The organism is Pseudomonas sp. CFBP 5748 (assembly GCF_053850495.1).
On sequence record NZ_JBSPTN010000014.1, the window covers coordinates 1 to 56976 of the forward strand.

The 56976-nt window shown below is 60.1% G+C and carries 51 protein-coding genes (1 of these 51 only partly in view); 16 read left to right on the forward strand and 35 right to left on the reverse strand.

Translation table 11 applies throughout. The features are described from left to right. Positions 1-232: 232 nt before the first annotated feature. The gene (locus tag ACWNZ1_RS24815; RefSeq protein ID WP_135846674.1) at positions 233-742 is read right to left on the reverse strand and encodes an Lrp/AsnC family transcriptional regulator; all 510 of its coding nucleotides are present in this window, start codon (positions 740-742) and stop codon (positions 233-235) included. A gap of 197 nt (positions 743-939) precedes the next feature. Between ACWNZ1_RS24815 and ACWNZ1_RS24820 the strand changes: the two genes are divergently transcribed. Beyond that, positions 940-1956 (forward strand): 1-aminocyclopropane-1-carboxylate deaminase, encoded by a 1017-nt coding sequence (locus ACWNZ1_RS24820; RefSeq protein ID WP_135846673.1) that lies wholly within the window; start codon positions 940-942, stop codon positions 1954-1956. Positions 1957-2073: 117 nt separating this feature from the next. Here ACWNZ1_RS24820 and ACWNZ1_RS24825 read toward each other — a convergent pair whose 3' ends face one another. From ACWNZ1_RS24825 to ACWNZ1_RS24860, 8 genes are all read right to left on the reverse strand, one after another. Continuing rightward, complete coding sequence (locus ACWNZ1_RS24825; RefSeq protein ID WP_256453587.1) at positions 2074-2538, reverse strand: transketolase; 465 nt, start codon at positions 2536-2538, stop codon at positions 2074-2076. Between the two features lie 36 nt (positions 2539-2574). After that, positions 2575-3729, reverse strand: coding sequence for a M20 family metallopeptidase (locus ACWNZ1_RS24830; RefSeq protein ID WP_280944331.1), 1155 nt, complete (start codon positions 3727-3729; stop codon positions 2575-2577). Next, a complete protein-coding gene (locus ACWNZ1_RS24835; protein ID WP_135846670.1) occupies positions 3726-5150 on the reverse strand; it encodes a M20 family metallopeptidase in 1425 nt (474 codons plus the stop codon). The genes ACWNZ1_RS24830 and ACWNZ1_RS24835 overlap by 4 nt, the downstream gene beginning before the upstream one ends. Then, positions 5147-6136 carry an ABC transporter ATP-binding protein gene (locus ACWNZ1_RS24840; protein ID WP_135846669.1) on the reverse strand — a complete coding sequence of 330 codons (990 nt, stop codon included), beginning with the start codon at positions 6134-6136 and terminating at the stop codon, positions 5147-5149. Before ACWNZ1_RS24840 ends, ACWNZ1_RS24835 begins: the two co-directional genes overlap by 4 nt. Continuing rightward, a complete protein-coding gene (locus ACWNZ1_RS24845; protein ID WP_456027944.1) occupies positions 6133-7149 on the reverse strand; it encodes an ABC transporter ATP-binding protein in 1017 nt (338 codons plus the stop codon). Before ACWNZ1_RS24845 ends, ACWNZ1_RS24840 begins: the two co-directional genes overlap by 4 nt. 15 nt (positions 7150-7164) lie before the next feature. Further along, positions 7165-8067, reverse strand: a complete 903-nt coding sequence (locus tag ACWNZ1_RS24850) for an ABC transporter permease (RefSeq protein ID WP_135846667.1) — start codon at positions 8065-8067, stop codon at positions 7165-7167. A gap of 9 nt (positions 8068-8076) precedes the next feature. Continuing rightward, on the reverse strand, positions 8077-8994 hold the full coding sequence (locus ACWNZ1_RS24855; protein ID WP_135846666.1) for an ABC transporter permease: 918 nt from the start codon (positions 8992-8994) through the stop codon (positions 8077-8079). A 98-nt stretch (positions 8995-9092) separates the two neighbouring features. Beyond that, the gene (locus ACWNZ1_RS24860) at positions 9093-10613 is read right to left on the reverse strand and encodes an ABC transporter substrate-binding protein (RefSeq protein WP_265072318.1); all 1521 of its coding nucleotides are present in this window, start codon (positions 10611-10613) and stop codon (positions 9093-9095) included. A gap of 187 nt (positions 10614-10800) precedes the next feature. On the opposite strand from ACWNZ1_RS24860, the gene ACWNZ1_RS24865 reads away from it, so the two are divergent. After that, positions 10801-11718 carry a LysR substrate-binding domain-containing protein gene (locus tag ACWNZ1_RS24865; RefSeq protein ID WP_135846664.1) on the forward strand — a complete coding sequence of 306 codons (918 nt, stop codon included), beginning with the start codon at positions 10801-10803 and terminating at the stop codon, positions 11716-11718. 89 nt (positions 11719-11807) lie between these two features. On the opposite strand, the gene ACWNZ1_RS24870 is transcribed toward ACWNZ1_RS24865, so the two are convergent. Further along, positions 11808-12944: a catalase family protein gene (locus ACWNZ1_RS24870; protein WP_135846663.1), complete on the reverse strand. Its 1137-nt coding sequence runs from the start codon at positions 12942-12944 to the stop codon at positions 11808-11810. 31 nt (positions 12945-12975) lie between these two features. Then, complete coding sequence (locus tag ACWNZ1_RS24875) at positions 12976-14778, reverse strand: di-heme-cytochrome C peroxidase (RefSeq protein ID WP_280944327.1); 1803 nt, start codon at positions 14776-14778, stop codon at positions 12976-12978. 269 nt (positions 14779-15047) lie between these two features. Between ACWNZ1_RS24875 and ACWNZ1_RS24880 the strand changes: the two genes are divergently transcribed. From ACWNZ1_RS24880 to ACWNZ1_RS24910, 7 genes are all read left to right on the forward strand, one after another. Continuing rightward, positions 15048-15761: an FKBP-type peptidyl-prolyl cis-trans isomerase gene (locus ACWNZ1_RS24880; protein WP_135846661.1), complete on the forward strand. Its 714-nt coding sequence runs from the start codon at positions 15048-15050 to the stop codon at positions 15759-15761. A gap of 293 nt (positions 15762-16054) precedes the next feature. Continuing rightward, positions 16055-16510 carry a YkvA family protein gene (locus ACWNZ1_RS24885; protein ID WP_135846660.1) on the forward strand — a complete coding sequence of 152 codons (456 nt, stop codon included), beginning with the start codon at positions 16055-16057 and terminating at the stop codon, positions 16508-16510. Positions 16511-16624: 114 nt separating this feature from the next. After that, positions 16625-16966: a helix-turn-helix domain-containing protein gene (locus tag ACWNZ1_RS24890; protein ID WP_135846659.1), complete on the forward strand. Its 342-nt coding sequence runs from the start codon at positions 16625-16627 to the stop codon at positions 16964-16966. Beyond that, complete coding sequence (locus tag ACWNZ1_RS24895) at positions 16963-17334, forward strand: hypothetical protein (protein ID WP_003179080.1); 372 nt, start codon at positions 16963-16965, stop codon at positions 17332-17334. The genes ACWNZ1_RS24890 and ACWNZ1_RS24895 overlap by 4 nt, the downstream gene beginning before the upstream one ends. Next, positions 17335-17736: an SEL1-like repeat protein gene (locus ACWNZ1_RS24900; RefSeq protein WP_135846658.1), complete on the forward strand. Its 402-nt coding sequence runs from the start codon at positions 17335-17337 to the stop codon at positions 17734-17736. It begins immediately after the preceding gene. Between the two features lie 224 nt (positions 17737-17960). Continuing rightward, positions 17961-22634, forward strand: coding sequence for an RNase A-like domain-containing protein (locus tag ACWNZ1_RS24905; RefSeq protein WP_456027945.1), 4674 nt, complete (start codon positions 17961-17963; stop codon positions 22632-22634). Then, a complete protein-coding gene (locus ACWNZ1_RS24910; protein WP_256453581.1) occupies positions 22624-22941 on the forward strand; it encodes a contact-dependent growth inhibition system immunity protein in 318 nt (105 codons plus the stop codon). Before ACWNZ1_RS24905 ends, ACWNZ1_RS24910 begins: the two co-directional genes overlap by 11 nt. Positions 22942-23055: 114 nt before the next feature. On the opposite strand, the gene ACWNZ1_RS24915 is transcribed toward ACWNZ1_RS24910, so the two are convergent. Together ACWNZ1_RS24915 and ACWNZ1_RS24920 are read right to left on the reverse strand one after the other, a co-directional pair. Continuing rightward, on the reverse strand, positions 23056-24843 hold the full coding sequence (locus ACWNZ1_RS24915) for a bifunctional diguanylate cyclase/phosphodiesterase (RefSeq protein WP_135846655.1): 1788 nt from the start codon (positions 24841-24843) through the stop codon (positions 23056-23058). 131 nt (positions 24844-24974) lie between these two features. Then, entirely contained in the window at positions 24975-27053 is a 2079-nt protein-coding gene (locus tag ACWNZ1_RS24920; RefSeq protein WP_178084326.1) for a carboxy terminal-processing peptidase, read from the reverse strand. A 139-nt stretch (positions 27054-27192) separates the two neighbouring features. On the opposite strand from ACWNZ1_RS24920, the gene ACWNZ1_RS24925 reads away from it, so the two are divergent. The 3 genes from ACWNZ1_RS24925 (at position 27193) to ACWNZ1_RS24935 (ending at position 29866) form a co-directional block, all read left to right on the forward strand. Continuing rightward, complete coding sequence (locus ACWNZ1_RS24925) at positions 27193-28155, forward strand: zinc-binding dehydrogenase (RefSeq protein WP_256453580.1); 963 nt, start codon at positions 27193-27195, stop codon at positions 28153-28155. Positions 28156-28439: 284 nt separating this feature from the next. After that, complete coding sequence (locus ACWNZ1_RS24930; protein ID WP_135846652.1) at positions 28440-29075, forward strand: DUF1326 domain-containing protein; 636 nt, start codon at positions 28440-28442, stop codon at positions 29073-29075. 2 nt (positions 29076-29077) lie between these two features. Further along, positions 29078-29866, forward strand: coding sequence for a DUF2182 domain-containing protein (locus ACWNZ1_RS24935; protein WP_256453579.1), 789 nt, complete (start codon positions 29078-29080; stop codon positions 29864-29866). A gap of 109 nt (positions 29867-29975) precedes the next feature. Here ACWNZ1_RS24935 and ACWNZ1_RS24940 read toward each other — a convergent pair whose 3' ends face one another. The 6 genes from ACWNZ1_RS24940 to ACWNZ1_RS24965 form a co-directional block, all read right to left on the reverse strand. Next, complete coding sequence (locus ACWNZ1_RS24940; RefSeq protein WP_256453578.1) at positions 29976-30629, reverse strand: HAD family hydrolase; 654 nt, start codon at positions 30627-30629, stop codon at positions 29976-29978. Between the two features lie 46 nt (positions 30630-30675). Beyond that, entirely contained in the window at positions 30676-31665 is a 990-nt protein-coding gene (locus tag ACWNZ1_RS24945; RefSeq protein ID WP_135846649.1) for an ABC transporter ATP-binding protein, read from the reverse strand. Next, positions 31662-32462, reverse strand: a complete 801-nt coding sequence (locus ACWNZ1_RS24950; RefSeq protein WP_256453577.1) for an ABC transporter permease — start codon at positions 32460-32462, stop codon at positions 31662-31664. The genes ACWNZ1_RS24945 and ACWNZ1_RS24950 overlap by 4 nt, the downstream gene beginning before the upstream one ends. Then, positions 32449-33285 carry an ABC transporter permease gene (locus ACWNZ1_RS24955; protein WP_178084325.1) on the reverse strand — a complete coding sequence of 279 codons (837 nt, stop codon included), beginning with the start codon at positions 33283-33285 and terminating at the stop codon, positions 32449-32451. The genes ACWNZ1_RS24950 and ACWNZ1_RS24955 overlap by 14 nt, the downstream gene beginning before the upstream one ends. Before the next feature lie 5 nt (positions 33286-33290). Next, the gene (locus tag ACWNZ1_RS24960; protein WP_135846646.1) at positions 33291-34097 is read right to left on the reverse strand and encodes an alkaline phosphatase family protein; all 807 of its coding nucleotides are present in this window, start codon (positions 34095-34097) and stop codon (positions 33291-33293) included. A 209-nt stretch (positions 34098-34306) separates the two neighbouring features. Next, the gene (locus ACWNZ1_RS24965) at positions 34307-35374 is read right to left on the reverse strand and encodes an ABC transporter substrate-binding protein (protein ID WP_135846645.1); all 1068 of its coding nucleotides are present in this window, start codon (positions 35372-35374) and stop codon (positions 34307-34309) included. A gap of 349 nt (positions 35375-35723) precedes the next feature. Between ACWNZ1_RS24965 and ACWNZ1_RS24970 the strand changes: the two genes are divergently transcribed. Then, positions 35724-36455 carry a UTRA domain-containing protein gene (locus tag ACWNZ1_RS24970; protein WP_135846644.1) on the forward strand — a complete coding sequence of 244 codons (732 nt, stop codon included), beginning with the start codon at positions 35724-35726 and terminating at the stop codon, positions 36453-36455. Positions 36456-36462: 7 nt separating this feature from the next. Here the strand turns inward: ACWNZ1_RS24970 and ACWNZ1_RS24975 are convergent, their stop codons facing one another. From ACWNZ1_RS24975 to minC, 6 genes are all read right to left on the reverse strand, one after another. After that, on the reverse strand, positions 36463-36645 hold the full coding sequence (locus tag ACWNZ1_RS24975; protein ID WP_135846643.1) for a hypothetical protein: 183 nt from the start codon (positions 36643-36645) through the stop codon (positions 36463-36465). Between the two features lie 228 nt (positions 36646-36873). Further along, positions 36874-38163 (reverse strand): M18 family aminopeptidase, encoded by a 1290-nt coding sequence (locus ACWNZ1_RS24980; RefSeq protein WP_135846641.1) that lies wholly within the window; start codon positions 38161-38163, stop codon positions 36874-36876. 142 nt (positions 38164-38305) lie between these two features. After that, on the reverse strand, positions 38306-38941 hold the full coding sequence (locus ACWNZ1_RS24985; protein ID WP_025214990.1) for an RluA family pseudouridine synthase: 636 nt from the start codon (positions 38939-38941) through the stop codon (positions 38306-38308). A gap of 183 nt (positions 38942-39124) precedes the next feature. Continuing rightward, complete coding sequence (gene minE / locus ACWNZ1_RS24990; RefSeq protein ID WP_003179111.1) at positions 39125-39379, reverse strand: cell division topological specificity factor MinE; 255 nt, start codon at positions 39377-39379, stop codon at positions 39125-39127. Further along, entirely contained in the window at positions 39379-40191 is an 813-nt protein-coding gene (gene minD, locus ACWNZ1_RS24995) for a septum site-determining protein MinD (RefSeq protein ID WP_003179114.1), read from the reverse strand. Before minD ends, minE begins: the two co-directional genes overlap by 1 nt. Before the next feature lie 201 nt (positions 40192-40392). Continuing rightward, on the reverse strand, positions 40393-41130 hold the full coding sequence (gene minC / locus ACWNZ1_RS25000; RefSeq protein ID WP_135846639.1) for a septum site-determining protein MinC: 738 nt from the start codon (positions 41128-41130) through the stop codon (positions 40393-40395). Positions 41131-41248: 118 nt separating this feature from the next. Between minC and ACWNZ1_RS25005 the strand changes: the two genes are divergently transcribed. Both ACWNZ1_RS25005 and ACWNZ1_RS25010 read left to right on the forward strand, forming a co-directional pair. Then, positions 41249-42181, forward strand: a complete 933-nt coding sequence (locus tag ACWNZ1_RS25005; RefSeq protein ID WP_256453576.1) for a lipid A biosynthesis lauroyl acyltransferase — start codon at positions 41249-41251, stop codon at positions 42179-42181. 37 nt (positions 42182-42218) lie between these two features. Beyond that, positions 42219-43379 carry a patatin-like phospholipase family protein gene (locus ACWNZ1_RS25010; RefSeq protein ID WP_135846637.1) on the forward strand — a complete coding sequence of 387 codons (1161 nt, stop codon included), beginning with the start codon at positions 42219-42221 and terminating at the stop codon, positions 43377-43379. Positions 43380-43542: 163 nt separating this feature from the next. Here ACWNZ1_RS25010 and ACWNZ1_RS25015 read toward each other — a convergent pair whose 3' ends face one another. The 6 genes from ACWNZ1_RS25015 to puuE form a co-directional block, all read right to left on the reverse strand. Then, positions 43543-44328, reverse strand: a complete 786-nt coding sequence (locus ACWNZ1_RS25015) for an outer membrane protein OmpK (RefSeq protein WP_256453575.1) — start codon at positions 44326-44328, stop codon at positions 43543-43545. Positions 44329-44691: 363 nt separating this feature from the next. After that, entirely contained in the window at positions 44692-45993 is a 1302-nt protein-coding gene (locus ACWNZ1_RS25020) for a urate hydroxylase PuuD (RefSeq protein ID WP_135846635.1), read from the reverse strand. A 52-nt stretch (positions 45994-46045) separates the two neighbouring features. Further along, the gene (locus ACWNZ1_RS25025) at positions 46046-46549 is read right to left on the reverse strand and encodes an ureidoglycolate lyase (protein ID WP_135846634.1); all 504 of its coding nucleotides are present in this window, start codon (positions 46547-46549) and stop codon (positions 46046-46048) included. Positions 46550-46611: 62 nt separating this feature from the next. After that, positions 46612-47607, reverse strand: a complete 996-nt coding sequence (alc, locus tag ACWNZ1_RS25030; protein ID WP_256453574.1) for an allantoicase — start codon at positions 47605-47607, stop codon at positions 46612-46614. Between the two features lie 67 nt (positions 47608-47674). Further along, a complete protein-coding gene (uraD, locus tag ACWNZ1_RS25035; RefSeq protein ID WP_456027946.1) occupies positions 47675-48190 on the reverse strand; it encodes a 2-oxo-4-hydroxy-4-carboxy-5-ureidoimidazoline decarboxylase in 516 nt (171 codons plus the stop codon). Then, entirely contained in the window at positions 48187-49128 is a 942-nt protein-coding gene (gene puuE, locus ACWNZ1_RS25040; RefSeq protein ID WP_456027947.1) for an allantoinase PuuE, read from the reverse strand. The genes uraD and puuE overlap by 4 nt, the downstream gene beginning before the upstream one ends. 413 nt (positions 49129-49541) lie before the next feature. On the opposite strand from puuE, the gene uraH reads away from it, so the two are divergent. Then, entirely contained in the window at positions 49542-49895 is a 354-nt protein-coding gene (uraH, locus tag ACWNZ1_RS25045) for a hydroxyisourate hydrolase (protein WP_058546670.1), read from the forward strand. Between the two features lie 97 nt (positions 49896-49992). Here the strand turns inward: uraH and ACWNZ1_RS25050 are convergent, their stop codons facing one another. The 4 genes from ACWNZ1_RS25050 to ACWNZ1_RS25065 all read right to left on the reverse strand — a co-directional run. Further along, complete coding sequence (locus ACWNZ1_RS25050; RefSeq protein ID WP_280944319.1) at positions 49993-51573, reverse strand: hypothetical protein; 1581 nt, start codon at positions 51571-51573, stop codon at positions 49993-49995. 181 nt (positions 51574-51754) lie between these two features. Beyond that, positions 51755-55480, reverse strand: coding sequence for a calcium-binding protein (locus tag ACWNZ1_RS25055; RefSeq protein ID WP_280944318.1), 3726 nt, complete (start codon positions 55478-55480; stop codon positions 51755-51757). 128 nt (positions 55481-55608) lie between these two features. After that, complete coding sequence (locus ACWNZ1_RS25060) at positions 55609-56238, reverse strand: LysE family translocator (protein WP_210639924.1); 630 nt, start codon at positions 56236-56238, stop codon at positions 55609-55611. 63 nt (positions 56239-56301) lie between these two features. After that, positions 56302-56976 carry the 3' end of an NCS2 family permease gene (locus ACWNZ1_RS25065; RefSeq protein WP_210639922.1) on the reverse strand. It continues 675 nt past the right edge of the window, so the window shows 675 of its 1350 coding nt (coding positions 676-1350); its start codon lies beyond the right edge, outside the window; the stop codon is at positions 56302-56304.

Sequence of the window (56976 nt, forward strand, 5' to 3'; positions counted from 1 at the left end):
CGGTAGTTCAGTCGGTTAGAATACCGGCCTGTCACGCCGGGGGTCGCGGGTTCGAGTCCCGTCCGCTGCGCCATATTCGCTTCCACTTAGGCCCACTGAACGCCTGGAAGCTACCGAATAAGCGGCCTTTGGCCGCTTTTTTCGTTTATGGCGTTTCATCGCAATCCATCAGCAGCCCAGCAAACGGCAAGGCCGTGATATTGCAGGTGCTGCCCCTCGGCGGATATGAGCGTCAAATGGGGATGTGGGTCGTCGACAAGACCTGGCGCAACCCCATGAACGAGCGGATCTGCCGAACGCCGGGCAGGTAAAGCAATTGTTCGGCATGCAGCCGGTTGAAGCTGTGGCTGTCCTTGGTTCGCAGCAACATGAAATAGTCGAACTCTCCCGTCACCACATGGCATTCCATACAGCCGGATACCTTCTGTGCTGCCGCCTCGAAATCTGCAAAGGATTGCGGCGTGGAGCGGTCCAGCACTACGCCGATCAACACCACCATCCCCGCGTCCAGCGCGTCATTATCCAGTAGTGCGACGATGCCCTTGATGAGGCCGACCTGCTTGAGCCGTTCGACGCGCCTGAGGCAAGCCGGCGCGCTCAGCTTCACCTTCTCTGCAAGCGCCACATTGGAGATGGAAGCATCGCGCTGCAGGGCCTTGAGAATCGCTCGGTCGGTTCGATCAAGTGGCTGCGGCGCTGGAGCGGTTTCTTCAGGCTTCTTGTGAGTTTTTATTGTGCTCATCTCTATTCCTGCGCAACTTAAGTATGTTGCATGGTTGTTTTCGTAAATAAGATTTCTTTAAGTGTTGAAAACTTGCAACACATATTTTTCACATTCTTCTTAATATTGAACTCATCGAAGCCCTCTGAAATGGCCTGGAATACAGTCTTTGTCTTTCGGTCCGGTGCTTGGATATCCAATACACAAGGAGCAGAGTCATGAACCTGAATCGTTTCGAACGTTATCCGCTGACCTTTGGTCCCTCTCCCATCACCCCCTTGAAGCGTCTCAGCGAACATTTGGGCGGCAAGGTGCAGCTGTATGCCAAACGTGAAGACTGCAACAGTGGCCTGGCTTTCGGCGGGAACAAAACCCGCAAGCTCGAATACCTGATTCCCGAAGCGCTTGAGCAAGGCTGCGATACGCTGGTTTCCATCGGCGGAATCCAGTCGAACCAGACCCGCCAGGTAGCCGCCGTCGCCGCTCACCTGGGCATGAAGTGCGTACTGGTGCAGGAAAACTGGGTGAACTACTCCGATGCGGTGTATGACCGGGTAGGCAATATCGAGATGTCCCGGATCATGGGCGCAGAGGTACGTCTGGACGCCGCCGGGTTTGACATCGGCATTCGTCCCAGCTGGGAGAAGGCCATGAGCGACGTGGTCGAGCGAGGCGGCAAGCCCTTCCCGATCCCGGCGGGGTGTTCCGAGCATCCCTATGGCGGCCTCGGGTTCGTGGGTTTCGCCGAAGAGGTACGGCAGCAGGAAAAGGAACTGGGCTTCACGTTTGACTACATCGTGGTCTGTTCGGTGACCGGTAGTACCCAGGCCGGCATGGTGGTCGGTTTTGCTGCCGACGGCCGCTCGAAGAACGTCATCGGTATCGACGCCTCGGCCAAGCCGGAGCAGACCCGGGCACAGATTCTGCGCATTGCCCGGCACACCGCTGAGTTGGTGGACCTGGGTCGGGAGATCACTGAAGAGGACGTGGTTCTCGATACGCGCTTCGCCTACCCGGAATATGGCTTGCCCAACGACGGCACGCTGGAAGCTATCCGACTTTGCGCGAGCCTTGAAGGCGTACTGACAGACCCGGTGTATGAGGGTAAATCCATGCACGGGATGATTGAGATGGTGCGTCGTGGTGAGTTCCCTGAAGGCTCGAAAGTGCTTTATGCGCATTTGGGCGGGGTTCCCGCGCTGAACGCCTATAGCTTCCTGTTCCGCAACGGATGATTGCGGTTCAGCCCGTTAAGCGTTGGCGCTGGCGATGAGTGAGCTGTGGCGCGGGAGCACGCTCCCTTGCCACAGGTTCAATGTCGTACTTGCAGAGCAGCGCCGGCCCTGGCCCCATCAGGCGCTATAGCGCTCTTGCAAGACACTTTTTGCCAGAACCCTGGCCACCGACAAGATCTCATCCACCTGCTTATCCATCGCGGCATCGGTTAACTCGACCTTACCCAGTTTAACGAAGCGCAATGTGTGGCCGCAGACGGATCCCAGCCAAGTCAGGCTAGGCAGTGGGCTGACTTCGACATCAAGCAGGTAGCACCCTTTCGACACTGAGCGCAGCAATTGGCTGGCATGACACAGGCTGGATGGATTCGATTCCGACGCCTCGGACCCGGCTCTGAGCCAGTCGAGCATGAACTCATTCGACTGCTTGACGACCAGATAGGCCACCTGGTCCCAGTCTTTGATCGCTACCTGCAACGTGTCGATGAGGTATTTGGGCAACTCGGCACTGGTGACAATGACGACACCCACATCCGTTAACGGCGCTTTTATCCAGACTGCGGATTGCGAAATCCCATGCATGAACGTACTCCCGGTGATGTGTAGAAGCTTATGGCCTCAGCGGTTCTCGCCGACGGCCAGAATGGTCGCCACCAAGGCCTGGGCGCGTGGGACCAGCGTGTCCAGTTCCAGGTATTCACGATCGGTGTGGACTTTGCCACCCACCGGCCCGAGGCCACACAGGGTTGGAATGCCCAAGCTGGCGGTGAACCCGGAATCGGCGCAGCCGCCGGTGAATTCGCCCTCGACACTGAAGCCTAGCGCCAATGCTTGTTGTTGATAGGTGTGTAGCAGTTGTTCGCTGTGCCGTGCTTCCATCGGCAGAAAGGTCGTCGCTTCCTTGAGGATGGCGCTTGTGCCAGGCAGTTCCTCTTCTGCGACGATGCCTTGGATGGCGGCGAGTATCTGTTCCCAGTGTTGCAACTCAATAAACCGTACATCCAGCTTGGCTGAGGCGGTGGGCGCGACAGTGTTGCTGGAGGTGCCGCCGGCGATCAGCCCGATGTTGGTGGTGATACCCGCGGGGTAATTGGTCAGGGCATGCAGTTTGACGATCTTTCGGGCCAGTGCCTCGATGGCGCTGGCCCCGTCGGCATGGTTGACGCCGGAGTGCGCAGCGCGGCCACTGACTTCGATGACCAGTGTGGCCCCGCCTTTACGGGCGCTGACCACATTGCCGCTGGCCCGTCCCGGTTCGGTATTGAGTACGGCGCGGGCTGATTTGGCGGCGCTTTCGATATGGCTGCGGGCGCTGCCAGAGCCGATTTCTTCGTCACCGGTATAGAGCACCTGCACCGGGCAGGGCAAAGGACCGGCGCGCTTGAGTGCCTTGAGGGCGAAGCAGTTGAGCACCAATCCACCTTTCATGTCGGCTACGCCGGGGCCATAGGCGAGGTTGGCATCGCGGCTGAAACCACGGGTGGTGGTCGTGCCCTTGGGGAATACCGTGTCGCGATGGCCCAGCAACAGCACCGGTTTGCCAGCCTCGCCGGGCACTTGGGCAAGCAGTACGTCGCCAAAACCTTCGACCGGCATACGCTTGAACTCGATACCGTCGGCCTCCAGTTCCGCTGCGAGCAATGCGCCCACGGCATCGACCCCCGCCTTGTCATAGCTGTTGGAATCGGTATCGACCAGACGCTGCAACAACGACTCCATGGCGGGGCGCTGGTCGGCGAGCCAGTCCAGCGCCTGTTGGTGGGTATCGCTCATTGCGCACGCTCCCGTGCCCGATGTTCCTCGCTCAGACGTGCCGCGTCGTTGCCCAGGTCCCAGAACAGCCCGGCCATGATCTGCAGACTCTCTTTGACCACCGGTGCCAGCAAGTGCTCGTTGGGCGCATGTTGTGAACAGGCCGGGTACGAGTGCGGCACCCACAAGGTCGGCAGGCCGAGCACGTCGGCAAACACGTCGTTGGGCAACGAGCCGCCGAGGTTGGGCAGCAGCGCCGGTTTCTTTCCGGTGGTCTGCCTCAGCGAGTCGAGCGCCCAGTTGACCCATGGGCTTTGCGGGTCCAGCCGGGTGGCGTGCATGACATCGATGCGGCTTTGTTTGACCTCGACATTGGTGAAGCCATGGGCATCCAGGTGAGCGCGCACGGCGGGGATAAAGGTCGTGTAATCGCTGTTTACCACAAAGCGGATATGGCAGTGAGCGTTGGCCCTGCCGGGGATCGCATGCACCGGCGCATCCGGATTGCCGGTCTTGAAGGCAATGACGTCGAGGGTGTTCCAGCCAAAGACTTTCTCGCTCAGCGACAGGTCCGGGTGGCCCCAGTTGGCGTCGATTTGTGGATCACCCGGCCCGCCACCGACTTCGATATCGACCAGCGCCTGCCGTACCGAATCCGGCAGTGCGCTGGGCTGCAAGCCCTCGACTTTTACCCGGCCATGTTCGTCGATCATGCTGGCGATGGCATTGGCCAGGATGATGCCGGGATTGGCCAGCAGCCCGCCCCAATTGCCGGAGTGATGCGCGCCTTCGCGCAGATTGACCTCCAGCTCGAAGTTGAACACCCCGCGTGAGCCGAGAAAAATGGTAGGCCGTGTGGCGGCCAGGCGCGGGCCGTCCGAGGCGATGAAAATATCCGCCGCCAGCTCCTTGCTGTGGGCGGCACAGAACGCATTGAGGCCCGGCGAACCTTCTTCTTCGCCCATTTCCAGCAGCAGTTTGACGTTGAAACCGAGCTTGCCCTCGCGGGCCTTGAGGGTCTGCTCCAGCGCGGTGAGGTTGATCAGGTGCTGGCCTTTGTTGTCGGCGGTGCCGCGCCCGTACCAGCGATCACCTTCGACGGTGACTTGCCACGGCGACAAGCCTTCGCGCCATTGTGCCGCGTAGCCGCGTACCACATCGCCGTGGCCATAGCTGAGCACGGTGGGCAGCCCCGGGTGTTCGATGCGCGTGGCGATCATGAATGGGCCGCGTTCCGCGACCGGGTTGTCGTAGATTTTTACACTGAAACCCAGCGCCTCGACATGCGGGGTGATGAACTCGTTGAGGTAGCGATACAACTCCGGTTGGCTGTCTTGCGCCTGGCTTTCGGTGGGCAGGGCGACACTGCGTTCGAGCAGGTTGAAAAAAGCGCCGTTGTCGAACTGTTCGAGGGTATTGCTGATGGCCTGGGAACGACTCATGAGTGGACAAGCTCCAGTGTTTGGGTGGGACTGTCGTGGAGGTGGCAACGGACGTTGCCGCCGATAATCGGATCGTTGGCCGGATAGGCCGTTTTGCAGCGCTCCAGGCAGTTCGGGCAGCGCGGATGAAAGGTGCAACCGGAGGGCGGGGACATCGGGTTGGGGAAGGCGCCGTGCAGTCCGATGTCTGGAATGCCCAGGCGGGGATCGGGGGTGAGTACCGAATCCAGCAAGGCGCGGGTATATGGATGGCCGGGTTCGGCGAACAGCGACTGGCGGGTGCGTTCTTCGACAATACGCCCCAGATACATCACGGCCACCCGGTCGGCGAGGTGTTCGATAACCGCCAGGTTGTGGCTGATCAGCAGATAGGTCAGGCCGAACTCGCGCTTGAGGTCTTGCAACAGATTGAGGATTTGCGCCTGCACCGACACGTCCAGCGCCGAAGTCGGCTCGTCGCAGATCAACACATCAGGGCGCATGATCAGCGCCCTGGCAATCGCCACGCGCTGGCGCTGGCCGCCGGACAACTGGTTCGGGTAGCTGTCGATCACGCGCCGGGGAAGGCCGACTACATCGAGCATTTCTTCGGTTTTCTTGCGTCGCTCGCTGGTGGTGCCGATGTCGTGGACGATCAACGGCAGGGTGATGATTTCGCGCAGAGTCTTGCGTGGGTTCAGCGATGAATACGGATCCTGGAAAATCGGCTGGATCCGCCGGGACATTTCCTTGCGATCTGTCGCTGCCAGATGTTTGCCATTGACCAGCACGTCGCCTTGAGTGGGCTGTAGCAGGCCGAGCAGAATCTTGGCCAGGGTGCTTTTGCCGCAACCGGACTCACCCACCAGACCGAGGGTTTCACCGCGCATCAGGCGCAGTGACACGCCATCAACGGCCTTCAGCGTGGCGGCGGGTTTGAAAAAGCCCTTGCTGATACGGAACTCGCGACGGATATCGCACAGCTCCAGAGCGATGTCTTTTTTCATGAGCGGGCACTCTCTTTAACCAGCATCGGTTTCGGGCCGGAAGCCGCCAGCAGGCAGCGCGCCATATGTCCGTCCTGGTGCACTTCGGGCACCTCCCGGGCACACGCCTGGACGGTGTGCGCGCAACGATTGCGAAACGCACACCCGTGTTGTTCACCCACCAGGCTCGGCACCAGACCGGGAATCGAACCCAGTGCTTCGCCCGGTTTGGTCCGCCCTGGAATCGGGATGCTGGCCAGCAGGCCACGGGTGTACGGATGTCGCGGGTTCTCGAAGAGTTGTCGGGCGGGAGCGCTTTCGACGATTTCCCCGGCGTACATCACGGCCACCCGGTCGGCGATGCGGGCCACCAGCCCAAGGTCGTGGGTGATAAAGATCACCGCCAGACCCAGTTCTTTCTGAATATCGCGGATCAGGCGCAGGATTTGCGCCTGAATGGTCACGTCCAGTGCGGTGGTCGGCTCGTCAGCGATGATCAGGTCTGGCTCGCACATCAACGCCATGGCAATAATCACTCGTTGGCGCAAGCCCCCGGAGAGTTGATGCGGGTACTGACGCAGGCGCTCGCCGGCATTGCTGATGCCGACTTTTTCCAGCATCTGCGCGGCGCGGGCCAGCGCATCCTTGCGCGACACCTTGCGGTGCCGGGTCAGTACTTCACTGAGCTGATCGCCGATGCTGTAGGCCGGATTCAGCGCGGTCATGGGCTCCTGGAAGATCATCGCCAGGCGGTTGCCGCGCAGGTCGCACATGCTTCGCTCGCTCTGGCCGAGCATGTCGATGCCGTCCAGCGTCAGTCGGCTGGCGGTGCGCTTGGCCTTGCGCGGCAGCAGGTCCATGAGTGCCAGCGAGGTCAGGGATTTGCCGCAGCCGGACTCCCCGACAATGCACAGCATCTCGCCGCGCTCGACCTGAAAATCCAGGCCGCGCACCGCATGCAGCATGTCATCCGCTGTCGGGTTGTTGCCCATGGGAATGTCCACCCGCAGGTTTTCTACATGGAGTAGTGCCATGTTCGGTACCTTCTATCAGTTACGGCCGTCGGGCAGGATCAGATCACGCAGGCCGTCGCCGACCAGGTTGATGCCCAGCACCAGAATCATCAGGGCGATGCCCGGGATGGCGATGACCCACGGGGAAAAGAACATGTAGGGTTTGCCCTCGGCGATCATCAGCCCCCAGGACGGCGTCGGCGGTTGTACGCCCACCCCAAGGAACGACAGCGCCGACTCCAGCAGGATCGCGTGGGCCATTTCCAGGGTCGCGACCACGATCAGCGCACCCACCAGATTGGGCAGGATTTCACTGAGCAGAATGCGCAAGGTCGAACACCCCAGGGCTTGTGCCGAGGCGATATATTCGGCATCGCGAATCTGTTGCACCGAGGCCCGAACCACCACCGCGAAGCGGTCCCAGAGCAGGCAACCGAGCAGAATGATCACCACTTTCAGCGACCCGCCCATCAACGAGGCAGAGGCCAGGGCAACCATGACCACCGGCAGCGCCAGCCGAGTGGTGATCAGGTAGCTGATAAACGCATCGACCTTGCCGCCGTAGTAGCCGGCCAGCAGACCCATGACGGTGCCGATGACGCCGGAAATCAGCGCCGCCGCAATGCCGATAAACAGTGAAATCCGCGCGCCGTAGAGCAACCGTGACAGGTAATCGCGGCCCAATTTGTCGGTGCCCAGGACATATTCCCAAGTGCCGTTAGCCATCCAGACCGGCGGCTTCATGCGCAACATCACGTCTTGCGCATAGGGGTCATAAGGCGCCAGCCATGGTGCGAACAGCGCGCCAGCAAAAATGATCAGCAGCAACGCAGCGCCGATGGCGAAGCCTCGGTGGCGAAAGCTTTTGCCAAGCACCCGGCTCAGGCTGCTCGGTGGCGGCAGGTAGTCGTTGATCGCCAGGGTAGTGGGGGTACTCATGAAGGGCTCCTAGCGCACGCGAATGCGCGGGTCGAGCAGTGCGTTGAGCACATCGGCCAGCAAGGTGAGGATGATGTAGATCACCGCAATCAGCAGGACCACCGCCTGTACCACCGGGAAGTCGTCACGGGCGATGGCGTCCCAGGCGAGTTGTCCGATGCCTTGCAGGGAGAACACGGTTTCGATCACCACCGAACCGCCGAGCATGAAGCCGAACTCCACCGCTGCCAGCGCAACGACCGGAATCAATGCGTTGCGCAATGCATGCTTGAACAACACGTGGGCAGGGCGCAGGCCTTTGGCGCGGGCGGTGCGGATGTAATCGCAACTGAGCACATCCAGCATGCCGGCACGGGTCAGGCGCATGATTGCCGGCGTTGCGTAGTACCCCAAGGCAATGGCCGGCATGACGAAATGCAGCATGCTTGAGTTGCCGGAGACGGGCAGCCACTTGAGCGTCACCGCAAACACCACGATCAACATCAGCGCAAACCAGAAACTGGGCATTGCCTGACCCAGTACCGCAATGCTCAAGGCCAATCGGTCTATCCAGGTGTCGCGTTTGACCGCGGCCAGTACACCCAGGGGAATCGCCACCAGCAAGGCGATGCCCAGGGCCATGGCACCTAGCCCGAGGGTAATCGGCAAACGGCTGGCGACGAGGTTGTAGACCGACTCCTGGAAGAAAAACGAGTTGCCCAGGTCCAGCCGCAGCAAACCGCCCAGCCAGTTGATGTACTGGGTGGGTAAAGGTTTGTTCAAGCCGTATTGCACACGGATCTGCTCGATCTGTTCACTGGTGGCTTCTGGCCCGCCAATGGCCGTGGCCAGATCGCCGGACAGATGCAACAAAGAGAAACTGATCACCGACACGGTAATGGCGACGCAAAAAGCGATGCCCAGACGGCGTAGAAGGAATCCAAGCATGGCAAGTTTCCTCATATTCAATGGATGACAGATGTGAAGCCGTGGCCGTGGGGGGCCGCACGCCACGGCAGCGCTCGCTCAATTCGCCCGGTGGCGGATTACTTCCAACTGGACTGAACGAAACGCGGCAGCTCATCCGGATATGGCGTGAATGCCAGTTCGGAGCTGTAGGCGTAGTTCATCGAGTAGTTGAACAGCGGGGCCCAGTACGCCTGTTCGCTGATGCGCTGCAACGCCTTGCGGTAATTGTCCTTGCGCACTTGCGGATCGAGGGCGTTATCGGCGGTCTGCAACCAGTTCTGCACTTGTGGATCTTTGATGTTGTCGTCCGGATTGCCCTTGAACCAGGTGCCGGCCGAAGCCGAGGTGTCGAGGATCGAGAACGAGCCCCAGGCCTGGAACGACATGGGCACTTTACCGCCGCGTTGCTGATCTCGTAGGGCGGCGTACTTCAAGTAGCGCAACTTGGCGTTGATGCCCACCGCGCGCAGGTTGCCGATGATGGCTTCGACGTAATCACGGTCGCGATAAGCGAATATTTCCGTCTCGAAGCCATTTGGGTAACCGGCCTCGGCGAGCAGCGCGCGGGCTTTGGCCGGGTCAAAGTTGTAGACAGTGGCCGCAGAGGTATCGCAACCGAACTGGCGTGGATAACACGCAACCTGTAAGGGCTTGGCTTGGCCACCCACCAACTGCGTCGCCAGTGCCTCGCGGTTGATCGCATGGTTGATCGCTTGACGCACCTTGAGGTTTTTCATTGGCGAGTTTTCGGTGGAGGTGCCACGCGCATCGAGAATCAGGAAACCGATGCGCATGGTTTCTGCGCTGGTCACGGTGAGGTTCGGTATACCTTTGAGGTCGATTGCCTGATCCGAGGTGACGCGCCAGATCCAGTCGACACCGCCGGTCATCAACTCGGCCAGGCGGGTTTCTGCATCCGGGATTACCCGAAACTTGAGGTGAGCGATATGTGGCTTGCCTTGTGGGCTGTCCGCAAAGTAGTCCGTGTTGATCGCCATGCTTACGCCTTCGCCGGCCACCACTGACACGGCTTTGTACGGTCCGGTGCCCACTGGCTTGCGACTGAATTCGGCCAGGCCGACCTTCTCGAAATACTGCTTGGGAAACATCGGAACGGCGTTGGAAAGGTATTCCAGTGCGGGAGGGAAAGGCTTCTTCAAATACAGGCGGACGCTGTAGTCACCGGTTTTTTCGGCGCTCTTGATCCAGTCGACGTTTTGCACGGTCACGACTTTCGCTTCGGGCGACACCACGTAGTTGAGGGTGAACACCACGTCGTCGGCGGTGAAGGGGTCGCCGTTGTGAAATTTGACGCCTTTGCGCAGCTCAAGGTCGATGGTGGTGTCGTCGACCTGTTTCCAGCCGGTGGCCAGCATGGGCTTGTATTCGCCGCTGTTGGGATCGCGGTAGATCAGGTTGTCCCAGATCAACCGGCCGAGAATCACTCCTTCACGGAGATCGTTGTGATAGGGGCTGATGTTTTCAGGTTCGCTGTCGGAAGCGTAAACCAGGGTGTCGTTGGCTTTGTCGGCATGAGCCGCAAAGCTGCTGATCAGACCCATCAGCGCGATACTGCAGGCGAAACCTTTGATGCCCATGCCGTCGTCTCCGTTGGCGAGAGTGGTTGAATCAAAGGGCAGCGAATCGCAAATGCGGTAAATGAGGAGGAGAAGTTCAGGCGAAGTTTTTTTTGGTCTGGACACGAATGTAGGGAAAGGCTATCAATGCCACAAGTACAATCTTTCGATACTTTCTTTGCCAAAAAGGCAATGCTCGGAGGTTCCGATGCAGCTGTATGGCGTGCAGTCCACGGCATTGCGCTATTTCCTGGAAGTAGCGCGGTGCGGATCGGTCAGCGAAGCTTCGGTGCGGCTCAATGTGGCGGCGTCAGCGGTGAGCCGACAGATTTCCAAGCTTGAGTTGGCTCTGGACGCCAGCTTGTTTGAGCGCCGTGCCCGAGGCATGGTGCTCAGCGAGGCCGGGACGCGACTGGCGGCTTATGCGCGCAAGTCGCAACTTGAGGCTGAGCAGGTGGTGCTGGAAATTACCGAGCTGCATGGCTTGCAACGGGGGCATGTGCATGTCGCCTGCTCGGAAGGTTTTGCCCTGGAATACATGCCCAGGAGCATCAGCGCATTCAGGCGTGAGTATCAGGGCATCCATTTCACATTGGAGGTGTGCGCGCCTGCGCAGGCGACTGAGAAAGTGCGTTCCGGCGAAGCCGATCTGGCGATGACCTTCAGCCTGTCGCCGCAGAAGGAAATCAAGGTCGAACATGTCTTGAGCGGGGCGATTTTTGCGGTGGTCTCCAATTCCCATCCGTTGGCCGGGCGTGAAGCGGTCAGCCTCGCCGAGTTGCAACCCTGGCCCATTGCGTTGCCCAAGGCCGATACCACGATACGGCAACTGTTCGACATCTGTTGCGGTGTACAGGGGTTACTGTTCGATCCGGTACTGACCACCAATTACGTGGCCGCGCTCTACAGCTTCGTCCGTGAGGAAGGCGTCATTAGCCTGGCCAGCGAGATGACCTTGCACAAACAGGTGGCGGACAAGCAGTTGCAGTGCCTGCCAATCCTTGATGAAGGTATGCAGGCACGGCGCATCGAACTGCAAAGCATGGCCGGACGCAATTTGCCGGCGGCGGTTTCTGCATTCAGGGATTTTCTGATCGCAGAACTGGTGAACACCAAGCACGGTTGAAGTGACGAGGCAAAAGCTTGAGGCTGTTCGCTTATCCCCGATGGGCTGCGCAGCAGCCCCCAAAAAGACTGAATCCCACGCCCCGTTATTTACTGCTCGGCATTGCGGCTATGACGGTAATCGCTGACCGCCTCATACACGGCTTTGCGCAAGCGGTTGATACCGCCGATGGGGCGATGGGCCTCAATGCCGAACCACGGGTTGAAGGACTGATTGTCGCAGGCCAGGTTCAGCTTGGGCGTATCGAAATCCTGGGCCGGCACCTTGATTCGCGCCACCGTTTCGAACGGGGCATCACTTTCTCGCCATTCAATACTGGTGTCTTCGATCGGCATGTACTTGCTTGGATCCTGGCGTTGGATCTGCAGGACAAAACACGCCGGTACGCGGTCTGTGGATAACTGCTGATTCAGCGCGCTACGCAAAAAATTCGGCAGGTCCTGGTTTTGCGCCGGCAGGGTATAGGCCGGGCAGTTGTCTGGATCCGGCGCTACGCGAAACTTGGCGTTGGCCGTTCCGAATTTGTAGGGCGACACCGAAAAATAGGTGGTCTGGGTCGGACTGGCGGGGGCCGGTGAGAGGGTCGCCAGGGCAATGAACAAATGGCGAATCTGCCAACTGCGCGGATCCAGGCTCGGAAAGAACGCCATCGCCTTTTTTCCATCGGCCTGGGCGGCCACATTCTGACGATACTCGGCGACATCACTGACGAAGAAGTTCGGATGGTTGAACATCACGAAATCCTGTTCGCCTTGCGACTGTCGGTCCCCCAGCAATTGTTTACCCGGTACGTTTGCCAGCTTGATCGCCATCCCCCGCGCATCGCGCAGGCTGTCGAACTGCGGGTAGGCGTTGCCGTTGGACAGGCGAATCGTCGCCTGCCAGACCTTCCCCGGCTCGGCAAAGACGCCCTGGCGCAACGGTGCCGGCAGATCGGCCGGCACCTGGACTTCGGCCATGACGCAGCCATGGGCCTTGGCGTGGGCGTCGCGCAGGTAGCGCGTGCCTTCACGGTGCTGATCGACGATGCGGATGGCGGTCTGGATGATGTCCTGGGTCATGGCGGCTTCGCCGGGGGCAATCTGCTCTTTGTCCGAGACCGCCCCGCTGTGTTGCCAGGCGAACCAGGCCGTGGCCAGTGCCCAGCCGAGCAGCCCGATGCCCAGCAGCCACAGGAGCGTCTTGCCCAAAAAGGCGCCGAGGCGCAGCCAGAGCGTGATCAGCATGGGAAATTCCTTTTGCCTGAGAAGGTCATCATTACAGTTGCGACTCCAGCGGCCCGCCGAGCACCTTGAGGTACTCCAGCAGCGCCCAGCGTTCTTGCGGTTGCAGCAGGCGACCAATCACACCATTGCCCTCACCGGCACGGAATTCGTGGCCACTGTTGTGGTTGCCGGTTATCCCGGTATCAAAGAGAAAGGCGTTGGTGAAGGCTTCGGTGCGATAGCCCAGGTGGCGCGGATCGTATTCGAAGCTGCCTTTATAAAAGGTGGTCGCCCGCTCGGCCTGGGGGGACAGCAGTTGATAGAGGGTCGGCACCGAGCCGTTGTGCAGGAACGGTGGCGTGGCCCAGACACCCGCCAGCGGCCGGGCCTTGTAGGCGCGCAGTTCACGCACGCCGATGGGCAGGTCAAAGCCATTCAGGGCAGGGCGCTCGGCGTCAGTCACGCCGGCATCACGGTAAGCCCGTTCTTCGACAAATGCCGTCACGTAGGCCAGGCCTTTGGCTGCCGAGATCTGGCTCAGGTCCAGGGGGGCCGTTGGCGTAGGGTGCAGGTGCACACCCAGCTTCGCCAGCTCGGCCGGATCCCACTGCAGGCTGGTCAGGTCGAAGCGGTGGTCGGCAATGTTATTGGCGGTGCCCGGATCGGTGCCAATCACTTTTACCGGCAGCATGTGCAGTTCCTGGACCGGTCTGTCGGGACCCTGGACCACTTTGGGCACATGGCAGCCGGCGCAGTTTTCGGCGAACAGCGTCCGGCCCTTGGCGGCCAGGGGTTTGTCTATCGCGCCAAGCAACGCTTCCGGCCACACCGGCGGCTTGAGCAGTTGCAGGGTTTCCTCGATCTTGTTCAGGTCGCGCACGCGCACGCTGGAGGGGTAGCGCGCATCGCCCTGCAATGGCTTGCCCTGGGCGTCGAAGAAATTCAGCGTGGCGCCTACACCGAGCGCTTCGCCGACATTACGGGCCATCGGTTGCTGGGCCGAGCCGTTCCATTGCACCCAGTCGAAGGTCCATATGTCCCACAGTTGCGGGTAATCCACCGGTGCGTTGGCGACCCGGTAGTTTTCCGGCGAAATGGCATCGCCAAAGCTGGCGTTGGCAATACGGCCAAAGGCGTCGGTGCGGCCTGGGCCTTCTTCGGTGGGGTAGAGGCCGCGATGAGTGTCGTTCCAGGCCACCCGCAGGAAGGTGTACAGGGAGGTCTTGAACTGGTCACGCAATTCTTCGTGCCGGGCATCGTAGTCCTTGCCCAATACCTGACGGGCGAAGCGTTCGAATTTCCAGGGGTTGTAGTAGGTAGAAGCCAGACTGGCGACCAGGGCCTGTCCGAAACTGCCTCCGCGTAATGTCGGAACACTGGAAGGCAGTACATGTTGGGCCGAGCCGCCATCGATCCGTATCGCCTGGCCCTTGAAGCGCAGTTCGCCGGTGTGACAGGCAGCGCAGGTGATGTCCAGGAATTGCTCGGCGCTGTTCGGGTTCTGGTGCCGGGCGAAACCTACCGGCAAGTTGCCGGGATTGCTCGACGTGGCTTTCTGCGCCGGGTCGACCAGGAAGCCAAAACGCGCCAGATACTCAGGCGAAGCGAAGCGTTGTTGCGAAAACGGCAGTTCGAGGGCGGTGAACCAGTCGTAGCGCAGGCCTTTGACCTGGGTGCCCTGGGGCGTGAAGTAATACGTCTGGCGCTCGGCGGCGCTCCATTGATCCAGGTAATGCACCTGCTGGGCCGGTGTATAGACCGGCAGGCGAGGATTGGCGACGTAATAAAGCACCACGGCCACGACGGCAACAAGCAGTGCGAGGAGCAGCAAGAGGATGCGAGAGAGAAGGCGCACGGTAACGTCCTTGTTTTTTTGATATGTCCTTATGCCTCAGCGTGGCGTGGCCGGCAAGTGGCCATTACCCCCGGGGCAGTGAGAAGCGGCAATTTGTCCCTGTACGTAATAGATGACAGATGCTTCATCGGTCCAGGATTAAAAAGCGTTTGCGGGCGTGAACTTATCATCGCTTTGCTGCTCACATGCCGGTAGCCATTGGTCGTGGCCGCCTGATAAGCTCGCGGCTTTATTCGATTGCCCTTTAGGCGCATGAACAAGGAAATAGCATGAAACAGCATCGGTTGGCGGCGGCGGTGGCCCTGGTTGGCCTGGTACTCGCGGGTTGCGACTCGCAGACCAGCGTAGAGCTGAAGACCCCGGCGCAGAAAGCTTCCTACGGTATTGGCCTGAACATGGGCAAGAGCCTGGCTCAGGAAGGTATGGATGACCTGGACTCCAAAGCAGTCGCCCAGGGCATCGAAGATGCCGTCGGCAAGAAAGAACAGAAGCTGAAAGACGAAGAACTGGTCGAGGCCTTTGCCGCACTGCAAAAACGTGCCGAAGAGCGCATGGCCAAGATGAGCGAAGAGTCGGCAGCCGCCGGCAAGAAATTCCTCGAAGAAAACGGCAAGAAAGCCGGTGTTACCACCACCGCTTCCGGCCTGCAGTACGAAGTGGTCAAGAAAGCCGATGGCCCACAGCCTAAGCCGACCGACGTCGTGACTGTTCACTACACTGGCAAGCTGACCGATGGCAAAGTGTTCGACAGCTCCGTCGAGCGTGGCAGCCCGATCGATCTGCCAGTCAGCGGCGTCATCCCGGGTTGGGTCGAAGGCCTGCAACTGATGCATGTCGGCGAGAAGTACAAGCTGTACATCCCAAGTGAGCTGGCCTACGGCGCCCAGAGCCCGAGCCCTGCCATCCCGGCCAACTCGGTCCTGGTGTTCGACCTGGAACTGCTGGCGATCAAGGATCCGGCCAAAGAAGACGCAGCCAAGTAATCGCGTCTGCTGTATCGACAACGCCTCGCTTATGCGGGGCGTTGTTGCATCCGGGCGGCGGCAAATGGCAAAAAAACCGAACGCGCAATGCAGGCTACAGTCATAGGCAATACAGGCGCTGTGCTAGACGCAGTCGGCCAGTCAAGTCAATGAAATATTGGGTTTTTTTATGTGAGTAAAAAACGCCCGATCTGAGCCGAGCCCTTATAAAACGGGGGTTGCAGCGCGGAAATGCAGCTCTGTTCACAAGGTTATCCACAATTTGTGTGGATAACATTTCAGTGGGAGAAAAAATGAAGGCTCCGTGGAATTTTGCGCGTTTTCTGCCGTTGGCAGGGCGCCTGCTGGCCCGCGGTAGATTGCCAACGTTGCTGTTTGCCGTCGCGAGCAAAGGTGCCCGGGAGGGCGGTCGGTTGGGCACGCTCAAGGAGGATCTGCGCTTGCTACAGGCGCTGTGCCTGGCCTACTGGCGGGGCGAATACCGGGCGGTCAGTGCCAAGTCACTGCTGTCGATCGTGGCGGGGCTCATGTATTTCCTCAGCCCCCTGGATGCGATTCCAGATTTCCTGCCGATGTTTGGCATGTTCGATGATATCGCCGTACTGGCGTGGATCATGAAAACCCTCGACGGTGAGCTCGAAGCCTTCCGTGCCTGGCGTTATCGGCAATCACCCGAGGTGCTTGCCCGGGTCGAAAGACTTCCCGACACCCCGGAACAACTCCAGCTTCAAGGTGAGAAAAAACACTGATCCTGCGCCATTCCCCTACAGAGATTCATAGCCCCGCGACCTTAGCTGCTATTAGGATTACACTTCTAAAGAAAAAAGCTGACTTGCTAAGTGTTGTTGTCCTACGGGGTAGACATGGATATCCAAATAATCACGCGCGACGGTGAGCCCGAATATGCGGTTTTACCGTGGGATCAGTACCAGTCGTTGTTGAAGGCAGCAGGCATTGTTCAAGCACCGTCACGCGAGGCCACCGTCCGTCACGCGGCGGCCCCCGACCAGGTTCTTCCTGGTTTGGATCAATTACGCAGTTTGCGCGAAGGGAAGGGCATCGCCATCGAGGCGCTGGCCCGCACGGTAGGTATCAGTCCGTCTTATCTGGCCTTGATCGAAAGTGGCGAGCGTCAACCCGATGCCGCGATTCGGCGCAGTCTGGCCTGGGAATTGACGGTGCCGGGTTGGAGGGATGAATCGTGAGCGTACGCATCAGTCGGCAGCATTGGGATGGGTTGTTGGGTGAGTTGGACCAGGCGCGCCGCCAGCGCCATTTGTTGACGTACCGCGCCTTGCTGGAGCGCTTGCAACTGCCCAGCCCGGCCATGCAGACCTTGACCGCAGCCCTGGAACACTTGGCTGCCCTGGATGCCAGGGCTGAACAGCCGCTGCGCAGTTCGTTGGTCATCAGCCAGGGCGCCAGTCGCTTGCCGCGCACTGGCTTCTTCGAATGCGTTGAACGCCTGGGTCGTTTTTCCGGGCCTTCCGATGGCGTCGCTGCCGCTTCCTGGCACGCTTCGGAAGTGGTCCGGGTGTTCGAATACGAATACCCCGAATCGGCGGAGGCCTGAGTGCTCTGGCGTATCAAGGCCCGGGCCGGCTATTGGTTGGCGCGACGCTTGTTTCATTGGTCATGGTGGGTCCGCCAGCCGCGGGGTTGGGCCTGGCTCGAGGGCCAGTTCTCACGCATGGCGAACCTGGGCGACGTCGGTGCGCAAAGTTTCTACGGGCATATCCTGACGTTTCGCGGCCAAGGGCTGGGCGCCCGTGAAGAAGGCGTTCGCCTGCTGCAGCTGGCGGCATTGGCCGGTGATGGCAAGGCGGCCTATCAGCTTGGGGTGATCAGCCTCGCCGGGACTGCCAGCAAGGCGCCGGACCCGGTCGAAGCGGCTCGTTGGTGGACCTTGGCGGCCAAGGCCGGGCATCCGCTGGCCGAGATCAAGCTCAAAACGCTTGAGGACCCTGCGCTGTAGCGTTATCCACAGGCCGTTTGGAAAAGACGGTCTTGGCCTCTGCGGCCAACTGTGCGTTTTTCCTACTGGGCTCATTTAGCGAATCTCCCTACACACGCCGTCTCCTTCCCCTGACTTATTTCCCCTGACATCCCCGGCAAAGTCTCGCGCTTCCTGAGCGTTGCGAGACGTCTGCCCATGTTCGACCGTTTTTTCCTGCCGGCCTTTGATCGAGCTGCGTCCTGATGGACCCGGTGCGCCATATCGAGCAGGAACTCGACAGTTTTAAAGACACGCTGTCTGTCTACCGCGAGCAGCTCGAGCGCTGGTACAGCCGGGCGGCGGACCGGGCCAGTCATGCAGCCGACCTGCCCTCGTTGCTGGGCATGGAGCGGCTGATCCGCTTCGGTGACAGCACCGCCGCCGTCAGCACCGGCGACGATGACTTTCTCTCTAGCGTTGTCCAGTGCCCCCAGGGCGGGGTGATGGCCATCGAGAGCAAGTTCGAGTCGGTGTACGACATCCCGCTGGGCGACATCGTGGTGGATGTGGTCGCAGTGGACAGCGGCGAGGTCACGCCGGTCACCCTGGATGCCCAAGGCCTGGGTACGTTCAATGGCGAAGCGGGCCGGTTTTATCGGGTTCGCGTCCAGGGCGAGGTGTCCTCTGCGCAGCTTGACGACCTGTTTTCTTCCTACGATGGCCTGAGCTCCGAGCTGACGGACTGGTTGCACAGCGAGTGGCAAGGCTTCAAGCCGCAGTGGCCGCAGCAGTCCTTGGCGACCTCGGCAGCTGCGGTGGGCAACGGCCTGCTCGCGGGCAGTTGGGCGGCAATCGAGGGGGTATGGGACAGCATCGGCCTGCTCTCGGACATTCTCAAGGATCCTGGCCAGTTTGTTGAGCGGTTGGGTGACAGCGCTGACCAGTTGATAAAGCTGGCGCAAGACACGCCACGGGTGATGGCCCATCTGCAACTGCTGGCCAGCGACGAAGCGGCGTTGTGCCTGCTGGTGCGCACCGCCAGCCTTTGGCTGGAGATGTTGCCGCCCAGTGAGATGGCTGGCGAAACGGCCGAAGTCTTGTCGACGGTGATGGTGCAGCTGTTGCTCGATCTGTTGATCGGTGTCGTCCTGACCTTCGCTGGAGCGGGAGCCGGGATTGCTTACCTGTCGATGCGCCTGGCCAGGCACGGGGCCAGTCTGCTCAACGCCGCGCAGCGATTCATCAGCGCGATCTTCGCGCTGGTCAACGGCTTCATGACCTACGTGGACCGCTACAAAACCGTGGCGGCGCGGGGTATCGCGGCGGGGGTGAAAAAGGGGCGCATGCAGTTGCGCTGGGACGCGCAGCGCAACACCACGCTGAAAAAAACCGAATCCCACGACGACGCCTCCAATCCATCGAAAAACCCTAACGGCGATAGCACCGATACCGCGGCCCAGACCCAAACCAGCGGCTGCCCAGTGTCGATGGTCACCGGCGAAGAACTGCTGACCCTGGAGGACGGCACCCTCGATGGGCGGCTGCCGTTTGTCTTCACCCGTTTGTACCGCACCAGCGCGGTGGACCTGGACGTGGGGCTCGGGCGCGGCTGGAGCCATGCCCTGGCCCATCGCTTGTTGTTCGAGGACGAGCAGGTCATCTGGATCGACCAGGAAAACCGCCGTACGACATTTCCGCTGCCTAACGCCCAGCGTCCGGCGATCCACAACAGCCTGGCCCGCGCGGCCATTTACCTAGGCGCCGAGCCGGACGAACTGATCATCGCCCAGGCCGGCGAACAGACCCCTTTCCTACACTTTCGCGACGGTCATCTGATCGCCCTCAGCGACCGATACGACAACCGCCTGACCATCCAGCGCAACATCCACGGCGATGTCTGCCGCCTGGACAACGGCGCCGGACGCGCCCTGCGCCTGCGTTACGAACAACGCCATCTGGTCGCCATCGACTACCAGAGCTTCCACCCGGCCATCACCCTGGACGAAGCCTGGCGGACCGAACAGACGCTGGTCTCCTACCGCTATGACGGACGTTCGCGACTGATCGAAGCGACCAACGCCGCCGGTGAAAGTGAACGCTACGACTACGACGACCAGCACGTCATCCTCCAGCGGCAACTGGCCGGTGGGGCGAGTTTTTTCTGGGAATGGCAAGGGGCCGGCCAGGCGGCTCGCTGCGTGCGGCATTGGGCCTCGTTTGCGCAGATGGACAGCCGCTACACCTGGGGCGAGGACGGCAGTGTCACGGTCCAGCACCTCGACGGCAGTCGCGAGGTGTATGTCCACGACGACCGGGCACGGTTGGTGCGCAAGGTCGAGCCCGATGGCGGTGAGCACCTCAAGGCCTATGACGAACAAGGCCGGCTGATCGCCGAGCAGGACCCGCTGGGCGCCGTCACCGAATACCACTACGACGAAGCCGGCCGGCTGGTGACGTTGATTCCGCCTAGCGAGGAGCCTACTTCCTACGAATACCGCAACGGTTTCCTGCACGCCCGTGTTCGCGGCAAAGCCGTGTGGACCTATCGGCGCAACGCCCAGGGCGACATTACCCAGCAGATCGATCCGCATGGAAATGTCACCTATTACCACTACGACGGCCAGGGTCGCGTGGTGGAGATCAGCCACCCGGACGGCAGTTTTCAGCAGCGGGTCTGGAACAGGCTCGGTCAGCTGACAGAAGAAACCCTGCCCGATGGCGGTCATCGGTGTTTTTCCTACGATGCCCTGGGGCGTCTGCTGACCCGCCAGGACGAATACGGCGCCCTCACGCATTACCAATGGGATGCCGTTGGCCGACTGCTCCAGACGACCTTGCCCACCGGTGCGACCCGCGCCTGGAGCTACAACGCCTACGGCAAGGTCACCGCCGAGTGCGATGAACAGGGGCGCATCACCCGCTACGAATACGCCGACGACCTGCACCTGGTCAGTCGCCGCCTCAACCCCGACGGCACCGCGCTGAAGTATCGCTACGACTCGGCGCGGCTGTTGCTGACCGAGATCGAAAACGAGTCTGGCGAAAAATATCAGCTGGACTACACGCCCAACGGTTTGATCCGACAGCAGATCGACTTCGACGGTCAACGCACCGCCTACGCCTACGACCTCAACGGCCACCTGCTGGAGAAAACCGAATTCGGCGAGGAGGGCAGCCAGCTCGTCACCGCTTACCAGCGTGACGCGGCCGGCCGGCTGCAGGTCAAGACCCTGCCCGACGGCCAGGCGATCGAGTACCGCTACGACGGGCTGGGCCGGCTGGTCCATGTTGACGACGGCAGCGATCATCCGCTGGCGTTCGAATACGACCTCCATGACCGGCTGATCACCGAACATCAGGGCTGGGGCACCCTGCGCTATCGCTACGACGCCTGCGGGCGGCTCAACCACGTGCGCTTGCCGGACAACAGCACGCTCGACTACCACCACGCCCGGGGTGGTGCGCTGACCGCGATCGACCTGAACGGCACACGCCTGACCGAGCATCGGTTTGACGGCAGTCGCGAACGGCAGCGTCAGCAGGGCCTGCTGCTCAGCCAGTACGACTACGACGAACAGGGCCGCCTTAAGGCGCAGACCGTGTGGCAGAACCAGCAACAACTGTTCTGGCGCGACTATGCCTACAGCGCCAAAGGCAACCTTACGACCCTTTCCGACAACCGAAACCGGCGCAGCTACCAGTACGACCTGCAGGATCGCCTGACCCGCGTCGATTTTTCCCACACCGAACCGCCGGAGCACTACGTCCACGACCCGGCGGGCAACCTGCTGATGCTCGACCGGCCCGGCCCGGTCACCCGCAAGGGCAACCGCCTGCTGATGGAGGGCGACCGCCACTACGACTACGATGCCTTTGGCAACCTGATCCGCGAACGCCGCGGCAAGGCCCACAGCCTGGTCCTGGAGTGCCGCTACGACAGCCAGCACCGCCTGATCGGCGTGACCATGCCGGACGGCCAGGAAGCGTCCTACCGCTACGACGCCTTTGGCCGACGCATCAGCAAGACCGTGGATGGCTTGACCACGGAATTTTTCTGGCAGGGCGACCAGCTCGTTGCCGAAAGCAGCCGGCGTCACCACCGCAGCTACCTCTACGAACCCGGCACCTTCCGCCCACTGGCCATGCTCGACGGCAAAGGCCTGAACGCCTGCCCGTTCCACTACCACCTTGACCACCTGGGCACGCCCCAGGAATTGACCAACTACGGCGGCCAGATCGTCTGGTCAGCGCGTTACAACGGCTACGGCAAAACCACCGAACTGGTCCACGGCGGCGGCGAACAGCTTGAGCAACCCTTGCGCTTCCAGGGCCAATACTTCGACCCGGAAAGCGGCCTGCACTACAACCGGCACCGCTACTACAATCCCCGGACCGGCCGGTATCTGACGCCTGATCCGAGCAAACTGGCGGGAGGGCTCAATGGGTATCGGTACACCCTGAACCCGACGGGGTGGGTGGATCCGTTGGGGTTGGCTTGTCAGTGTCCTGGTGATATTGAGGCTGATGGGCCGTTTAGCGAGATTGTGCCGGGGGGAGGTTTGGCTGCGCATGAGGCTCGTGGTGGGCATTTGATAGAAAAGCATATAGGTCGTTCTGAAGCTCAATTAAGAAAACGCCTCGATTCAGAACCTCGCGTACCTACTGCCTCGACATTCCCCGATAGAGCAGCGGCAGAATCAACGGTCTCCAGCGTACTAAGAGCAAAAGCAAAAGACATTGATGAGTTTCTTGCGGAAAAAAATGAAAAGAGACTTCTTTTACAACAAACCTTTCCTTCTCCAGTGGGAGTCGGGGTTATCCGGAAAAGTGGGAAGTTAGAGCCTCTACCGGTCGTGACATTGGTGCTTAGAAAATCCAAGGAATCACCTGTTGGATACAATTTGCTTACGGGGTATGTTGAAAAAAATGAAAAATAAGTATCCAGAACTCTTCCAGTTTTTTGGCTGTTACTTTCATCAAGATTGGATGTGTGAGTCAACGGAGCCTGATGGGGTAGTCAGGGCTTTTGTTTTTGACTCGGTACCGCAAACCATTGAGGCGGTAAAAAAAGAAATTTCAACATTGTTAACGATGAATTTTAGTGAGGAGGCGTTTCGGGAGTTTCTTATGGATGAAATGCCTTGCAACTATTGCTATTGGATGGACTGGGAGTCCGCTGAAGCTTGGCTGAACCATATTCTTGAAATCCTTAATAGCGATAATGTCGACTTTGACGAGCGCTAGTTTGTCCGCTGTGGCGAAACTGTCAAACGGGGTGGATAACATGCCCTGTGGCGAGGGGGGGTATCCCCTCGCCACAGGGGGAGCGCCAGGCGTTCGGGCCGGGGTAACCCATCCTCACACCGACAACCCCAACTCCACCACAGGCTCTCGCCCAGCCAATCCATCCACCAAATACACGCTCCCCCCCAAAATCTCCTTGGCATGATGCTTTGCCTGCGAAGCCAGTTCAGCCAACTGGCTGGCATCCAACTCCTCGCAAGCCTCCGGCCGCAAATGCACCACCCCAATCGACAGTGACAGCAACGCAAATTCCTGCCGAACCCCCTGGCGATTCAGCGCGGTAAAGCACCCGGCTTCCAGATGTTCGGGGCGGTAGAAGCGGCGGCAGTGGTTCTGGAAGTCGCTGAGCAGTTGGTTCAGGCGCTTGCGCCAGTCTTCCGGGCCGAGGACCAGCAGGAAGTCGTCGCCGCCGATGTGGCCGACGAAGTCGCGGCTGGGGTCGATGCGTTCGTTCAGGCATTGGGCCAGACACAGCAGGACTTCGTCGCCGCGGCCGTAGCCGTAGATGTCGTTGAAGGGTTTGAAACTGTCGATGTCCACGTAGCAGATCACCGATTCCTGGCGTTGCTGGAGCAGACGCGTGAGGCATTGCTGGATCGGGACGTTGCCCGGCAGCAGGGTCAGTGGATTGGCGTAGCGGGCCTGTTGAATTTTCAGTTCGGTAATGAGCTTGAGTACGTCGATGACCCGGCCCAAACCCAGGTAGCCGCCATTGAGGGTGATGATGAAGTCTTCTTCGATGCGTTGGCGGGCGCGGCTGGTGATCAGGCGGCTGACTTGTTGCAGCGACTGGTTCAGCTCCACCGCGAGGAAATCATCGCTCATCAGGCGGCTGATGGGCTTGCGGGCGAACAGGTCGGTGGCGAAGGGCTTGAGCAGGGCGTCCGAGAGTGAATGGCGATGGACGATGCCGCAGGGTTGTTCCTGATCGTCCAGCACCGCCAGGGAGTTGAGGTTGGCCTGGCGCCGAAACGCCTCCAGTACAGTGGCGGTCGGCGTGTTGTGAGTCACTGCCGGCTGTTCGTTGAGCAGAGCCCCGAGGTCACTGACCTCATCGGTCAATGCCACCACGCCGCTGTCCTGCCGGGGCATCAGCGCCCTGGCGTCCTTGGAGGGTTGCTCCTGGGGCCGGGCGAGTAGGTAACCTTGGACCAGATCGACGCCCATTTCTATCAGCACCGCGAGTTCTTCCGGCAGCTCGATACCTTCTGCAATGACCTGGGCCCGGGAAGCCCGGGCGATTTTCAGGATCGAGCCGACGAACTCGCGCTTGAGCGCGTCCTGGTGGATGCCGTCGATGAAGTGCCGGTCGATCTTCACATAATCGGGGCGCAACTCAGACCAGAGCCGAAGGCTCGAATAACCGGCGCCCAGGTCGTCCAAGGCAATCGAGAAACCCATGGCCCGGTAGTGATGCAGGGCGGTCTGCAGGAGTTGGAAGTCATCGATCGGGGTTTGTTCGGTCAGTTCAATCACGACCTGACTGGGCGCAATGCCGAAGTCCTGCAGCAGTTGCAGCGTGCGCCCGGTCTGGTGCGAGGATTCCAGCAGGGACTCGGGCGAGACGTTGAGAAACAGTTTGCCGGGCAGTTTTTGCTCATTGAAGCGTTGGCAGGCACTGCGGCGGCAGGCCAGTTCCAGTTCACTGAGGCGTCCGGCCTGGCGGGCCACGGAGAGCAGGGCGATGGGGGAATGCAACGGGCTGTTGGAGGGGCCGCGAGTCAAGGCTTCGTAGCCCACGATGCGCCGTTCAGAGAGACAAATGATCGGTTGGAACAGGCTGTGCAAGCCGCTTTGAGCCAGGATTGAACTCAATGCACTCAGCTGTTCTGTCGTGGTCATGGCAGTCTCTGGCGATAAAAAAAGGACTGGGCGCGACCCGTTCAAGGGGGGCGCCCAGTCCTGTATTTCACGACAGAATGATGTCAGTTTGATGACGCTCCGACGAGCATCACCATTAAATGGCCATCATCTTAGTGCTTGGCGACGGCCGTGTTGAGTTTCAGGTAATCGAGCAGGATTCGCCCGGTCTCGCTCAAGTAGGCATCGTCTTCCGGTTTGGTTTTTTCCGGTTCGGTGATCAGGTCTTCGTCTTCTTTCTTCAGCTCTTTGAGCGGCTCTTCGCCCTTGGCCTTGCGACGCAGGTTTTCCATGGTCAGTTGCTTGGCCTCAATGTCGGCATGCTGTGCGCGGCGCTCAGCTTCATTGAGGGTGACGGTTTTCTCCAGCATCAGCTTCTGCGCCAGGGCCAGCTTGTCGCGGATGAACACGAACTCCGCGTCTTGGGACGAGCGGGCGTCGTGGTCGGACTTGAGCTGCGCCAGGAACGGTTTGAACGGGTCCATGGCCGGTTTGATCGCCGGTCGGATGGTGTCCCACGGCATGGCTTCGGGCAGGGCGCTTTCACCGATTTCCTTGGTGTCGATGATCGACGGGTAATCGATGTCAGGCAGTACACCCTGGTGCTGGGTGCTCTGGCCGGATACCCGGTAGAACTTGGCCAGGGTCAGCTTCAGTTCGCCATGGTTGAGCGGCTGGATGGTCTGCACGGTGCCTTTGCCGAAGGTCTGGCCGCCGATGATCAGGGCACGGTGGTAGTCCTGCATGGCGCCGGCGAAAATTTCCGAGGCCGAAGCCGACAGGCGATTGACCAGCAAGGCCATTGGGCCTTTGTAGAACGCGCCCGGGTTTTCGTCTTCCAGTACATCCACGCGGCCATCGGCGTTACGCACCAGCACGGTGGGGCCCTTGTCGATGAACAGGCTGGTCAACTCGGTGGCTTCCTGCAGGGAACCGCCGCCGTTGTTGCGCAAGTCGATGACGACGCCGTCGACCTTTTCCTTCTGCAGCTCGGTCAGCAGCTTCTTGACGTCGCGGGTGGTGCTCTTGTAATCCGGATCGCCGGCGCGGAACGCCTTGAAGTCGAGGTAGAAGGCCGGGATCTCGATGACGCCCAGCTTGTAATCCTTGCCATCCTGTTTCAGGTTGAGGACGGATTTCTTCGCTGCCTGTTCTTCCAGTTTCACCGCTTCACGGGTAATGGACACGATCTTGCTGGTCTGGTCGTTCGGCGCATTGCTGGCCGGGATGACTTCCAGGCGCACCACCGAACCTTTCGGGCCACGGATCAGCTTGACCACTTCGTCCAGGCGCCAGCCGACCACGTCGACCATTTCCTTGTTGCCTTGGGCGACGCCGATGATCTTGTCCGCCGGGCTGACCTGCTTGGTCTTGTCGGCAGGCCCGGCCGGTACCAGGCGCACGATCTTCACTTGGTCGTTGTCGCTCTGTAGCACCGCGCCGATGCCTTCCAGGGACAGGCTCATGTTGATGTCGAAGTTTTCCGCGTTATCCGGCGACAGATAGTTGGTGTGCGGGTCGTAGGACATGGCGAAGGTGTTGATGTACGCCTGGAAGATGTCTTCGGCGCGGGTCTGGTCCAGGCGAGCCAATTGGTTTTTGTAACGTTTGGTCAGGGTTTCCTGGATCTGCTTGGAGTCCTTGCCGGCGATCTTCATGCGCAGCACTTCGTCCTTGACGCGTTTGCGCCACAGGTCATCGAGGTCGGCTGTGCTTTTAAGCCAAGGGGCGTCCTTGCGATCGACCAGCAAGGTTTCCTTGGCATTGAAGTCGATCTTGTCGACGCCTTTGTTCAATTCGGCAATGGCGAAATCCAGACGCGCTTTTACGCGGTCCAGGTAGCGCTTGTAGATGGTGAACCCGGCGTTCAGGTCGCCGCTCTTGAGAAAGTCGTCGAACTGGGTTTTCCACTTGTCGAATTCGCTGATGTCGCTGGCCAGGAAATAACTGCGCGAAGGATCAAGCAGCTTCAGGTAGCTGTCATAGATGATGAGCGAACGCGCGTCATCGAGCGGCGGTTTGCTGTAGTGATGGCGCTTGAGCAACTCAACGACGTTAAGGCTGGCAATCACTTCGTCACGATCGGGCTGAAGCTTGTCCCAGCTGTTGGCTGCGAACGTATCGCTCGATAGCGGCAACAAGCCGAGGCCAATGACAAGCGCGAGGGCGGTACTGGGGAACAGATGCTTCATGCTGATTCGACGCAGGGACAATTGATAACGCATATTAGGCCGTCTTTGAAGTCGCCGGTTCCATGTGGCCCGGGCGCATAATGCAAGAAAGCCCGGCGTTACAGCAGCGGGCCCAGTCGAGACTCACTATGGAGGCACCGTGAAAGCATTGCAAGGCGTTGAAGGCCAAGTGGTATGGGCAGATGAGCCGAGTCCAGCGTGTGATGTCGGGCAAGTTCGCATCCGTGTGGCGGCCTCCGGCCTGAATCGGGCCGATTTGTTACAAAAAGCCGGGCTTTATCCACCGCCACCCGGTGCCAGCCAGGTGCTGGGGCTGGAGTGTTCCGGAGTGATCAGCGAAGTCGGGGCGGGCTCGTCCTGGCAGGTGGGCGACCGTGTTTGCGCCTTGCTCGCCGGCGGCGGGATGGCCGAAGAAGTGGTGGTCGATGGCCGGCATGTCCTGCCGGTGCCCGAGGGTTTGTCATTGGCTCAAGCGGCCGCGCTGCCTGAGGTTTACAGCACCGCGTGGCTGAATCTGTTTCAGCTTGCCGGGCTTAAACCGGGTGAAAAAGTCCTGCTGCACGCCGGTGCCAGTGGCGTCGGCTCGGCCGCGATCCAGCTCTGCAAGGCGTTCGGCAACCCGTGCTGGGTCAGCGTCGGTTCGGCTGATCGTCTGAGTTATTGCGAAGCGCTGGGGGCCCAGGGGGGCGTGGTGCGCACCGATGGCCTGGAGAGCCTGGACGACTTCGGCCCCTTCGACGTGATCCTCGATCCGGTGGGCGCCAATTACGCCAAACTCAACGTGAAACTTTTGTCAGTTGACGGGCGCTGGGTGTTGATTGGCCTGATGGGCGGACGCTCGACCGAACTCGATCTGGCGCAGGTGCTGGGCAAGCGTATCCAATTGCTCGGCTCGACCTTGCGCAGTCGTGACGATCAGTTCAAGGCCGACCTGCTCAGTGAGTTGGGGCACCAGGTGTGGCCGCTGTTTACCGACAAACGGCTGAGCCCGCAACTGGCCAGGACCTTTGCGATCAAGGATGCCGAAGCGGCGTTCGCAGAACTGGCGACCAATAAGGTGTCTGGGAAGTTGGTGTTGGTGATCGATGAGAGCCTGAGCTGACTCCCGGAGCTGTGGGAGCAAAGCTTGCTCGCGATAGCGGTGGGTCAGTTTGCATTGAGGTTGGATGTGCTGACGCCTTCGCGAGCAAGCCCGCTCCCACATGGTGCTTCGGGTGTTCGCAGAGCCGGTGTTCACCCCCAATTTTCACCTTTGACCGGCGACCACGGGCAGGCCGACCTTTGGTCGGCAGCCGGTATCCGATGCGCGCGTCCTGCTAGCGTTAATTAATGGAGGGATGGGGTAACCGCAGCTTTCATTTCACCCGCCAGGTGAAGAGGTTGATCATGGCCATCGCCGAATGGCGCATGCAGGGCGTCGAATTCATTGCCTGCAACTGCAATTGGGGCTGCCCCTGTCAATTCAATGCACCACCGACCCATGGCCACTGCCAGGCGGTGGCGTCGATGCGGGTGGAGCATGGGTATTTCAATCAGGTGAAGCTGGAAGGCTTGTGCTGGGCCGCCACCTTCGCTTGGCCGGGCGCCATCCATGAGGGCAACGGCAGTTGTCAGGTGTTCATCGATGAACGCGCCGACGAGGCGCAACGCCAAGCCCTGCTGACCATTCTCTCTGGCCTGGAGAGCGACCCCGGGGCCAACGTGTTTCAGGTGTTCAGTAGCACCATGAGTGAAGCGTTCGAACCGCTGTTCGTGCCCATCACCCTGTCCATCGATGTCGATCAACGCTTGGCGCACCTGGACATTCCAGGCGTGCTGCAGGCCAGCGGCGAGCCAATTCGCAGCCCGATAGACGGCTCACCTCATCGAGTCCGCCTGTCCCTGCCCAACGGCTTCGAGTTCCTTGAGGCCGAAGTTGCCAGCGGCAGCTACCAGACGCATTCAGCCCTCAAGCTACAATCCCGGGACAGTCATAGCCACCTCGCCCACGTGCATTTCACCGGCCATGGCATAGAGCCGTAAATATGGCAGAACCTCAGGCGGTGACGCAGAGCAAGCGACTGACAGGCGAGCAGTTGCTGTTCCTGCTCTGCCTGCTTGCGCTGACCGCCCTGGCCTGGCTGGTGCTGCTGCATATGGCCCGTGACATGAGTGCGCCGGGCGGCATGGCTGATGCGGCAATGGCCGGCATGGTCATGCCCTGGAGTCTGGCCGATGCTCTGCTGATGTTCGCCATGTGGGTGGTGATGATGATCGGCATGATGCTGCCCAGCGCCCTGCCCATGCTGCTGATCTACCAGCAGATGTTGCGCAAGCGCATGCCGGCACCGCAGCGGCACCTGGCCCTGCTGCTGTTCTGCAGCGCCTATGGCCTGGTCTGGGCTGGCTTCGCCCTGGGTGCCACGGTGCTGCAATGGGCGCTCGAGCAGCTCGCCGTGCTCAGTCCGGGGATGCGCGTCAGCAGTACCGCGTTGGGCGCCGGCCTGCTGCTGGTCGCAGGCGTCTATCAGTGGCTGCCAAGCAAGGCGGCCTGCCTTGAGCATTGTCGCGGGCCGCTGCATTTTCTTCTCAGCTACTGGCGCCCCGACGTGCTCGGCGGCTGGCGCATGGGCCTGGCCCATGGCGCTTACTGCCTGGGCTGCTGCTGGGCCCTGATGGGCCTGTTGTTCGTGGTCGGCGTGATGAACCTGCTCTGGGTGGCAGTGATCGGTGCCTTCATCCTGCTGGAGAAAAACCTGCCGCAGGGACTTTGGCTCAGTCGTACCTGCGGTGTGTTGTTGCTCGGCTGGAGCCTGTGGCTGCTGCTGGGCTAGGGGCTGAACCTGTGGGAGCTGAGCGTGCTCGCGATTGCGGTGTGTCAGCCAAATCAATGCCGGCCGATCCACCGCTATCGCGAGCAAGCTCGCTCCCACAGAGGAGGGCTTATTTCCAGGTATGGATCGGCCACCCGGCCGATTCGGCATGGGCCTTCAGCACCGGATCCGGGTTGACCACGTGGGGGAAGTCCACCCGCAGCAACAGCGGCAGGTCGTTGCGCGAGTCGGAGTAGAAACTCGCGCCCTCCAGGTTCTCTTCCTCGGCATCCAGCCAATCCAGCAGCCGCGCTATCTTGCCTTCGCGGTAGGTGAGGGTACCCTCGGTCTTGCCGCTGTACACCCCATGGGTCACTTCGAGATTGATCGCCAGGATTTCATCGATGCCCAGGCGTTCGGCAATCGGCTTGACCAGGTGCGTGCCTGAGGCCGAGATCACCAGGATCCGGTCGCCGGCCTTGCGGTGTTCGGCGATGGTCTTGGTGGCGTCGCTGAAGATGATCGGTTCGATAAAGTCTTCCACCCACGGCGCCACCAGGTGCTCGATTTCTTCTGGTGTGCGGCCGACCATCGGCTCCAGGCTGAAGTCCATGTACTCTTCCATGCTCAGCTTGCCGTGGCTGTAGGCGTCCATCAGTGCGTTGTTGCGCTGCATGAATGACTCGGGATCGACCCAGCCCAGGCGCCCCATCTGCTCGCTCCAGAGGGTGGCGCAGTCGCCGTGGATCAGGGTTTCGTCCAGATCAAAAATTGCCAGGGCCATCAGTGCGTTTCCCTTTTCAAAATCAGCTTCAAAATCAATAAAGCCATCAGGCTACCTCACACAGCGCCGAAGGATCGATGGAAAGTGACAGGCGTGTGCCGTCAGGATGCAGGTCGGCCGCCGAGCGATTGAGCACATCCACCACCAACTCCACGCCGCGTGCTTCCACCCGGTAGCGGATCACGTTGCCCAGCAGGCTGTGGCTGCGGATCAGCGCCTCGGCCTGGCCGTCGTGGCTCAGCTCGATGGCTTCCGGGCGAATGGCGATGCGGCCGTTCACCGGACGTTGCAGCAGTTTGCTGGCGCTGTCGGCGTCCAGCAGGTTGTAGTTGCCGATGAAGCCGGCGGCAAAGACATCGACTGGCGCAGTGTAAAGGGTTTCGGCATCGCCGCTTTGTACGATTCTTCCCTGGTTCATCAGGAAAATCCGGTCAGACATGGTCAGGGCCTCTTCCTGATCGTGTGTGACGAAGATCGTGGTCAGGCCCAGCTCGCGCTGGATCTGACGGATCTGTTCGCGCAGGTGTTTGCGAATCCGTGCATCCAGGGCCGACAGCGGTTCGTCCAGCAGCAATAGGCGCGGGCGGGTCACCAGTGAGCGGGCCAGGGCTACACGCTGGCATTGACCGCCAGAGAGTTGATGGGGATAGCGGGTGGCAAAATCATGCAGCTCCACCAGGCGCAAAATCTCCAGCACCCGCTTGTGGCTGTCCGAGGCGTCGACTTTTTGCATGCGCAGGCCGAAGGCGACGTTCTGCTCCACGGTCATGTTGGGGAACAACGCATAACTCTGGAACACCATGCCGATCCCGCGCTTCTGCGGGCTTAGCGGGACGATGTCTTGGCCGTCCAGCAGGATCTGACCGGCATCCACCGCGGTCAGGCCGGCGATGCAGCGCAACAGTGTGGACTTGCCGCAGCCGGAAGGGCCGAGGAGGGTGACGAATTCGCCCTTGCGGATCTCGCAGTTGATGTCGCTGAATACCGGGGTGCCGGCGTAGCTTTTTTGCAGGTGTTGGACGCTGACGTAGCTCATTGGCTTTTGTCCTTGTTCAAGATGTTGGCCGCCCAGGTCAGGACCAGTACGAAGAAGAAGTAGGAAATCACCAGGGCACTGGTGAAGTGGCCGCTGCTGTTGCGCATGTTGTTGAGGTACACCTGCAGGGTTTCATAGCGGGTGCCGACGAGGATGTTGGCAAACACGAATTCGCCGAACAGGAACGAGAACGACAGCAGCAACGCCACCATCAAGCCCTTGCGCAGGTTCGGCAGCACCACCAGCACGGCGGCCTGGAAGGTGCTGGCGCCGAGCAATTGGGCGGCGTCCATCAGGTCGCGCAGGTTGATGGCTTGCAGGTTGTTGGTGATCGCCCGGTACATGAACGGCAGGGCGACGGTGAAGTAGCAGCCGATCAGGATCCACGGCGTGCCCACCATCGCCAGTGGCCCGGACCCGTAGAGTTGCAGCAGCCCCACCGACGACACCACCGGCGGCACCGCGAAGGGCAGCAGGATGAGGATGTTCATCAGCGCGTCGAGTCTGGGGAAGTGGTAATGCACCACGAACAGCAGCGGCAGGATCAGCACCACCGAGAGCACCAGCGCGCCGACGCAGACGATCAGCGATTGACCGAAGGCGTGGAGAAAGCGCGGATCGCTCCACAACTGCACATACCATTTGAAGGTGAAACCACTGGGCAGCACGGTGGCCGACCAACTGCTGGCGATGGAGTAGACCAGCGTGCCGGCCAGGGGCAGCAGGAGGATGGCGAACAGCAGGTACACCACCACTCGATGATAGAGCCCGACGGAGCCCGATTCAGCGCGAGACATGGTAGCTCCTCTTGAGCAGCAACTGATGGACGATGGTCACCACGGTCATCAACGCCACCAGCACCACGGCCAGGGCGCTGGCCATGTTCGGGTCGAGGGAGATGTCGCCGGAGACCATGGCGGCGATGCGAATCGGCAGGACGTTGAAGTTACCGGTGGTCAGCGCATAGACCGTGGCGTAGGCCCCCAGGGCGTTGGCCAGCAGGATCACGAAGGTGCCCAGCAGCGCCGGGGTCAGCACCGGCAAGCCGATGTGCCGCCAGAACTGCCAGCCGTTGGCCCCCAACAGCGCGGCGGATTCACGCCAGTCTTCGCGCAGGGCGTCGAAGGCCGGATAGAGCAGCAGTACACCCAAGGGAATCTGGAAGTAGGTGTAGAGGATGATCAACCCGGTTTTCGAGTACAGGTTGAAATCCTCGATGATCCCCGCCTGCTTGAGCATGATCGTGATGCTGCCGTTGAACCCCAGCAAGATGATGAAGGCGAAGGCCAGGGGCACGCCGGCAAAGTTGCTGGTCATGTTGGCGAAGGCGTTGACGAAGTTGCGCAGCCGCGAATCGACCCGGCGCAGGGAGTAGCTGCCGAGCACGGCGATGACGATACCGAACACGCTGGACCAGAAGCTTATTTCCAGGCTGTGCTGGATCGCTTGCAGGTAGAACTTGGAGCTGAAGATCTTGCTGAAGTTGGCCAGGCCCCAGCCGAACTCTTCCGATTCCAGGCTGTTGATCAGCACCCAGAGCAGCGGGGCGATCTGGAACACGATGAAGAAAATCGCGAAGGGCACCAGGCACAACGCTGCCAGCCATTTGCCGCGCGTCATGGCGTTCACTTGAGTAACTCCTGGCAGTAGGGTTTGTCGTGGTCAACGCCGAGCAACTGGCAAATGGTGCCGCACAGTTCGGTCTGCCGGGGCGTGGCAGCCGGATCGAGGCTGAAGCCGTCGCCGAGGACAAACAGCGGTACTTCCCGTTCTTCGGCCAGCAGGCCGTTGTGGGAGCGGTCGTTGTTCATGCCGTGGTCGGACGTCACCAGCACCTGATAGCCGGCGTCGAGCCAGGCTTGCAGGTAGACCGCCAGGTTGATGTCGGCCGAGCGGGCGCTGTTGCGGTATTGCGGGGTGTCTAGGCCGTGCTGGTGGCCGGCATCGTCGATGTTCATCGGATGGACCAGCAAAAAGTTCGGCAGGTAGCGCTGGCGCAGGTGTTCGGCGTCGGCGAACAAGTGGGAATCGGGGTAGTGGTCATTCCAGTAGAAATGCCCGTGCTGGATCGGCAGGTCGGGGTTGTTGGTATGCCGATCCCGGCCGGCGATGAATGGGGATACGTTGTACAGCTCGCTGACCCAATGATAGGCAGCGGCGGCGGTACTCAAGCCGGCTTGGGTGGCATAGTGGAAAATGCTGCGCTGGTTCGACAGGCGCGTGACGTTGTTGTGCACGATCCCGCTGTCGAGGGGCACGACGCCGGTGAGGATGCATTCATAGAGCGGACGGGACAGGGCGGGCAACTCACATTCCAGTTTGTAGAGGGCCGCGCGTCCTGCGCCGACGTAAGCCTGCAAATGCCCCATGGCATGCCGGGCGACTTCATAATTGAGGCCGTCGAGCACCACCAGGATGACGTTGTGCTTCATGGGTAGCGGGACTCCGGACAGATACCAGGAAACTCGGATTCACCTCGGCCAATGTGGGAGCGAGCCTGTGGGAGCAAAGCTTGTTCGCGATGCTGGCGACACGGTGCAACTGTGAGACCGTGTCATCGTTTATCGCGAGCAAGCTTTGCTCCCACAGTGCTTGCTCCCACAAGGGATCCTCAGTGGATATCCGGGCGGGAGCTGACGCCTTACTGCATATTGATGATCACTTCTTCCTGCCACTTCTGCGGCAGTGCCTTGGAGGTCTTCTCCCACGCATCCGCGTCCTTGATCGGGGTCACGCCTTTGTACTGCTCGTTCGGCAGCAGCTTGGCCTTGACCTCTTCCGGCAGGGTCAGGTGCTCGGCGCGGATCGGACGGGCGTTGCCCTTGGCCAGGTTGATCTGGCCGGCGTCGCTGAAGATGTACTCACGCGCCAGTTTGGCGGCGTTCGGGTGCTTGGCGTATTTGTTGATGATGGTGGTGTAGCCGGAGATCACCGAGCCGTCGGACGGAATCAGCACGACGTAGTCATCCGGGTTGGCCATCTTGGCCTTGTAGCTCAGGCCGTTGAAGTCCCAGACCACACCCACTTCGACTTCACCCTTTTCCATAGTGGCGATGGTCGGGTTGGCCATGGACAGGCGCCCTTGCTTGGCGATCTCGGCAAACATCAACAGGGCCGGTTGGACGTTTTTCTCATCGCCGCCGTTGGCCAACGCGGCTGCCAGCACGCCGTTGGCAGCCTGGGCCGCGGTGCTGACGTCACCGATGGAGACTTTGTATTTACCGGTTTTCAGGTCGGCCCATTTGGTCGGTACGTCGGAGCCGTGCAGCAGCTTCTTGTTGACGATGAACGCGATGGTGCCGGTGTAGGCCAGGGCCCAGTTGCCGTCCTTATCCTTGGCCCAGGCTGGAACCTGTTCCCAGGTGCTTGGCTTGTAGGGTTGAACCACGCCCTGCTTGACTGCGATCGGGCCGAAAGCCGCGCCGACGTCGCCGATGTCGGCGCTGGCGTTGTCTTTCTCGGCGGCGAACTTGGCGATTTCCTGGGCCGAGCTCATGTCGGTGTCGATGTGTTTCAAACCGTAGAGTTTGGCCAGGTCGTCCCAGGTGCCTTTCCAGTTTGCCCAGTCATCGGGCATGCCGACGCTGTTGACGGCGCCTTCCGCTTTCGCAGCGGCTTCCAACGTTTTCAGATCGGTGTCAGCAGCCATGGCGGCGGTGCACATGGCGATAGTCGAGCCTAACAGTGATGCCAGGAAAAGCTGTTTCATCCGAAGCTCCTATGGGCGTTTTCAACGCTGCGATTGCGGTTGTGTTGGTCTAGGTCAGCAATACCTGAGCCAATGTAGGCAAGCCCTGTGACATTTTGATGTCGGTGTTGGCGGTGTGAGGAAATGCCAAGCTCGGGCGCAGGGGCTGAGAATTAAGCGTAGACCATGCATAAACAGCTGATCTGAAAGGACTTGGCCGTTAATTTGCAGGCTTGGGCAACAACCGTTCGGCGGTTCTGTCATCTGCCAGTCATGTGCACTGCCTAGGCTTGCGGGAACGGGAAGCGGATCGATGCGCCATCGATTTCGCCCTGAAACAGTGCTGGTCTAGTCCAGATAGGTAACGTTGATGCGCATCGAGACAACCAAAGCGGTGACAACCATTGGCCAAGTCCTGCAAGAGCAGCTCGACCATGGGTTACTGGCACCCGGCAGCAAGTTGCCGGCCGAGCGCAAGCTCAGTGAGTTGTTCGGCACCACGCGCATCACCGTGCGTGAAGCCTTGTTGCAGCTTGAAGCCCAGGGGCAGATTTATCGGGAGGAGCGCCGGGGCTGGTTTGTCTCGCCGCCACGCCTGGCCTACAACCTGATGCAGCGCAGCCATTTCCACGCCATGGTCGCCGCTCAGGGGCGGGTGCCTTCTACCCAAGTGATTTCGGCGCGCCTGCAACCGGCCTCGGCGGCGGTGTGTGCCTGGTTGCAGCTGCCGGCGCTGTCCAGCGTGATCCAGATCTGTCGCGTGCGGCGTATCGACGAGCGCCTGGTGCTGTACGTCGAGCACTACCTGAACCCGCAGTACTTTCCGGACATCCTTGAGTTCGACCTTAACCAGTCCATCACCGAGCTGTATGCCCGCCATTACGACTTGCATTACGGTCGGGTGAAGTTCGAAATCGTGCCCACCTCTTTACAGCCCGAAGCAGCGGCGGCGCTGAAGGTCTCGGTGGGCAGCCCCGGGCTGCGGATCGCCCGGGTCAACTATGACCAGCACCAGCGGTTGATCGACTGTGACCTGGAATTCTGGCGCCACGATGCGATTCATGTCGGGGTGGATGTGCCGGAGCAACCGCCTGGCGCCTGAGGCGAGATCAGGTCGACTCGTTGAGCTTGGCCAGGATGCGGAACAACACCGTGGCGAGGATCAGCAACATGCCGATCCACATGGCAAAGACCCCGACGTTCTTGTCCCGGAAGTTGAAGCCGATGGCCAGCAGGATCATGCCGGCGATGATGGGCACCAGCATGGCGTTGAATGCAGACATGGAAATCATGTGAGACAGCCTTGTCGGGGGAGGATAAGGGCAGTCTAGTTGGGGTTTGGCTGGGGTGTGATGATGTATGTCATCGCCACCTCGAATCTTGAGGTGGGCCTCATTGTGGCGAGGGAGCTTGCTCCCGCTCCAGTGCGCAGCACTGGCAAATGTGCATTCAGTTGCAGATTTTGGGGCTGCTGCGCAGCCCAGCGGGAGCAAGCTCCCTCGCCACAGGGTTTTTAGCTGCTATGGCAACTCGCGACTGGCATAAAACGCGCTCAACACCTTCACCAAATGCGCCAGGTCATGGCTGCCGCACAGCTCGCGGATCGAATGCATGGCGAAGGTCGGCAAACCGATGTCCACGGTGCGCACGCCCAACTGACTGGCGGTGATCGGGCCGATGGTCGAACCACAGCCCATGTCGCTGCGCACCACGAAGCTCTGCACCGGCACTTCTTCGGCCATGCACAGGTGGCGGAAGAACCCGGCGGTTTCGCTGTTGGTGGCGTAGCGCTGGTTGCTGTTGACCTTGATCACCGGCCCGGCATTGAGCTTGGGGCCATGGTTGGCGTCGTGTTTGTCGGCGTAATTGGGGTGCACGCCGTGGGCGTTGTCTGCCGAAACCAGCAGGGATTTCTGAATGGTCCGTACGAACTCTTCACCTTCGGGCAATAAGCGCCGCAGGGTCTGTTCCAGCATCGGGCCATCGGCGCCACAGGCCGAGCAAGAACCAACTTCCTCGTGATCGTTGCACACCAGTACGCAGGTTTCGTCGGTGTCGGTGTTCAGTAAAGCTTGCAGGCCGGCGTAGCACGACAGCAGGTTGTCCAGGCGCGCGCCGGCAATGAAATCGCCGTGCAAACCAATGACCGCGGCGCTTTGGGTATCGTAGAAGCTCAGCTCGTAATCGAGCACCACGTCAGCGTTCAAGCCGTGTTCGCGGGCCAGTTGATCGGTGAGCACGGCACGGAAGTCGACGCGCTCGTCGCCGGCGAACTGGGCAAGGATCGGTGGCAGCTCATTCTGCGGGTTAATCGCCCAGCCCTGGTTGGCCTCGCGATTGAGGTGGATGGCCAGGTTCGGAATCGTGGCGATCGGCGCCTTGAAATCGATCAACTGGCTTTCGACCTTGCCGTCGCGGCGGAAGGTCACCCGCCCGGCCAGGGACAGGTCGCGGTCAAACCACGGCGCCAGCAGCGCACCGCCGTAGACCTCCACGCCCAGTTGCCAGAACCCGTGGCGTTGCAGTTCCGGCTGCGGCTTGACCCGCAGGCACGGGCTGTCGGTGTGGGCGCCGACCAGGCGGATGCCGTCGTGCAGCGGGGAATTGCGGCCCAGTTTGAAGGCGATGATCGAGGAGTCGTTGCGCGTGACGTAATAACGACCGTTGGCCTCGGTGGCCCAGGTTTCGCGCTCGTCAAGACGCTGATAACCCGCCGCTTCCAGACGCTGGGCAAGGGTGGCGGTGGCATGGAACGGGGTGGGAGAGGCCTTGAGAAAGTCGATCAGGCCCTGGTTCAACTCTGCGCGCATAAATAGCTCCAGACAGCAATGGGCGGGAGTTTACCGTATTGGTGGTCGATGGGGAGGGGAGAGGGTATGTATATGGGGAACTTGAGTTGTTGAACCCGTGGCGAGGGAGCTTGCTCCCTCGCCACAGTGTCAGTGGTGTCTCTTAGAACGGTGCAGGGCACTCGAAGCGCAGGCGTTCGCCGCTTTGCGGATGGGTGAAGCTGAGCATGCTGGCGTGCAGGCACAGCCGTGGCCAGGCGGCGAGCGCTTGCGGGTGGGCGTAGAGCCCGTCGCCCAGCAGCGGGTGGCCGATGGACAGCATGTGCACGCGCAATTGGTGTGAACGCCCGGTGATAGGCGTCAGTTCGACCCGGCACCAATCGCCGCAACGTTCCAGCACCCGCCAGAAAGTCAGGGCGTGCTTGCCATGTTCATGGTCCACCACATGGCGAGGTTTGGTCGGCGGGTCGTAGCGCAACGGCAAGTCGATGCTGCCGCTGTCCAGCGCCGGCTGGCCCCAGCACAACGCGGTGTAGGCTTTTTCGGTTTCTCGATCATGAAACTGCCGAGACAGTTCGCGATGAGTGTCCGGGTCGCGGGCCAACAGAATGATGCCGGAGGTTTCCCAGTCCAGTCGGTGCACGATCCGCGCTTCCGGGTAGCCGTTTTCCTGCAGGCGGGTGATCAGGCAGTCTTTGTTGTCGTCGGCCCGGCCGGGCACCGACAGCAGCAGGGTCGGCTTGTCGACCACCAGGACGGCGGCGTCCTGATGGATGATGCGGATGTTGGACAGGGGCATTAAAGCAGTCTCGTAACAAACGCCAACGGCGGCGCGGGCCCGGCCCTTGTGGGAGCGGGCTTGCTCACGAAAGCGGTGTCTCAGACACATTGATATTGGATGTGTCACCGTCTTCGCGAGCAAGCCCGCTCCCACAAAAAAGGGCTGTGGGGACCCGAGCCGCCGTGGCTCCCGCAGGATCTATCAGCGATCCGGCAGGGTGATATTGAGTTCCAGAATCGAGCAACTGCCCTGGCTTTCCAGTGCCACATGCACGTCATCGCTACCGATGTTGACGTACTTGCGGATCACTTCCACCAGTTCCTTCTGCAAGGCTGGCAGGTAGTCAGGGGTACTGCGTTGGCCGCGTTCGTGCGCCACGATGATCTGTAGACGCTCTTTCGCGACCGAGGCGGTACTGGGCTTTTTGTTGGCACGAAAGAAGTCAAAAAGGTTCATTACCTACCTCCAAACAGGCGCTCGAAGAAACCTTTCTTCGTTACATCGAGGAAACGATGCTCTACGGTTTTGCCCAGCAGGCGATCGACGGCATCGCTGTACGCCTGGCCGGCGTCGCTCTGGTCGTCGAGAATCACCGGCACGCCGGAGTTAGAGGCCTTGAGTACCGCTTGGGATTCGGGAATCACACCCAGCAGGGTGACGGCGAGGATTTCCTTGACGTCTTCGACGCCGAGCATTTCACCGTCGCTGACCCGTTGTGGGTTATAGCGGGTCAACAGCAGGTGTTCCTTGATCGGCTCTTCGCCCTTCTCGGCGCGACGGGATTTGCTCGCCAGCAGGCCCAGCATGCGGTCGGAGTCACGTACCGAGGACACTTCCGGGTTGGTCACGACAATCGCTTCGTCAGCGAAGTACATGGCCAGGTGGGCACCCTTTTCGATACCGGCCGGGGAGTCGCAGACCACGAACTCGAAGTCTTCCTTGAGCTGCATCAGGACTTTTTCCACGCCTTCCTGGGTCAGCGCGTCTTTGTCACGGGTCTGGCTGGCGGCCAGCACGTAAAGGTTCTCAAGGCGCTTGTCCTTGATCAGGGCCTGCTGCAGGTTGGCTTCACCGTTGACCACGTTGACGAAGTCGTAGACCACGCGACGCTCACAACCCATGATCAGGTCCAGGTTACGCAGGCCGACGTCGAAATCGACGATGACTGTTTTGTGGCCGCGCAGAGCGAGGCCGGTACCGATAGCGGCGCTGGTGGTGGTCTTACCCACACCACCCTTGCCGGATGTAACCACGAGAATCTTGGCCAAGGTGTTTCACCCCTAAGGAAAAAGGACTTTGTCAGCCCCTGAAAAACATCTCTGGAAAACTGCTGCAATTGGACAGGCTTGGCTGGAATCGGATGCTGGGCGGGGTCTACCTCCGGTAAACACTGCCTGATCCTTTTTCCTACGTCGTTTAAGCCGTTTTCGCTACGTTTTAGAGATGCTTGGAAAATGCGGCAGTATCCGTTAAAGCCGAATGATGTTCAACACGTCGCCCGACAGGCTGACCTGGACGCTGGCCCCCCACAGCGGGTCACGGCGTAAATCTTCGGAGACCTTGTACTGCCCGGCGATGGAGACCAGTTCAGCGCTCAATTGCTGACAGAAAATCCTGGCCTTCGTGTCGCCCTTGACGCCGGCCAGCGCGCGACCGCGCATCGGGCCGTATACATGGATGTTGCCATCGGCCAGAAGTTCCGCGCCCGGGCTGACCGAGGACACCACCACCAGATCGCCACCCTGGGCATAAATCTGCTGCCCACCGCGTACTGGCGAGGTGATGACTCGGGTCGGCTTGATGGTGGGTTCCGCTGGTTTTTCCGGGGTTTTCTTCGCTTCCACCGGGCTCAGTTCCAGCACCCGCTCACGGGCGCCGGATGGTGGCAGCACCGGAATGTCCACGGCGATGGCGGCAGCGATGTCTTCGATGCGGCTGGCGCGGATCGCCAGGGTGCGCAGGCCGTGCTGGCGGCAAACACGCATCAGGCCCGGCAGATCCACCGCGCCTTCGCTGGCCGGTAGCTTGTCCAGGGCCAGCACCAGCGGGGCGTTGCTGAAAAAGTTCGGCGCCTGGGCGACTTTGGCCGCCAACTGCCGGTCAAGGCTTTCCAGGTCATTGCGGGCCAGCTCCAGCACCGTAATGGCGAGCATGCTGCCCTTCAGCTGGAACACGGGATCTTGGTCTAGCGGTTCGGTTTGGCTCATGGTCGGCGTACAACGGCTTGTCACTAAAAGTGCCGAGACTTATAACGAGATCGTTCGCCAGCCGCAACCCGGGTCGAACAATGTAGAATGCGCGACCCATGTCTTTGTGGAAGCTGTAATGGATCGCCCGCGTTTTCGAGCTGCTTTTTTTCATCCGCGTTTCTGGCTGCTGTGGTGCGGCCTTGGGCTGTTGTGGCTGATCGTTCAGTTGCCTTATCCGGTGCTGCTGCGGATCGGTCGTGCGCTCGGTGCGCTGATGTACCGGGTGGCAGGCGACCGACGGCGCATTGCCTGGCGCAACCTGGAACTGTGTTTTCCGGAAAAGTCCGTTGCCGAGCGCAAGCGCTTGCACAAGGAAAACTTTGCTTCCACCGGTATCGCCTTTTTCGAAATGGCCATGAGTTGGTGGTGGTCGCGTTCGCGCCTGGCGAAGCTGGCCCATGTCGAAGGGTTGGAGCATCTCAAGCAGGCCCAGCGCGAAGGCAAGGGCGTGATCCTGATGGCGCTGCATTTCACCACGCTGGAAATCGGCGCGGCGTTGCTGGGCCAGCAGCACACCATCGATGGCATGTACCGCGAACACAAGAACCCGCTGTTTGACTACATTCAGCGTCGGGGCCGCGAGCGGCATAACCTCGACTCCCTGGCGGTGGAGCGTGACGACGTGCGTGGCATGCTCAAGTTGCTGCGCGCCGGTCGGGCGATCTGGTATGCGCCGGATCAGGATTACGGCGCCAAGCAAAGCGTGTTTGTGCCATTGTTCGGTATCCAGGCGGCGACGGTCACGGCTACCAGCAAGTTCGCCCGCCTGGGCAAGGCGCTGGTGGTGCCCTTCGTTCAGGAGCGCCTGGCCGATGGCAGCGGCTATCGCCTGGTGATCCAGGCGCCGCTGGAAGCGTTTCCGGGCGAGACCGAGGAAGCCGATTGCATCCGCATCAATCAATGGGTGGAGCAGTCGGTGCGCGATTGCCCTGAGCAATACCTTTGGGCCCACCGGCGTTTCAAGACCCGTCCGCCGGGCGAGTCGAAGCTGTACGACAAGCGCGGTTGAGCTTTTTTGAGTATCACCTTGAGCACGGAGTGTTGCGATGACCCCAGCTGAACCGGTTACAGGTTTGATTCTTTCCGGCGGCGGGGCTCGGGCAGCGTATCAAGTGGGGGTGTTGGCGGCGATTGCCGAGTTGTTGCCCGATGGGGCGCGCAATCCGTTCCCGGTGATCGTCGGCACTTCGGCTGGGGCGATCAACGCGGTCAGCCTGGCGAGCGGGGCGATGGACTTCAAGACCGCCGTCGAACGGCTGACGGCATTCTGGCAAGCGGTGCGCAGTCATCAGGTGATGCGCAGCGATTGGCGGGGCGTGGTGGGCCAGGCAATGCGCTTCATCAGCCATAGCCTATTGGGCCTGGGGGCCAAGTTGCCGGTGGCGCTGATTGACAGTTCGCCGTTGCGCGAACTGCTCCAGGCACAGTTCCATGCCTCGGGTATCGAGCTGGCCATTATTAAGCAGCAACTGCGGGCGGTGGCGGTGACGGCGTTCGGTTATGAGTCTGGCCAGGCTGTAACCTTTTACCAGGGGCGCGGCACCATCGATGCCTGGCTGCGCCACCGTCGCATTGGGGTGCCGACGCAGTTGTCGGTGGAGCACCTGCTGGCCAGTTCGGCGATTCCTTTGTTGTTCGCGCCGGTCAAGATCGGCCCGCAGTACTTCGGTGACGGCGCCGTGCGGCAATCGGCGCCCATCAGCCCGGCCTTGCACCTGGGAGCCAATCGCGTACTGGTCATCGGTGTCAGTGGCAACCCGCGTGCTGCCGGCGGGCAAGATCCTTTGGAACGCAGCTACACCGGTCTGCAACCGACTCTGGCGCAGATTGGCGGCCATATGCTCAACAGCACGTTCATTGACAGCCTGGAAAGCGACATCGAGTTGCTTCAGCGCCTGAACGGCTTCAGTCACCTGCTGCCCGATGATGTACCGGCCCATGCCCTGGGCGCGGCGCCGGTGGAGGTGCTGGTGATTTCGCCAAGCCAGCCCATCGACGAAATCGCCGCTCGCCATCGCCAGGAGCTGCCCCGCGCGCTACGGCTGTTTCTGCGAGGGCCGGGCGCGACCAAGACCAGCGGCGCTGGGGTGTTGAGTTATTTGTTGTTCGAGGCGGGGTATTGCAGCGAACTGATCGAGTTGGGGCGTCAGGATGCGTTGGCGCAGCGCGAGGAACTGACCCGGTTTTTGGGGTTGTCTCAGGGTTGAGCCCAACCCGAGCCGAGCCCCTTGTGGGCGCGGGCTTGCTCGCGAAAGCGGTGAGTCAGCTTGCACTGATGTTGAATGTGCAGTCGCCTTCGCGAGCAAGCCCGCTCCCACAAGGGATGTGTGCAGGGCTTCAAGTCTGGGATTAACCTGAGACTGAGTCAGATCAGAAGTGATACTTGAGCAAGAAGCTGGTGTTGCTCTGGTTGGTCTTGAAACCGTCGCTGTCTTCGATCCCGTACTTGTTTTTCCAGTAGTCATACTCCACACCCACATACAACTGCTTGGCGCCCAGCTTCAGCGCTTTGCCCAGGTCATATTTGACCTGCGGGTTGATGTGCAGGTTGGCGTGGTAGGTGCCCTTGGAATTGGTGTCGTTGTCCACGACCCAGTCGATGAAGCCGTCGATCAGAATGTCGGATGAACCCACCGGGAGGGTGTAGGCCCAGGTCGGGGTGATCTGCCAGACGTTGTCGCCAGCGCGCGGGCCTTCGGTCTGACGGTTGTAGAAGTTCAACTGGAAGTAATCGAAGCCGGGGATCGCCAGGTCGAAGCCCGGACCGATCAGGTAGGACTCGTTGTCGCCTTCGCCGAACTCATAGGTCATGGCCAGAAGCACATCCTTGATCGGGCCCAGTTCCAGCTTCTGGTCGAAGATCTTGCCAAACGACAGGCGCGGGCTGAACTCACCGTAGTAGGTGTTCGGGCCGGACTGGCTGTCGTCCTGGCCGTTGTAGAAGATCCGATCGAGGAAGAAGAAATTGTCGCCGTATTTCCAGGCGTCGGCGTGCTCGAAGGTCACGGTCTGCTGGATGCGCGGGTTGACCTGGAAATCCTTGCCGTACAGGTAGGTCAGGCTGTTGTTCTGCCATTGGAACAGGTCATCGGCCATCGCCTGGCCTGCGACCAATAAGGAGCCTGCGAGTATCAGGCTGGTGCATGTACGTTTCATTCGGTTTGCTCCCAAAGGTAAGTGGTACCGCCATTTTTTTCAGATCAGCGCTCTTGGTGTGGCGCTTTTTTCTACGGAGAAAAACATCCGTTCGGTCAGCTTTTTGCTCGTGGCAGATGCTGATAGCAAGAGCTGAGCCAAGCCTGAAAAAAAGCTCGTCCAGCTATTTGGAACAGTCGAAAAAAGGTGTTTTCCAGGGACGCCCGATATCCCCCGTGATGCCGGGATAAGCTGGCGCCTCGGTCAGGATTCGATGGTTTTTTTACGGTGCCCGGATGTGAACGGCCGCGCAGGGTACGGGCTTGCCCTGACGGGGTTCAAGTGCCCTGCAACGGCGCATTCATGGCGAATTTGGGGCGCGGCTCAGTTGGTCCGCGCGCCCTGGTTGATCCAGGCACCGATCAGGTCGCGTTCCTGTTGGGTCATCTGGGTGATGTTGCCCAAGGGCATGATCTGGGTGGTCACGGCCTGAGCCTGGATGCGCGCGGCCTGTTGCTGGATCTGCTGCGGCGTATCGAACATCACCCCGCCCGGCGCGGCGCTGAACAACGGGCTGGTGGGTTTGGCCGAATGGCAGACCGAGCAGCGCTCCTGGATCACGCTATGGACCTTCTCGAACGATGGGCCCTGGGCGTTGGCGGCCTGGGTGGGTGTCGATGCCGGTGCGGCCGTGGCTGTTGCCGGTTTTGCACCGCCGCCCACTGCCGTTTCCGGCAACGGTTGGTACTCGATCACGCCAGGTGCCTTGGCTACTTCCGGTGCGGTGGGCATGGGCTTGGGCCCTGTGACATAAGCCAGGCAGATCATCGCCAGAGCACCGACCGGCAGCGTCCAGGCAAACCGGTTGCTGTCATGGCGCGTGTTGAAGTAATGCCGCACCAACACCGCCGCCACGGCGATACCGGCCAGGATCAACCAGTTGTATTGGCTGCCGTAGGTACTCGGGAAGTGGTTGCTGATCATGATGAACAGCACCGGCAGGGTGAAGTAGTTGTTGTGGCGCGAACGCAGCAAACCCTTGGCCGGCAGCGCCGGATCGGGCGTGCGGTTCTCGGCGATGGCCGCCACCAGCGCACGTTGGGCCGGCATGATGATGCGGAACACGTTGCCGACCATGATCGTGCCGATGACAGCACCCACGTGCAGGTAGGCACCGCGGCCGCTGAACACCTTGCTGAACCCGTAGGCCGCGGCGATCAACAGCACAAACAGGATCAAACCGAGCAGGGCGGGGCGCTTGCCCAGGGCCGAGTCGCAGAGAAAGGAATAGACGAACCAACCGACGAACAACGAGCCGATGCCCAGTGCCACGCCTTCGGGGCCGCTGAGGCTGCTGCCGGGGGCCAGCAGGTATAGGGTCGGGTTCCAATAGAACACCACGCACAGCAGCGCGACACCCGACATCCAGGTGAAATACGCTTCCCACTTGAACCAGTGCAGGTTGTCCGGCATGGACGGTGGCGCGAGTTTGTATTTTTCCAGGTGGTAGATGCCACCACCGTGGATGGCCCACAAGTCACCAGCCAGACCACTTTTTGGATTGACGCGATTGAGGTTGTTTTCCAGCCAGACGAAGTAGAACGACGCGCCGATCCAGGCCACGCCAGTGATCATATGAACCCAGCGCACGCTCAGGTTCAGCCATTCCAGCATATGTGCTTCCACAGTCTTTACCTCTCGCCCGTCCCGCTTGTTTTCGCGTGATCGGACGCTTCTCTTATTGGTGGGGGGCGAGGATCAAACACTCATCCTCTTGGAAAAAATGCTCATCGCAGTTATTGCCTGTGCCACTGCGATCAACCACCAGGAAGTCATCCCGCTTTTCGATCGTCAGCACCGGGTGGTGCCAGACGCCGCGATGGTAATTAATGCCCTGCCTGCCGTTGGTGACGAAGGCGCGGACCAAGCCTGATACAGGTGCATCGCCAAGTGGCGCGACCACGATCAGAAAGGGGTTGCCGAGCAGCGGGATGAAGGCTTGGCTGCCCAGCGGGTGGCGCTCCAGCATGCGTACGGTCAGCGGCATCTCCAACGCGTCGGCGCGGAAGATGCTGATGATCGCCTTGTCGTCCGGCGTGGCGGTTTCCACCGTTGCCAGGCGATGGAAACGCATGGTCGAACCGTTGTTGATCATGAAGTGATCGCTGCCATCGGTTTCGATCACGTCACCGAATGGGGCGAAGGCTTCTTTGGTCAACGGTTCGATCTTGAGTGTGCGCATGCGGGTCTTCTTATCCAAAATTTTGTGTTGTCGATTCAGCTTTTGTGGCGAGGGAGCGCCGCTTACTTCGCTACCTTGCCCAGCACCCGCAGGCGACTCACCCCGCCATCCGGAAACACATTCAAGCGGATGTGGGTGATCGGCCCCAGGGCTTTGATCTGTTCGGCGAAGGTGTGTTCGGCGTGCATTTCCAGTTTCTGGCTCGGCAGCAGTTCGCGCCAGAACAGCGACTGGGTTTCGATCTGGCTGTCGGTGCCGCCCTTGACGAATGCGCCTTGGATCGAGCAGCTGTCCGGGTAGTTGCCCTTGAAGTGCAGGGTGTCGACGACGACTTTTTCAACGACGCCGGCATGGCCGAGGGCGACGATGACCCAGTCATTGCCCGGGGTACGACGCCGAGCGGTTTCCCAGCCGTCGCCCATGTTCACGCCACGGCCAGGGTTGAGGATGTTGCTCATGCGGCCGAAATGTTCGTCGGAACAAGCCAGGGCACGGCCACCGTTGAGGGCCGCAACCAGGTCGATCTGTTCGTTGTCGCCCACGGCCGACCAGTCGCGGTACGGAATGCCGTAGACCCGCAGCCGGGCCACACCACCATCGGGGTAGATGTTGAAGCGCAGGTGGCTGAACGCCTGGTCGTTACTGATTTCATGGTAGTGGTGGCTGTTGCCTTGCAGCTCTACCGCCGACAGCACTTCAGTCCACTGGGTGTTTTCGTCCGGCTCGCCTTCAGTCAGGAAACAGGCTTCCAGGGAGGCCGACGGTGGGTAGTTACCGGTGAAGAACGAGGTGTCGATGTCCACGCCTTTGATCGAACCTGCCACGCCCAGGCGGATCACCGCGCTGTCGTAGCCTTCGAAGCGCTTGCGCCGCGATTCCCAACCGTCCATCCACTTGCCGTTGTCATCGAACACGCCCTCCTTCCAGACGGCCGGGGTCGGTTGGAACAAACGGTTGGCGTCGGCGAACCAGTCATCGGTGACCGAGATGATTTTGGTGCCGAGGCGGGCGTCGGCCAGGTTGACGAACTTCTCGAAAGGTACGGCGTAAGCTTTCATTCTTCTTGTCTGCCTTTAATAAGTTGGCTGGGGATGCTTGCAGGGGCCTGGGGCTCAGGGCTGCTCGCTAAAGGGTCAGTAATCGGAACAACGCAATCTTGTTGATCTCTGCCAGCGCGCATTTGAATTCGGTGTCTACCGAGTGATGGATGCGCGTTTCGAACGCCGCGAGGATCTGATGCCGGTTGCTGCCTTTTACCGCCATGATGAAGGGAAACTTGAACTTGGCCTTGTAGGCGTCGTTCAGCTCGGTAAAGCGCGCAAACTCGTCGCTCGAGCATTGGTGAATACCGGCGCCGGCCTGTTCGTTGGTGCTGGCTTCGGTCAGTTGGCCCTGGACGGCGGCTTTGCCGGCCAGGTCCGGGTGAGCGTTGATCAGGGCCAGTTGGCTGGCGTGATCGGCACTCAACAGGATGTCGCTCATGCGCTGGTGCAGGGTTTCGATCTGGTCGATGGACGAGTCCTGGCCCAGGTCGAAAGCCTTTTCGGCCATCCATGGCGAATGTTCGTAGATGTCGGCGAAGGCTTTGACGAACGCTTCGCGGCTCAAGGTGGAAGGCTTGAGGGTCTGGAACGCGGTCATTTCGAAGCCCCTGATTTCAACGCCTGTGGGCAGGGATGGGTCTGCTGCCAGTGGCGGGCGATGTCGACCCGGCGGCTGAACCAGACGTGCTCATGACCCTTGGCGTATTCGAGGAAACGCTTGAGGGCGGCAAGGCGCGCAGGCCGACCGATCAGGCGGCAATGCAGGCCGATGGAAAGCATCTTCGGCGCGTCGCTGCCTTCGGCATACAACACGTCGAAGGCGTCCTTGAGGTATTGGAAAAAATCGTCGCCCTTGTTGAAACCCTGCACCTGGGTGAAACGCATGTCATTGGTGTCGAGGGTGTAGGGGATCACCAGGTGCGGCTTGCCGGTGGGGGTGTTCGGTTCCCAGTAGGGCAGGTCGTCGTCGTAGGTGTCGCTGTCGTAGAGGAAACCACCTTCTTCCATCACCAGCCGACGGGTGTTGGGGCCGGTGCGGCCGGTGTACCAACCCAGCGGACGTTCGCCGGTGATCTCGGTGAGGATGCGGATCGCCTCGAACATGTGCTCGCGTTCCTGGGCCTCATCCATGTATTGATAGTCGATCCAGCGATAGCCGTGGCTGCAGATTTCGTGACCGGCGGCGACCATGGCGCGGATGAGGTCAGGATGGCGCTGGGCGGCCATGGCCACGGCGAAGATGGTCAGGGGAATATCGAATTCCTTGAACAGCTTGAGGACCCGCCACACGCCGGCGCGGCTGCCATACTCGTACAGCGATTCCATGCTCATGTTGCGCTCGCCTTGCAGCGGTTGCGCCGCGACCATCTCCGAGAGGAACGCTTCGGACTCCTTGTCGCCATGCAGGATGTTGCGCTCGCCGCCTTCCTCGTAGTTGAGCACGAAGGACAGGGCGATGCGGGCATTGCCCGGCCACTGGGGGTGGGGAGGGTTACTGCCGTAACCGATCAGGTCGCGTGGGTAGTCAGCGCTCACTGCAGTCTTCCTTCTTGTTCGAACCATGTAGGTGGCGCCCTGGCGATGGATCACAGGCTGGCGTCACGACGATGGGCTGATTGTATACAACTTTATGTGTGGTTTGTAAGCCTGATTTTTTGCATTTTTCATCGCTGCCCTGGGTTCGTCTACACTGCAAGAAACCTGCCCAGTTGGTCAATTAATCCGTGGAAGGGTAGCGTATCTGTTGGTTTGGCTTCAGATTGGTCATGAAGCATTGTTCAAATGCTCGTGACCTAAATATGTGTTTTTTATTGTGTACAATTTTCTTTTAAAGTGTCTTAATTCGCTCGTCGCCGTGGCGTTTCGTGCTCCGAAACGGTGCGGTCTGTCTTTCAACTGATTCAGGAGGCGTCGGGCCGGACTGTTCTGCAGCGAGGCGCGCACAAGCAATGGGACGTTTGACTACTCACGTTTTGGATGCCGCACATGGCTGCCCGGGCAGCTCGATCAAGGTCGAGTTGTACCGTGTAGAAGGCTCGCAACTGCAGCTGGTCGCCAGCGCGCTGACCAACAGTGACGGCCGTTGCGATGCACCGCTGTTGCAAGGGGATGACTACCGTAGCGGGGTCTACCAGATTCAATTCCACGCCGGCGACTACTACCGCGCCCGTGGCGTCCAGTTGTCCGAGCCGGCGTTCCTGGATGTGGTGGTGCTGCGCTTCGGTATTTCAGCCGAGCAGGAGCATTACCACGTGCCCCTGCTGATTTCGCCTTACGCCTATTCAACCTATCGAGGCAGTTGAGCCCCCCAAGCAACTGCCTGGTCCTGGAAGCGACTGCGCATAAAGCTTCTTTGGTTTTCGCCCGCTCACACTGCGGGCTTTTTTTTGCGTGGCGGACTCATAGCCTGGCGTTGTCATCCCGGATGATAAAGATCGTGTCTGCGATGCCCGGGCGGATTTCAGTACCGCCTTTGAGCCAGATGATTTTGTTGGCGTTGTGGGCGTCCTGGACCACTTTCGCAGCGGCTTCGCCAACCTGGGTTTCCAGGCGAGTGCCGGCGGTAACCGGGTCCATGTACATTGGCAGGGAAATCTTCGGGATTCTGGTGCGGTGCAGGCTCATGAAAAATACATAGTCATGCTCTGTTCGTTGAAATACCAACGCCGGAAAGCTATTGAAAGAGGTGGGTTCCATGACCGTATAGCCATTACGGGTCAGAAGGGCGGCCATAAAGCGTTTGAAATCCACAGGCGAATACGTCGTCATGAAATAAAGCCACTGTCGCTGGAACCGCAAGGGATCAAAATCCAGTCGATCCAATACTCCTGTCGAGGAAGGGATGGGCAGGGCTATCGAGCGGGCAGCGCCTTTGGACGCCGAAGAGGTCGGAAGAATCGGCAGCATCAATAGCGGATCGGACCAGTGCGGATGCAACGAATGGGTCGCGTTTTCCCAACTGCTGAAAATCTGCCTGAGTGCTGTCAAACCTCCGGCGGTGGCGAACGGCGAGTTGTTGGTGAGTTCAAATTGTTTCCTTGCGATGTTTTCCAGGGTGGCTGTCGTGACTTCCGGAAAACGATTCCTGACATAGCCCGTCAGCGGTTTTTTAAAGGGAAGCCTGGCGTCAATTTCCCAATGGTTGTCCGGTGGCACTTGTATGACGCCGCGAGGTTGCTCGTCGGGTGTATGCCTGAGGATGGCGTCCAGCAGGTCAAAATCATAGGTGGGATGAGCGGGGGATTGGATATAGATGATCGGGGATTCGCGCGCTTCGGTGCGAGTTACCATCTTGTAGTGGACATTGCCTATGGTGATCAATTCCGATGGCGTGAATTTGGGGTCGACCCCCCAGTTTTTCTGGAATGTCGGGGCGCTTTGCAGCGTGGTTTCGCTTTGCTCGGACGCCGTACGCGGGCGCTTGGGTGCAGCCGCTTCCGATGGCTCATCATCTGCTGGCCGGTGGTACGGATCGGCATCACTGCCGTGAGTCATCTCCTGGTCCGCAATCTGACGCCATAGGAGGCTGCCCTCCACCTGTTCCAGGCGTGGTCCGGAGGCGACGAGTTCAGTGCTTGATCGGGCTCGGTAATTCTGTTCGGCATCGCGACCCAGCAGCACCGTCCCCCCCTCTGCAAGCTCGACGTAGGTGCGCGTCTTGAACGTGCGGATTCCGGAGGTCGCGTCTGGCTCCGATAACAGGGGCACCAGCTCGGATGAAAGGTAGTAATTGTCCAGTGATACGCGGATAGGGGCACCTTGGATGGCTGTCTGCGAGGCAATGTCCGATATCTGGACGGTCGGGGTCTGCGACTCAGGGGCTTCGATCTGTCGTCCGGTCGGTGAGAGGGACGCTTGATCGGTTCCTTCTCCTCTCATGGGATTGTTGAGCGTTGTTTCCGGTGTCGTATCGCGACTGGAGTGAGGCGTATCGGGGGACGACTTTGGAATATTGGGTCGGGTGTTTCGTCTTGGACTCATTGAAAGTGCCTGTTCTTAGTTCGAAGAAGTTTGATGATCCATGTGGTCATGAAACCAATGGCCTGCCATGTCGCTTGTGACGGGCAGGCCTTGGGCTTAAGGATGTTCATGGAAAACCGACAGGCAGGTGCACTACATATATATGGCGCCTGAAAGAAACTTTCGAAGCCATTCGTCAAGGCTATGCATGTTTGGCAGACGTCTCACCCAATGAGAGGATCCAGCTCAAGCGAGAGAGCCTTATGCCGAAGATCGTGCTCAGCGCTAACATTTGCGCAAATATCACCGAGTTTCCCAATGTGAAGTTTTCCACCAGTTCCACGCACTTTTCCCGCAACAGACGAAGCGTGTCATCACCCATGGGGTGCGTCTGGTTGAGGCCTTCGCGAGCCAGATCTTGATAGAACTTGAGGGCGTGGTCGCACAGGTCTGTTTTTCTCAGGTTCGCCGTCTCAATGACTCGGGATTTATCGGTATCTAGGATCCACCTGCGGGTTTTGAGGTTATAGCTCAAGGTGCCGGGAGCCCCGTCCTTGATGGCAACGTGAAGAACCTTCAGTTCTTCGGACTTCAGGCTCGACAGTTCGCTGGGCCATGGTGTGTCGGGATCGGCGAGAGGGGCAAAGTACCGGCCATCGAGCGCTTCTACATAAACCTGCTCAAACAGGCTGTCGACGGCATGCACGACGCCTTGTGCCGTGATGACTCGTATCGGGTCGACAAGGTCTTGAGCCTCATAGGCGGGAAGATGGATGGTGGTTGTGCCAATCCGCAGCACATTGGCGCAAAGTTTTATTTCGACTCGACCCAGGTGCGTGGCATCGAGCTCCCAGGTGGAGGCATGGGGTAACCGCGGATTGGCGCCGGCCAATGCGCCCGGTGTGGACAGGCGTAGCGTCATGTTCGGGCTCAGGTGGACAAGGTAGGTGGCGCCTTCGCCAACCAGGACTTCAATCCCCGTCTGTTCGGTGGGGGCTGTCAGCGTGGCGCAGGTTGCCCAATTGCCCATGTAATAGGGTTTTTTGTCCAAGGGGCGTAGATAGGCGTATTTCTTTTTGGTGGGTGTGAGAGATGGCGAAATTTCCGTTTTCCATTTCACCGGATCTTTGGCGATGAATGTTTCGTCCAGCAACACGCCATAGGCGGGCGAGGGCTGGACCAGACGGTAGGACGAGCCGTCATTCATGATGAGGATGAACGTATGTTGCAAAGCCAAGGCGGAAAATGCCCGCCGTCCGGTGTTCGGGTTTTGCGCGCTATAACGCTCGTCGGAACTTGCCAGGTTCTTCAAGATGATTCGGCGAGGACCAAAGTGTAACGTCAGTCCACATTCACCATATTTTATGGTGTCGCCTTTATCTTCCTGAGTGACATGAGCGTTGTAGTGGGCCTCGATACCCGTCAGGTCGGAGTTGACGTAATCCAGATGGAGCGTGGTGGAAAACGCGCTTTTTTGCCTGACCCTGAGGGTGGTGAGTTCGTTGAGGCGTGAAACGAAATAGCTTGTGTCTTTGTCGTGGGCGATCTGCTGTTCTATCCGATCGTTCAGGATGGCCGGGTTTCGCGGCGTTCCTTGCTGCACCATGACTGTTTCAATGTCGAACGGGCCGCTGTGCTCGATCATCTCGGGCAGATCGGGAACCAAGTGGTAGCCATCCTGGGTAATGAACGTCAGCCTGTCGTTTTGCAGGGCTCTTGAATGATCGCTATGTGCATAGACGTTCCTGATGGTGACTGTGCGAAGTTCCCAGTCATTTGCATCGAAGCATGAAGTAATGACCAGGTTGCTATCTTCAATCCGCCAGCTTTCAATCAGGTCGGCTCTCCAGTCCAGCGCGATGACGCTGTTGTCTGCGCCGTCTTCGGTGATCGATACACCGCCTGCTTTATGAGCGATGGCATAGACATCTTCGCCAGGTCCGCCGTCGGCGTTGCGGTTATTTCCATTGAGAATAAAAATCCGGTCATCTCCCGCACCGGCCTCGATCGAATCGTTGCCGCGGGATTTGATGATGTTCGAGCCGGCTGTGCCCTTGATGACATTGGCACCGCCCTCGGGGATTTCTACGTTTTCAATGCTTTCAAGCACTGCATGGCGATGACATCTGCTCTGCGTATCACCACTGGCTTGAGTGATGATGGACACTTGTCCTGCGTCCAGGTCGACCCGATAACCCTGGCGCGGCGCCTGATGGCTGCTGCTACGGCCCGATAAAATGAGTGTGTCATTGCCCACGCCACCCACCAGCCGGTTTGCTGGAGGGGTTTGGTTTCTACTGAGGTTTTCTGTCGAGCCCTCGAAGATAAAAACGTCATCTTTCGTGCCGCCGCTCAGTTCTTTGACACCTGCCCCGTAGTGAAAGACGTTGGGCTTGTCTTCGACCCCTGTAACAGTGTCGTTGCCACCGCCGATGTACCAATGGATACCTTTATGTCCGGCCGGCGTTTCCATGACTGCCCCCGGCGTCCCGGTAGTAACGCCTTTGCGCGCATCGATCCAGTCGTCGCTGTCTTTGATCCTCGGGCGTACTGCCGTCGCCTGGTACCTTTCACCGGTCCACCAACTCCAGGTGTTATAGGTCACCGGTTCCAGTTCCACGGTGAATGTACCGTTTACGATCGCTTCAGTGCTGTCCTTCAGTGGGCCTCTAAGCAAGTTCAGGGCATTGTTCTGCAGTAGCTTTGTATGGTCGGCGGTCGCCTTGGCGATGAGGTAGCGCTCCTGGATATCCTTGTCGGGGTCGATCGTCCAGAAGGCCAACCAACCCGTGCGGAGACGCTCGTGTACGGTGAGCTCTATATAGTCGTCGATTTCATCGACTTGACGTATGGCGCCCCAGACTTGTGAACCCACCACCAGGATAAGCCCTGCGGCAAGGCCCACGGGGCCGGCTGAACTGAACCCAGCGAGCGCGGCGACGCCGACGGTCAGGGTCATGGCGGCGCTGGTGACGCTCAAGGCTGCGCTGACATAGTGATCGGTGGCTTCTTTGCCAGTAGCGTGGGCGGCAGCCTTGAAAGAGTCGACGGCGGAAATGATGTCGAAAGGAAGTGTCAGGACGCTGGCAATCAGGCCGCCTCCACGCGCGAGCCGTGTGGCGAATGTCGTTTTAGCGAAATCCTCGAGGGAGCGATGGCCGGCCCTGATCATCTGAGTGGCTTGTCGGGTCACCGCGGCTTCGACGCCGATAGACGCGACCTCGGCGGCCACGCCGGTCCCATTGAAAATGGTCTGGTAGGCATCCTTGTTACGGATGGCGTCTTGCAGGCCTCGCAGGCCGCTATAGATTCCGAAGGCCTGAAGTCCAAGGCCCGTGGGAATGAGGAGGTTGCTCCTGGTGGTGCTGACCCAACTGAATGTTCCGTGGATGAGACCACGGCTATCGAGCTTTTGCGCGGATTTCAGGAGTTTTCCCAGCGTGCTCCGATAGTGGGTGGGGTCAACCTGTGTTTCAGGGGCTTCACTCAACAATGGGCTCGCGCAGGGGGGACGCTGGCTTGCCATTTCAAATAGCAACGTTGGCAACCGGTAGTCGTTCGCATCGCAGGTCAGTTTCAGACGTGTTTCGATATCGCCTGCATTGAACTGAAGCGAGTTCACGAAAAAGCGATTGGGATGGCGGAAAAAAGTATTATCGCCGTTCAGCGGTTGTCCATCGATCGTTGCGCCGAGCGCATTCAGGGCGCAACGGGTGATTGTCACGGAGCCGATGTGCAGCGGGCCGTAAAGTTTATCCACGACTTCAAGCTGGGCCTGTCGATGCTTGTGCTGCGGACTCAGTTGCGCTCCTTCGACGGACCTGAAGTCGAGTGTTTCGACAGCGTATTCATTGGCATGAAAACCCAGGTCCGTAATGACTACGGCCCGGTCGTCGGAAACGGAGCCGGGATAAAAAGCCTTGCTCATGGTGAACGTCCTTGTTCAACGATGATGTAAATGGCTCTCTATCTAAGGTGTTTTCCTGAACGGTGTATATCGATGGGTTGTTGCCATGTTTTGCAAAAGCCTGGCTGCCGTTCCGCAGAACGCAGGGCTCAGTGGGTGGACAGCAACGACGCTGCGCCCGCGCCACCAAACAACCCGGCACTGATCCGGTTGAACCAGCTCTGCCCTTTGCCCGTGCGCAAATACCGAGCAGCGCCATGGGCGCCGAGGCCGTAGGCCAGCTTGCAGAGCAGGTCGAGTACGGTCCAGGTGGCGATCATGATCAACAGTTGTGGCAGGAACGCTTGCTCGGCGCTCAGGAACTGCGGGAGGAAAGCGGCAAAGAACAGGATGTCTTTCGGGTTGCTGGCGCCCAGCACGAACGCCCGGCCGAACAGCGCGCGAAAACGTGGAACGGCAGCAGCCTGGGGCACTTCGGCGCCCTGGGCAGGTTGGCGCGATTGCTGCCAGCTCTGCCAGGCCAGGTAGAACAGGTACAGCGCACCGACAATCTTCAGGGCGCTGAACAGCTGTTCCGACGCCATCAACAACGCGCCAAGCCCCAACGCCGAGGCGCTCAACAGGCAGATCGAAGCGATCACCCCGCCCAGGAACGCCGGGTACGAGCGGCGCAGGCCGTAGTTCAGGCTGTTGCCGATCATCAACAATGACAACGGGCCAGGGATGAGGATCACCACCAAGGCGGCACCGCTGAACAACAGCCAGGTTTCCAGATTCATTGCTTTGCTCCTGATGGACAAAAGCCTCACCCAATGGGTGAGGCGGGTGGTTACGTGTCTCGCTTACAAGAAGATGAACTTGGCGATGAAGATCGCGCAGAGCACCCACAGGCTGACAGAGATTTCCTTGCGCTTGCCGGTGCCGGCCTTGAGCACCACATAGGTGATGAAACCCAAGGCGATGCCGTCGGCGACCGAGAACGTCAGGGGCATCATGATGGCCGTGACAATGGCCGGAATACTGTCGGTCGGTTCATCCCATTCGATGTGGGCCATGCCGCCCATCATCAGCATGGCGACGTAGATCAAGGCCCCGGCGGTGGCGTAGGCCGGGATCATCCCGGCCAGTGGCGCGAAGAACATCGCGGCAATAAATAGCACACCGACCGTCACGGCGGTAAGCCCCGTGCGCCCACCCGCGGCCACACCGGCGGCGCTTTCCACGTAGCTGGTCACTGGCGGCACACCGACCATGGCGCCGAATACGCTGGAAGCGCTGTCGGCTTTCAAGGCGCGGGACAGGTTTTCGATCTTGCCATCGGCTTTCACCAGGCCGGCGCGTTGGGCGACGCCCATCAGCGTGCCCGCGGTGTCGAACATGTGCACGAACAGGAAGGCCAGCACCACGCTGATCATGCTGACGTTGAATACGCCAGCGACGTCCATGGCCATCCAGGTCGGTGCCAGGCTGGGTGGCGTCGACATGACGCCGTTGTACTGCACCAACCCCAGGCCCCA

What these genes read in the sequence shown, in the direction of transcription:
- ACWNZ1_RS24815 (WP_135846674.1), bottom strand. Translation starts at nt 742, where the DNA reads ATGAGCACAATAAAAACTCACAAGAAGCCTGAAGAAACCGCTCCAGCG.
- ACWNZ1_RS24820 (WP_135846673.1), top strand. Translation starts at nt 940, where the DNA reads ATGAACCTGAATCGTTTCGAACGTTATCCGCTGACCTTTGGTCCCTCT.
- ACWNZ1_RS24825 (WP_256453587.1), bottom strand. Translation starts at nt 2,538, where the DNA reads ATGCATGGGATTTCGCAATCCGCAGTCTGGATAAAAGCGCCGTTAACG.
- ACWNZ1_RS24830 (WP_280944331.1), bottom strand. Translation starts at nt 3,729, where the DNA reads ATGAGCGATACCCACCAACAGGCGCTGGACTGGCTCGCCGACCAGCGC.
- ACWNZ1_RS24835 (WP_135846670.1), bottom strand. Translation starts at nt 5,150, where the DNA reads ATGAGTCGTTCCCAGGCCATCAGCAATACCCTCGAACAGTTCGACAAC.
- ACWNZ1_RS24840 (WP_135846669.1), bottom strand. Translation starts at nt 6,136, where the DNA reads ATGAAAAAAGACATCGCTCTGGAGCTGTGCGATATCCGTCGCGAGTTC.
- ACWNZ1_RS24845 (WP_456027944.1), bottom strand. Translation starts at nt 7,149, where the DNA reads ATGGCACTACTCCATGTAGAAAACCTGCGGGTGGACATTCCCATGGGC.
- ACWNZ1_RS24850 (WP_135846667.1), bottom strand. Translation starts at nt 8,067, where the DNA reads ATGAGTACCCCCACTACCCTGGCGATCAACGACTACCTGCCGCCACCG.
- ACWNZ1_RS24855 (WP_135846666.1), bottom strand. Translation starts at nt 8,994, where the DNA reads ATGCTTGGATTCCTTCTACGCCGTCTGGGCATCGCTTTTTGCGTCGCC.
- ACWNZ1_RS24860 (WP_265072318.1), bottom strand. Translation starts at nt 10,613, where the DNA reads ATGGGCATCAAAGGTTTCGCCTGCAGTATCGCGCTGATGGGTCTGATC.
- ACWNZ1_RS24865 (WP_135846664.1), top strand. Translation starts at nt 10,801, where the DNA reads ATGCAGCTGTATGGCGTGCAGTCCACGGCATTGCGCTATTTCCTGGAA.
- ACWNZ1_RS24870 (WP_135846663.1), bottom strand. Translation starts at nt 12,944, where the DNA reads ATGCTGATCACGCTCTGGCTGCGCCTCGGCGCCTTTTTGGGCAAGACG.
- ACWNZ1_RS24880 (WP_135846661.1), top strand. Translation starts at nt 15,048, where the DNA reads ATGAAACAGCATCGGTTGGCGGCGGCGGTGGCCCTGGTTGGCCTGGTA.
- ACWNZ1_RS24885 (WP_135846660.1), top strand. Translation starts at nt 16,055, where the DNA reads ATGAAGGCTCCGTGGAATTTTGCGCGTTTTCTGCCGTTGGCAGGGCGC.
- ACWNZ1_RS24890 (WP_135846659.1), top strand. Translation starts at nt 16,625, where the DNA reads ATGGATATCCAAATAATCACGCGCGACGGTGAGCCCGAATATGCGGTT.
- ACWNZ1_RS24905 (WP_456027945.1), top strand. Translation starts at nt 17,961, where the DNA reads ATGGACCCGGTGCGCCATATCGAGCAGGAACTCGACAGTTTTAAAGAC.
- ACWNZ1_RS24910 (WP_256453581.1), top strand. Translation starts at nt 22,624, where the DNA reads ATGAAAAATAAGTATCCAGAACTCTTCCAGTTTTTTGGCTGTTACTTT.
- ACWNZ1_RS24915 (WP_135846655.1), bottom strand. Translation starts at nt 24,843, where the DNA reads ATGACCACGACAGAACAGCTGAGTGCATTGAGTTCAATCCTGGCTCAA.
- ACWNZ1_RS24920 (WP_178084326.1), bottom strand. Translation starts at nt 27,053, where the DNA reads ATGAAGCATCTGTTCCCCAGTACCGCCCTCGCGCTTGTCATTGGCCTC.
- ACWNZ1_RS24930 (WP_135846652.1), top strand. Translation starts at nt 28,440, where the DNA reads ATGGCCATCGCCGAATGGCGCATGCAGGGCGTCGAATTCATTGCCTGC.
- ACWNZ1_RS24935 (WP_256453579.1), top strand. Translation starts at nt 29,078, where the DNA reads ATGGCAGAACCTCAGGCGGTGACGCAGAGCAAGCGACTGACAGGCGAG.
- ACWNZ1_RS24940 (WP_256453578.1), bottom strand. Translation starts at nt 30,629, where the DNA reads ATGGCCCTGGCAATTTTTGATCTGGACGAAACCCTGATCCACGGCGAC.
- ACWNZ1_RS24945 (WP_135846649.1), bottom strand. Translation starts at nt 31,665, where the DNA reads ATGAGCTACGTCAGCGTCCAACACCTGCAAAAAAGCTACGCCGGCACC.
- ACWNZ1_RS24950 (WP_256453577.1), bottom strand. Translation starts at nt 32,462, where the DNA reads ATGTCTCGCGCTGAATCGGGCTCCGTCGGGCTCTATCATCGAGTGGTG.
- ACWNZ1_RS24955 (WP_178084325.1), bottom strand. Translation starts at nt 33,285, where the DNA reads ATGACGCGCGGCAAATGGCTGGCAGCGTTGTGCCTGGTGCCCTTCGCG.
- ACWNZ1_RS24960 (WP_135846646.1), bottom strand. Translation starts at nt 34,097, where the DNA reads ATGAAGCACAACGTCATCCTGGTGGTGCTCGACGGCCTCAATTATGAA.
- ACWNZ1_RS24965 (WP_135846645.1), bottom strand. Translation starts at nt 35,374, where the DNA reads ATGAAACAGCTTTTCCTGGCATCACTGTTAGGCTCGACTATCGCCATG.
- ACWNZ1_RS24970 (WP_135846644.1), top strand. Translation starts at nt 35,724, where the DNA reads ATGCGCATCGAGACAACCAAAGCGGTGACAACCATTGGCCAAGTCCTG.
- ACWNZ1_RS24975 (WP_135846643.1), bottom strand. Translation starts at nt 36,645, where the DNA reads ATGATTTCCATGTCTGCATTCAACGCCATGCTGGTGCCCATCATCGCC.
- ACWNZ1_RS24980 (WP_135846641.1), bottom strand. Translation starts at nt 38,163, where the DNA reads ATGCGCGCAGAGTTGAACCAGGGCCTGATCGACTTTCTCAAGGCCTCT.
- ACWNZ1_RS24985 (WP_025214990.1), bottom strand. Translation starts at nt 38,941, where the DNA reads ATGCCCCTGTCCAACATCCGCATCATCCATCAGGACGCCGCCGTCCTG.
- minE (WP_003179111.1), bottom strand. Translation starts at nt 39,379, where the DNA reads ATGAACCTTTTTGACTTCTTTCGTGCCAACAAAAAGCCCAGTACCGCC.
- minC (WP_135846639.1), bottom strand. Translation starts at nt 41,130, where the DNA reads ATGAGCCAAACCGAACCGCTAGACCAAGATCCCGTGTTCCAGCTGAAG.
- ACWNZ1_RS25005 (WP_256453576.1), top strand. Translation starts at nt 41,249, where the DNA reads ATGGATCGCCCGCGTTTTCGAGCTGCTTTTTTTCATCCGCGTTTCTGG.
- ACWNZ1_RS25010 (WP_135846637.1), top strand. Translation starts at nt 42,219, where the DNA reads ATGACCCCAGCTGAACCGGTTACAGGTTTGATTCTTTCCGGCGGCGGG.
- ACWNZ1_RS25015 (WP_256453575.1), bottom strand. Translation starts at nt 44,328, where the DNA reads ATGAAACGTACATGCACCAGCCTGATACTCGCAGGCTCCTTATTGGTC.
- ACWNZ1_RS25025 (WP_135846634.1), bottom strand. Translation starts at nt 46,549, where the DNA reads ATGCGCACACTCAAGATCGAACCGTTGACCAAAGAAGCCTTCGCCCCA.
- alc (WP_256453574.1), bottom strand. Translation starts at nt 47,607, where the DNA reads ATGAAAGCTTACGCCGTACCTTTCGAGAAGTTCGTCAACCTGGCCGAC.
- uraD (WP_456027946.1), bottom strand. Translation starts at nt 48,190, where the DNA reads ATGACCGCGTTCCAGACCCTCAAGCCTTCCACCTTGAGCCGCGAAGCG.
- uraH (WP_058546670.1), top strand. Translation starts at nt 49,542, where the DNA reads ATGGGACGTTTGACTACTCACGTTTTGGATGCCGCACATGGCTGCCCG.
- ACWNZ1_RS25050 (WP_280944319.1), bottom strand. Translation starts at nt 51,573, where the DNA reads ATGAGTCCAAGACGAAACACCCGACCCAATATTCCAAAGTCGTCCCCC.
- ACWNZ1_RS25055 (WP_280944318.1), bottom strand. Translation starts at nt 55,480, where the DNA reads ATGAGCAAGGCTTTTTATCCCGGCTCCGTTTCCGACGACCGGGCCGTA.
- ACWNZ1_RS25060 (WP_210639924.1), bottom strand. Translation starts at nt 56,238, where the DNA reads ATGAATCTGGAAACCTGGCTGTTGTTCAGCGGTGCCGCCTTGGTGGTG.